Origin of the sequence: Pseudonocardia oroxyli, from assembly GCF_900102195.1 — a bacterium.
GTDB lineage: Bacteria > Actinomycetota > Actinomycetes > Mycobacteriales > Pseudonocardiaceae > Pseudonocardia > Pseudonocardia oroxyli.
Window position 1 is genome coordinate 225169 of record NZ_FNBE01000001.1, and the last position, 55749, is coordinate 280917.

Genomic DNA, 55749 nt, shown 5'->3' on the forward strand with positions numbered 1-55749 from the left:
CGACATGCCCCGAGTATGCGGCTCCGCCGCCCGTGCGTGGTAAGTGGTGCCAGAGCACCACCGGGTCCACCCGCCCCGCGGCTCCGCCGCTGCCGTCCCCCGGCCCACTCACGAGCGGCGGAGCCGCATGGTCACGTGCGCGAAACACGGCCGGAACACGGCGTCCGCATGCTCGCGAGGTGGCCGACGCGATCGAGTTCCGCGTGCTCGGCCGGGTCGAGGCCTGGCGGGGCGGGACCCGCCTCGAGCTGGGCGGGCCCAAGCAGCGCGCCGTGCTCGCCTCGCTGCTGCTGCGCGCCGGTCGGGTCGTCTCGCAGGACCAGCTGGTGGACGACCTCTGGCCGGACGACCCACCCGCCCGCGCGACGGCCACGGTGCAGGTCTTCGTCTCCAACCTCCGTCGCGCACTCGAACCCGACCGGCCCCGCGGCACTCCGGCCCGCGTCCTGGTCACTGAGGCACCGGGCTACCGGCTCGCGGTCGCGGCGGACGCCGTGGACGCGCACGTGTTCACCGATCTCCTCCGCCGCGCCCGCGAGTCCGACGAGCCGGACGAGGTCGCCCACCTGTTGGGGGCGGCCGCGGCGCTCTGGCGCGGGCCCGCGCTGTCGGGGCTGCCCGACGCCCCGTTCGCCCGGACCGAGGCCGCGCGACTGGAGGAGCTGCGCCTCGGCGCCGCCGAGGACCATGCCGAGGCCGAGCTGGCCCTGGGGCACCACGCGGACCAGGTGGCGGGCCTCGAGCGCCGGGTCCGCACGCACCCGCTGCGGGAGCGCTCCCGGGCGCAGCTGATGCTGGCGCTGCACCGCTGCGGGCGGGAGGCCGAGGCCCTGGAGGTCTACCGCGACGGGCGCCGCGTGCTGGCCGACGAGCTCGGTCTGGAGCCGGGCGCGCGGCTGCGCGCGCTGGAGCAGGCGATCCTGCGCCAGGACCCGGCCCTGACCTGGACACCGCCGCGGGTCGTGCTGCCCGCGCCCGCGGCCGAGCCGACCGCGGACGAGCCCGGCCGGGTCCTCGTGGTGGACGACAGCGGGCTCAACCGCAGGCTGCTGGTCACGGCGCTGACCGAGCTGGGGCACACCGCCCACGCCGTCGCCGACGGCGAGCAGGCCCTGGAGGCGCTCGCCGGCGCCGAGTACGACGTCGTCCTGCTCGACCTGCTCATGCCGGTGCTCGACGGCTACACCACCCTCGCCGAGATCAAGGCCGACCCGGCGACCGCCCACCTCCCGGTGATCATGGTGTCCGCCGTGCAGGACATGGACAGCGTGGTGCGGTGCATCGAGCTCGGCGCCACCGACTACCTGCCCAAGCCGTTCGGGGCCGCGATCCTGCGCGCGCGGCTGCGCTCGTCGCTCGCGGCCAAGCGACTCCGGGACGCCGAGCGCGAGGGCCTGCGACGGCTCGTCGAGGAGCGCGAGGCCGCCCTGCAGGCCGAGATCGACGCCCTGCGCCGCGAGGTCCAGCGGGGACGGATCGGTGCCTAGGCCGTGTCCCGACGCTCGCTGAAACAGCTCCTCCCGGTCGGCATGGGCCTCGGGGCGGTGCTGCTCGCCGTCGTCCTGCTGGTCAGCCTGGCCGCCGAGCAGAGCATGCAGGCCGCGACCGCGGCCGAGCAGCGCCGGACGGAGTCGCTGCGGCTCGCCTACGAGCTGCGCCAGACCTCGGACGACCTGACCCGCATGGCCCGCTCCTACGTCGCGACCGGTGACCCCCGCTACCTCGACTGGTTCCGCGAGATCCTGGCGATCCGGGCGGGCACGGCGCCGCGGCCCGTGGACTACGACGGCATCTACTGGGACGTCGTGAGTGACACCGGGGTCCGTCCCACCCCGTTCGATCCCCCGGTCGCGTTCACCACCCTCGCGGCCCGGGCCGGGTTCACCCCGCAGGAGCAGGCGCTGCTCGCCACGGCCCGCGAGCGGTCCGACGCCCTGGCGCAGATCGAGGAGCGCGCCTTCCGGGAGCGCGACCAGGCCCTGCTCTACGACAGCGCCTACCTGCACGCCAAGAACGAGATCATGGACCCGATCGGCCAGGTCATCGCGCTCGTGGACGCGCGGACGGCCCAGGAGACCGCGGCCGCGGCCACCCAGGCCCGCGGCTGGTCCGCCGCGGCCATCACCGTGGCGCTGCTGCTGCTGGCGGGCATGGCGGTGCTGGTGGTGTGGACCCGGCGCGCGGTGCTGCGCCCCGTCGGCGCGCTCGACGCGGCCACCGAACGCATCGCCGCCGGGGAGGCGGACGTCCACGCGCCGGTCCAGGGCGTGGGCGAGATCAGCGCGCTGGCCCGGCGGTTCAACGCGATGGCCGAACGCGTGCGGGCCCGTGAGGCGGACCTGCGGCTGCTGCACCGCGTGGCGGCCACCGCGCACCGCGCCACGGACCTGGACACCGCGACCCGGGAGGTGCTCGCCCTGGTCTGCGGGCACACCGGGTGGCCGCAGGGGCGGGCGACCCTGGACGGGCTGGTCGTCGAGCACGGCACCCTGGCGGTCGACCCCGCGCTGGTCGAGCGCGTCCGCGCGGCCGACGCGCCGGTGTGGGCGGGCTCGGCCGTCGGCATCCCGGTCCGGGTCGGGAGCGGGCCGGTGGGCGTGCTCGAGTTCGTCGCGGGGCGCCGCACCGAACGGGACCCGGCGCAGCTGGGCCTGCTCACCGACGTCGCGGCGCAGCTCGGGCAGGTGGTCGACCGGGTCCGGACGGCGGACGCGCTGGTCGGCGCCGCCGAGGCGGCGGAGGCCGCGAACCGGGCCAAGAGCGCCTTCCTCGCCGCGATGAGCCACGAGATCCGCACCCCGATGAACGCGGTGATCGGCATGTCCGGGCTGCTGCTCGACACCGACCTCGCCGCCGAGCAGCGGCAGTTGGCCGAGATCGTCCGCGACAGCGCCCACGGCCTGCTGCTGCTGATCAACGACATCCTCGACTTCTCCAAGATCGAGGCGGGCAGGCTGGACCTGGAGCGGGCGCCCGTCCACGTCGGCGAGTGCGTGGAGGGCGCGCTGGACCTGGTCTCCGCCGACGCCGCCGCGAAGGGCCTCGACCTGCTGTGCGTGCTGGAGCCCGGCACCCCCGAGGCCCTGCTGGGTGACGTCACCCGCATCCGGCAGGTGCTGCTGAACCTGCTGAGCAACGCCGTGAAGTTCACCGCGGCGGGCGAGGTGGTCGTCACCGTCGGACGGCGGGACGGCGAGTGGCGGTTCACCGTGCGGGACACCGGGATCGGCATCCCCGCGGACCGCCTCGACGCCATCTTCGACGCGTTCACGCAGGTGGACGCCTCGACCGCGCGCCGCTACGGCGGCACCGGTCTCGGCCTGGCCATCTGTCGCAGGCTGTGCGAGCTGATGGGCGGCGCGGTCACCGCACGGAGCACGCCCGGGGTCGGCACCACCGTGACATTCACCGTGCGGGCGCCCGCCGCCACCGCGGCCCGCCGCGATCCCGTCCCCGACGACGGCGGCCTGCGCGGCCTGCGGGCCCTGGTCGTCGACGACCATCCCGGCACCCTGCGCCAGCTCCGCAGGCGGCTCGGCGGGTGGGGTGTGGACGTGGTGGAGGCCTCGAGCGCGGCCGCCGCCCTGCGTAGGCTCGACGAACGCCGGTTCGACGTCGCGGTGGTCGACGGGCCGCAGTGGGCGGCCGCGGTCCGGGACGCGCGCCCGGACATGCCGGTCGTGCTGCTCACCGCCCTCACCCGGCTGCCGACGGACCGGGGCTTCGCCGCCGTCGTCGCCAAGCCGGTGCGGCCCGCGCCGCTGTACCGCGCACTCGCCGACGCCCCCGCCGAGCCGGTCCCGCCCGGCACCCCGCGGATCCTGGTCGCCGAGGACCACCCGGTGAACCAGCGGCTGGTGCTGTTGTTGCTGCACCGGCTCGGGCAGCGGGCGGATCTCGCGGGCAACGGCCTGGAGGCGGTCGCGGCGGTGCGGGAGCGGCCCTACGACGTGGTGCTGATGGACGTCCGGATGCCCGAGCTCGACGGGCTCGCCGCGACCCGGCGGATCCGTGCCCTCCCCGGGCCGCAGCCGTGGATCGTCGCGGTCACCGCGGAACCGGGCGGGCGGGCGGCCTGTCTGGCGGCCGGGATGGACGACCACCTCACGAAGCCGCTGGTCGCGGCGGAGCTCGCGCAGGCGTTGTCCCGCAGCGCGGCGCGCCGGTCGCCGGGTCCCGCGGCTCCCCCGGCGCCGCCGAGCCCCGCCCCTCTGGACCCGGCGGCACTCGAGCGGCTCCGCGCGCTGGCCGGGCCGGACCTGCACGGACTCGTCGAGGACTTCCTCGCCGAGGCCCCGGTGCTGGTCGAGGCGCTCGGCACCCCCGACTCCGCCGCCGCGGCCCGGGCCGCCCACACCCTCGCCGGACTCGCGGAGACCTTCGGCGCGACCGCGCTGGCGGCGCTCTGCCGCGCGGACACCCCCGAACAGGCCCGGGTCGCGGCAGCGTTGCAGCAGGTCAGCGCGCACTTGGCGGACGTTTAGGGGCGCCGCGTTCCCTTGCCCCATGAGCATCGACGAGGCCCCGCCGACCGCCGGGGCGACAGCGGCACCCCGCACAGGGGCCGCCAAGGAGACCCTCGAGGACTACACTCTCCGGTTCGCCCCTCGCAGCTATCGCAAATGGGGCACCGGCACGGTGGCGGTGTCGGCGCTGGGCGGGATCGCCTACCTCGCCGACTTCGCCATCGGGGCCAACATCGGCATCTCCTACGGCACGGTCAACGCGCTGTGGGGCATCCTCGTGTTCGCCGTCGTGATCTTCCTGTCCGGCTTCCCGCTGGCCTACTACGCGGCGCGCTACAACCTCGACCTCGACCTGATCACCCGCGGCTCCGGGTTCGGCTACTACGGCTCGGTCGTCACGAACGTCATCTTCGCGACGTTCACGTTCATCTTCTTCGCCCTCGAGGGCTCGATCATGGCGCAGGGCCTGGAGCTGGGGCTCGGGATCCCGCCGTGGATCGGCTACGCCCTGTCCACGATCATCATCTTCCCGCTCGTCATGTACGGCATGTCGCTGCTGTCCAAGCTGCAGCTGTGGACCACGCCGCTGTGGCTCGTGCTGATGGTCGCGCCGTTCGTCTACCTGCTCGTCCAGCACCCGGACTCGATCGGCCAGTTCTTCGGCTACCAGGGCGAGACCGGCATGGGCGCGCCGAGCCTCGGGGCCGTGATGCTCGCCGCGGGCGTCTGCCTCTCGCTCATCGCCCAGATCGCCGAGCAGATCGACTACCTGCGGTTCATGCCGCCGAAGACCCCGGAGAACAAGCGCCGCTGGTGGACCGCGATGATCCTCGCCGGGCCGGGCTGGGTCGTGTTCGGCGCGATCAAGCAGGTCGTCGGGCTGTTCCTCGCCGTCTACCTGATCGCGAACGTCGCCGGCGGCGCCGACGTGGCCAACGAGCCCGTCCACCAGTTCCTGGAGATCTACAACCAGTTCCTGCCGCCGTGGGCCGCCATCGCGCTGGCGGTGGTCCTGGTCGTGATCAGCCAGATCAAGATCAACGTCACCAACGCCTACTCCGGCTCGCTGGCCTGGACGAACTCCTTCACCCGGGTCACCAAGCGCTACCCGGGCCGCCTGGTGTTCGTCGGCGTGAACCTGCTCATCGCGCTGGTGCTGATGGAAGCCAACATGTTCGACTTCCTCAACACCATCCTCGGCTTCTACGCCAACTGCGGCATGAGCTGGATCGTCGTGGTCGCCGTGGACATCGCGGTCAACAAGTACGTGCTCAAGCTGTCGCCCATCCAGCCCGAGTTCCGCCGCGGCATGCTGTACAACGTCAACCCGGTCGGCTTCGGCTCGATGCTCGTCTCGGCCGGCGTGTCGATCCTGGTGTTCTTCGGGGCCTTCGGGTCCGGCATCCAGCCGTACAGCCCGCTGGTGGCGATCGGCCTGGCCGTGGTGCTGCCCCCGCTGCTCGCGATCGCGACGAAGGGCAGGTACTACCTGCGCCGCACGGACGACGGCATCGACCTGCCGATGTACGACGAGCACGGCAACCCGTCGGGCGAGGTCCTCGACTGCCACGTCTGCGGCGAGTCGATCGAGCGCCCGGACATGATGGCCTGCCACGAGCACGACGCCTACATCTGCTCGCTGTGCCTGTCGCAGGACAAGACCGGGGAGCACGTGCTGCCCGCCCAGGTCTGACCCCGTGAGTGGCGATGGTCGCTATGGCGACCATCGCCACTCACGAGTTCGGTGCGCCGGAGGGGTGCGCGCCGACCCGACCGTGTCCTCCGCCCGGGCCTGTCGTGATCGAGGCGTACACCCGGTCGCCCGTGGGGACAGGAGAGTCATGAGTACGACCACCGAGAAGGCCCGGCTCCTGCGCGACCTGCACGCGGCACCCGAGCTGCTGCTCGTGGTGAACGTGTGGGACGCGATCACCACGACCGTCGTCGCGAACACACCCGGCACCCGGGCCATCGCCACCGCCAGCCACGGCATCGCCGCGGCCCGGGGCTACGAGGACGGCGAGAACATCCCGCGGGACGAGATGATCGCCGAGGTCGGGTTGATCGCGCGCACCGCGGGCGACCTGCCCGTGACGGCGGACCTGGAGGGCGGCTACGGCGACCCGGGCGGCACCGTGGCGCGGGCCGTCGACGTCGGGATCGTCGGGGCGAACCTCGAGGACCAGATGAAGCCGCTCAGCGATTCGGTGAAGGCCGTCGAGGCCGCCGTCACCGCGGCGGAGCAGGCCGGGGTCCCGTTCGCGCTCAACGCCCGCACCGACGCCTTCCTGCGCGGCGCCGACCGCGACCCCGAGGACGTGCTGGCGGACGCGATCGAACGTGGCAGGGCCTACCTCGACGCGGGGGCCACGAACTTCTTCGCCCCCGGCAAGCTCGACGAGACCACCGTCGGCAGGCTCGTCGAGGCCCTCGGCGAGCGCAAGGTCAACATCATCGGCATCCCCGGCTCGATCAGCCTCGACGCCGCGCAGCGGCTCGGCGTCGCCCGCGTCTCCTACGGCCCGTGGAGCCAGAACGTCGCGCTCACGGCCCTGGCGACCCTCGCCGAGGACGTGTACGCCGGGGGTGGGCTGCCGGAGGGCACCCGCAAGCTGAACTGACCCGATCGGGGCGGGCCCGTAACGCACCGGCCCGCCCCGCCGAGCGCGCTCGTGGCGGGAGGACCGCTCGGCTCCGCCCGTGCCAAGCGCTGAGGAGAAGCATGCAGATCGCCATGGTCGGCCTGGGCCGGATGGGCGCCAACATGGTCCGCAGGCTGCTGCGGGCGGGCCACGAGTGCCACGTCTACGACGTCTCGGCGGACGCCGTCGCCGCGCTGGTCGCCGAGGGCGCCCGCGGCGCCGACTCGATGGAGGCGCTGGTCGCGGGCCTGGAGGCGCCCCGTTCGGTGTGGCTGATGCTGCCCGCCGCGATCACCGGGGACACCGTGGGACAGCTGCTGTCCCTGCTCGACGAGGGGGACGCCGTCGTCGACGGCGGCAACTCCTCGTACCGGGACGACATCGACCGCGCCGAGCTGGCCGCCGTGCACGGCATCGACTACGTCGACTGCGGGACCAGCGGCGGCGTGTGGGGCCTCGACCGGGGCTACTGCCTGATGATCGGCGGACCGGACCGCGCGGTCACCCGGCTGGAGCCGGTGTTCGCGACGCTCGCCCCCGGCGTCGCCACGGCACCGCGGACCCCCGGCCGCACCGGCGACCCGACGCCCGCCGAGCAGGGCTGGCTGCACTGTGGACCGTCGGGCGCGGGGCACTTCGTGAAGATGGTCCACAACGGGATCGAGTACGCGCTGATGGCGGCGTACGCGGAGGGGCTCAACGTCATCCGCAACGCCGGCGTCGGTGCGCGCCCGGCCGCCGCGGACGCCGAGACCGCCCCGCTGCGCGAGCCCCGCTACTACCCGTACGAGGACATCGACCTCGCCGAGGTCGCCGAGGTGTGGCGGCGCGGCAGCGTCGTCGGGTCGTGGCTGCTCGACCTCACCGCCGAGGCCCTGCACCAGGACCCGCGGCTCGACCAGTTCGCGGGCCGGGTCTCCGACTCCGGCGAGGGGCGCTGGACCTCCATCGCCGCGATCGAGGAGGGTGTCTCGGCGCCCCTGCTCACCGCCGCGCTGTACAGCCGGTTCGCCAGCCGCGGCAGCGAGCTGTTCGCGGACAAGGTCGAGTCGGCGCAGCGCTTCGAGTTCGGCGGGCACCTGGAGAAGAAGTCGTGACCGCCCGCACCGGTGACGTGCTGGTCCTCTTCGGCGTGACCGGGGACCTCGCGAAGAAGATGATCCTCCCCGCGCTGTACCGGCTGGTCGCGCGGGGGGTGCTGACCGTGCCCGTGGTCGGCGTGGCCCTCACCGACTGGGACGACGAACGGCTGCGCGCACACATCGCGGACTGCGTGCACGCCGTGGAGTCCGAGGTGGACGCCGACGCGCTGGCCCGGCTGCAGAAGTCGGTCACCCTGGTGGCCGGGGACTACGCGGACCCGGACACCTTCACCCGCCTCGCCGGCGCGATCGGGCCCACGGCGTTCGCGGTGCACTACCTGGCCGTGCCGCCCGCCCTGTTCGGCACGGTCGCGGACGGGCTCGCGGCGGTCGGGCTCGCCGACCGCTCCCGGCTCGTCGTCGAGAAGCCGTTCGGGCGCGACCCGGCCTCCGCCCGCGCGCTGCAGGCCCGGCTGGACGCGCACTTCCCGGAGGACCGGATCTTCCGGGTGGACCACTTCCTCGGCAAGGAGCCGGTGGAGGACCTGCTGGTCCTGCGCTTCGCGAACACCCTGCTCGAGCCGCTGTGGAGCCGGGAGTGGGTCGACCGGGTCGAGATCACCATGGCCGAGGACTTCGACGTCGCCGACCGCGGCTCGTTCTACGACGCCGTCGGCACCGTCCGGGACGTCGTGCAGAACCACCTGCTGCAGGTCATGGCCTACCTGCTGATGGACGCCCCGCTCTCCGACGCCGCCGACGACCAGCGGGACGCCAAGTCCAGGCTGCTCAAGGCCACCCGCGCGCTGGACCCGGCCGAGGTCGTCCGCGGCCGGTACGACGGCTACCTCGACACCGCGGGCGTGGCGCCGGACTCCACCACGGAGACGTTCGTCGCGGTCGTGCTGCACGTGGACGACTGGCGGTGGGCGGGGGTGCCGATCCACCTGCGGGCGGGCAAGTGCCTGCCGGAGACCTCGCTGGAGATCGTGGTGGTGCTGAAGCCGCCGCCGCGCGCGCTGTTCGGCGCCTCGACCCCCAACCGGATCACGCTGCGCCTGCAGCCGGACGCCGGCGTCACGGTCACGCTGCTGGCGAAGCGGCCCGGCCAGGAGGACGTCCCGGTGGAGTTCCCCCTGGGCGCGGACTTCCGCCAGGTGCTGGGCCCGGTCCATGCGCCCTACGAGCGGATCTTCGCCGACGCGCTGGCGGGCGACCCGGCCCACTTCGCCCGGATGGACACCATCGAGGAGGCGTGGCGGATCGTCGAGCCGATCCTCGACCCCGGCACCGAGCCCGAGCCGTACGCGCGGGGCACGTGGGGACCGCCGCCCCCGTGGAGCTCGTCCTGACGCAACGTTCTCCTTGTCCGTTGCATCAGCGCAGCCCTATGCTGCGTCGGTGAGTGTCACCGGTCACACCACCCACGAGGACGCGGTCCGGCTCGCCCGCCGTGCCTTCATGGCGGGTGAGCGGATCGACGCGCAGGGGATCGCGGCCGCGCTCGGGGTCGACCGCACCACGCTGTTCCGCTGGGTCGGCAACCGGGACCGGCTGCTGGTCGCCGTGCTCACCTCGCTCGCGGACCCGACCCTGCGCGCCGCGGCGCAGCGTGCTCCGGGCCGCGGCCCGGAGCGGGTCGGCCGGATCATGCAGGACTTCGCCCAGGCCCTGATCGACGCGCCCTACTACCGCTCGTTCCTGCGCCGCGAGACCGAGCGCGCGCTGCGCCTGATCACGACCAGGGCCAGCCCGCTGCAACAGCACGTCGTCGGGGAGGTGGAGCGGCTCCTCGCCGAGGAGTGCCGCGCCGGACACCTGCCCACCGCCCTCCCCCTCGGCGACCTGGCCTACCTGGTGGTCAGGATCGCCGAGTCGTTCATCTACGCGGACCTGCTCACCGGCGAGGAGCCGGACGCGGAGAAGGTCCGCACCGCCGTGACCGCGCTGTTGCGCGGCGCGGCAGGCCCCTAGTCCCCCGCACGATCACGCACTCGACGAGGAGAGCACGATCATGGCCGAACTCCAGGGCACACAGGACGACCGCTTCGACGGCCTGCGCCGACTGCTGCAGGCGAACCTCGACTCCGGGGAGGAGCTCGGCGCGTCGCTGGTCGTCGACCTCGACGGGGAGGTCCTCGTCGACGTCTGGGGCGGGTTCCGCGACCCCGCCCGCACCACGGCATGGGACGAGCACACGATCGTCAACGTCTGGTCCACGACCAAGACCGTCACCGCGCTCGCCGCCCTGATGCTGGTCGACCGCGGCCTGCTCGACGTCGACGCCCCCGTCGCGCGCTACTGGCCGGACTTCGCCGCGGCGGGCAAGCAGGACGTGCCGGTCCGCGCCCTGCTGGCGCACACCTCGGGCGTCTCCGGCCTGGACCGGCCCGCGGTCCTCGAGGACCTGTACGACGCCGAGCGCGCCGCGGCCCGGATGGCCGCCCAGGCCCCATGGTGGGAGCCGGGCACCGCGTCCGGCTACCACGCCCTGAACTTCGGGCACCTGCTCGGCGAGCTGATCCGCCGGGTGGACGGCCGGACGCTCACCGCGTTCGTCGCCGAGGAGATCGCAGGCCCGCTGGACGCGGACTTCACCCTCGGCGCCCCGGAGAAGGACTGGGGCCGGATCGCGGAGGTCGTGCCGCCCCCGCCGCTGCCCTTCGACCTCGAGGCCGCCGGCCTGGAGAGCCCGATGGTGCGCACGCTGACGGGGCCGCCCGCCGAGGCCGCGGCGGCCAACACCGACGCCTGGCGGCGGGCGGAGATCGGCGGCGCGAACGGCCACGGGAACGCCCGGTCGGTCGCCCGGATCCTCTCGACGATCTCGCGCGGGGGCCGGGGGCTGCTCTCCCCCGCGACGATCGACCTGATCTTCCGCGAGCAGGCGCACGGCGTGGACCTGGTGCTCGGCGTGCCGCTGCGCTGGGGCATCGGGTTCGGCCTGCCGGAGACCACGACGCTGCCCTACATCCCGGACCGCCGGATCTGCTTCTGGGGCGGCTGGGGCGGATCCATGATCGTCATGGACCTGGACCGCAGGCTGACGGTGTCCTACATGATGAACCGGATGGCGCCCGGGATCATCGGGTCGGACCGCAGCGCGGCCTACCTCACCGAGATCTACCGAGTGGTGGAGGCCTCGTGAGCACCATGAGGATCATCCCGAGCCCCTACGAGCCCGTCGAGGTCCCCGAGGTCTCGCTGCACGAGTTCCTGTTCGGGGCGGGCTTCGGCGACCGGGCGGACGCCGAGGCCTTCGTCGACGGTGCGACCGGCACCGCGGTCACGTTCGCCCAGCTCGACGGCATGGTCACCCGGGTCGCCGCCGCGCTGCACGAGCGGGGGCTGCGCAAGGGGGACGTCGTCGCGCTGTTCGCCCCCAACAGCCCGGCCTGGGTCGCGGTCTTCCACGGGGTGCTGCGCGCCAACGGGATCGTGACCAGCGCGAACTCCCTGTACTCCCCCACCGAGCTCGCCCACCAGCTCACCGACTCCGGGGCCACCACGCTGGTCACGGTGTCCCCCTTCCTCGACCGGGCGTTGCCCGCGGCCGCGCAGGCGGGCCTGTCGGACGCCGACGTGCTCACCCTCGACCCGGTGGAGGGCCGCGCATCCCTCGCCGACCTGCTCGCGAGCACCGCAGCGGCACCCCCGAGCGAGGTGCTCCCGTCGGACACCGCGGTGCTGCCCTACTCGTCCGGCACCACCGGGCTGGCCAAGGGGGTGGTCCTCACCCACCGCAACCTCGTCGCGAACCTGCTGCAGTACACGCCGATGGGGCGCGTGGACGCGTCGAGCCGGATCCTCGCCGTGCTGCCGTTCTTCCACATCTACGGCATGACGGTGATGATGAACCACGGCCTGCACCGCCGGGCCACGGTCGTCACGATGCCCCGCTTCGACCTGCGCGATTTCCTCCGGGTGGTCTCCGAGTACCGGGTGAGCAGGCTGTACATCGCCCCGCCGGTCGCCGTCGCGCTCGCCAAGCACCCGATGGTCGACGAGTTCGACCTGTCCGGTGTGGAGGGGGTGTTCTCCGGGGCCGCGCCGCTCGACGCCGAGCTGGGCCACGCCGTCGGGCGCAGGCTGGACTGCGTCGTGCTCCAGGGCTATGGCATGACCGAGCTGTCCCCGGTCAGCCACTCGATGGACGAGCGCCGCCCGGACGACGACCTGGGCGGTGTCGGCTACGGGCTCCCGAACGTCGAGTCGCGGCTGGTCGACCCGGAGACCGGCCTGGACGTGGGGCCCGGCGAACGCGGCGAGCTGTGGGTCCGCGGGCCGAACGTCATGGCCGGCTACCTGAACAACCCCGCCGCGACCGCGGCGACGCTCGACGCGGACGGCTTCCTGCACACCGGGGACGTCGCGACCGTCGACGAGCGCGGCTACTTCCGGATCGTCGACCGGGTCAAGGAACTGATCAAGTACAAGGGCTACCAGGTGCCGCCCGCCGAGCTCGAGGCGCTGCTGCTCACCCATACCGCCGTCGCGGACGCCGCCGTGATCGGGGTGCAGGACGCCGAGGGCGAGGAGGTGCCGAAGGCCTTCGTGGTGGTCCAACCCGGCGCGGCGCTCACGGCGGAGGACGTCATGGCCTATGTGGCCGAGCGGATCGCGCCCTACAAGAAGGTGCGGGTCGTGGAGTTCATCGACGCCATCCCCAAGTCCGCCTCGGGCAAGATCCTGCGCAAGGACCTGCGGGCCCGGGAGCAGACGCCGGTCTAGGGAGCACTAGGCAGCGCCCAGGGTCGTCCGCAGGTCCTGGCCGAGCTCGGACCACACGCGGTGGCAGGAGTCGCGGTCGAGCCCGGTGATCCACGCCTCCTGGGTGTCCGCCACGGCGAGGGCCGCGGCGAACCGGCGGTGGTAGCCGGCGAACCGGGGCAGCACGGCCACGAGCCGCGCCTCGAGCTCGGCCACCGCGCCGGCCGCGCGACGCAGGACGACGAGCGTCTCGGCCTGCCCGACCGCGGCCTCGCCGAGGCCGAGCTGGCGCTGCTGCCACGCGGCGCAGGCCGCCTCCACCACGTCGTCGAGCGGGAGGAAGTCGCGGTGCGCAGCCGCGACCGTCTCCCGCGCGTCGGCGGCGTCCAGCTCGGCGGCGACCCGCCGCTCCCCCTCCGCCCGACCCCGGTCGGTGGCCGACCAGCCGCCGTCGGCGTGCCGGACCCAGCCGTACGCCTCCGCGTCGAGCAGGGCCTCGGACACGGCGGGCTCCGGCAGCCCCAGCCGGTCCGCGATCCGCGCGGGCTCGGCGTACCCGAGCACCCGGACGGTGTGCAGGACGCGGGTCGTCGGCTCGTCGGGGCGCACCGCACCACGATAGGAGCGGGGCGGCTCCCCGTCCGCGGGACCCGCCACGCCACACCCGACCACGACGACCGGCGCGCTCGCTCATACCCGGTGAACCGACGCGCCGTTCGCTCCACCGACGCCCGCGCGACGTGACGACGGTTGCTCCACTCGGGCAGCCCTCTCACCGCCACGCTCACCGAGAGCGACCGGGAACGGTCGACCCGGCGCGCTGGACTCCACGTCCGGGTGGACTTCCGCCCGCTCCGAAGCGTCGACGGCGGCGGCGCCGATAGCCCGGATGTCCCCCCGGCGAAAGGAACCGCCCCCATGAGGACCGAGCCCGACCGTCCGACCACCTCCACCCGCCCGCCGTCGATCCCCGCCCAGCGCGCCGCGTCGCCGGAGACACCGACGACGTCCGCCGCACCCGCTCCGGACCGCGGACCCGAGCAGGCGCCCTGCCACTGCACCCACGGCGCGTCCCTGCACGAACACTTCCGTGCGGGCTCGGACTGCGCGCAGTGCGACTGCGCCCGCTACCGCCCCTCCCCGGGCCCCACCGCGAGCCTCGCCGAGCTGTTGATCGGCATCCTCCGGAAGGGTCGGTGAGGATCGCGGACCCCCCTCGGTGACCTGCGCCGCTACTCCCGGCGGACGACCAGGAGCGCGACGTCGTCGTCCGCCGGACGGTCCCCGACCAGCGCGGCCATGATCCCGGCGCAGAGCCCGTCCGGGGTCTCCGCGCCCGCGGCGACGACCTCGACGAGCCGTTCGAGCCCCACGTCCGGGCTCACCCCGCGGCGTTCGACCAGGCCGTCGGTGAACGCGCAGAGCACACCGCCGGGCTCCAGGGTGATCTCCGACCCGAGCCGCGGCGCGTCGAACGCCACCCCCACCGGCACACCGGGCGCCAGCTCGAGGACGGCGGCGGCGCCCCCCGGGCGGGCCAGGACCGGCGGCGGGTGCCCGGCGGAGGACATCCGCATCCGCCCGTCGGCGGGATCGAGCACCGCACACCACAGCGTGGCCAGCTGGCCGGGATGGAAGGTCCGGACATGGCGGTCGAGGCGGGTCAGCAGGTCGGCCGGGTCGTCGGTCTCCAACGCGTAGGCGCGCAGGGCCGTGCGCACCTGGATCATGGTCTGCGCCGCACCGAGGCCGCGCCCCAGCACGTCCCCGACGACGAGCAGCAGCCCCCCGGCCGGCAACAGCACCGTGTCGTGCCAGTCGCCACCGACGATGCCTCGGCGATCACCCGCCACGTAGCGGGAGGCCAGCGTGAACCCGTCGACCTCGGTGGGCCGCTCGGGCAGGAAGGAGCGCTGCAGCATCGCCGCGCTCTCCCGCCGCGCGCGCATCAGCTCCCCGTGGATCGCCGCCGCGGCCCGGTCCGCCAACAGCTGCAGGTACTCCTCGTCGCCCACGGAGAAGCGCCGGGGGGCCAGGCTGCCGACGTGCAGCACCCCGATCAGCTCGCCGTCGACGGACAACGGTGCCCCGAGCAGGGACTGGATCCCCGCCCGCCACAGCAACGGGTTGAGCACCGTGCCGGGCTCGACGCGGTCCACCGCGACCGGCCGCCGTTCCGCGGCGACCCGCCCGGCGAAGCCCGCGCCGACCGGGACCTGCACACCCTGCTGCACCTCACCGGCGATCCCGCGCGCCGCGGCGGCGACCAGCATCCGTCCGGACGGGTCGGCCAGCAGCACGGCGGCGGTGTCCGCGGCCAGCAGGACGCGGGCCTGCTCCACCACGTCGGCGAGCACGCCGTCGACCGTCGCCGAGGAGGACGCCGTGGTGGCGGCGTCAGCCGTCATGTCCACTCTCGACGAGAACCGTCACGCCTCACTCCCACCTGGGACACCCGGAAACCGTGGAAGGGCTGGGAACTCAACCGTCCGTCGGTCGCCATCCTCGCACCGGACGTCCCCCGTCCGCCACCGGGGACGAGGGCCCGAACGCGGCCACCCCCGGCCCGCGGGAAGCGGGTCGGGGGTGGGACGCGTGCGCGTGCGGGCTCTCTAGAACACGCCCGGCAGGACCAGCACGGCCCAGGCCGCGATCGGCCCGAGGCCGACGATGAAGCAGGTGTAGGTGATGACCTGCTTGTAGAAGCGCTGCCGGTCGACGCCTCGGGCGTTGGCCAGCACGAGCGCGCCGTTGGTGGAGAACGGGGACACGTCGACGATGGTGGTGGAGATCGCCATCGCGGCGATGACGCCCGCGGCCGGCAGCGACCCGGTGAGCAGCAGCGGGATCGCCATCGGGATCACCGCGGTGAGGATGGCCGTGGACGAGGCGAACGCCGAGGTGATGCCGACGGTGAGGCAGAGCACGAGCGCCACCAGCAGCGGGGCGCCGATGCCGACGGCGGCGTGCGAGACCCACTCGATGGTGCCCGCGTGCTCCAGTACGCCGACGTAGGTGACCATGCCCGCGACCAGCAGGATCGTCGGCCAGCTGATCCCGTCGATGGCCTTGCCCAGGTTCTCCTTGTCCATCAGCCCGAGCAGCGCGCCCGCGGCGAGGGCGAGGAACCCGATCTGCAGGTGCAGGGCCAGCGCGCCGACGACCAGGCCGACCAGGGCCACCAGCGTCGCGGTCTGCTTGGCGTTCACCGCGACGCGCGGGGGCCGGACCATCGTCGCGGTGCCGCCGCCACCCGTGGGCAGGTCGGGCAGGTCGGTCGAGTCGGTCGGGTCGGTCGGGTCGGACGCCGGGGGCTGCTCGGCGAAGCTCTCCTCGCCGCGGCGGCGGAGCAGCACGTAGGTCACGGCCGCGAGCGCCATGTTGAAGGCCATGCTGGCGAAGAACAGCACCGCCGCGGACACCGACAGCCCGGACTCGGCGACGATGCCGAAGACCAGCGCACCGGAGACCGCCATCGGGGAGAAGGCGCCCGCGTGCGCGCCGCAGATGACCATCATGCCGATCATCAGCGGGCTGATCCGGTACTTGAAGGCGAAGTTCATGCCGATCGGGACGAGCAGCGCCACCGCGGCGGGGGTGAACGTGCCGAGCGCGGTGAGCACCGCGGCGAGGGCGAACAGCACCCAGGGCACCAGGATGGCGCGGCCCCGCACCAGGCGGACGCCTGCGTCCACCAGGAGGTCGATGGTGCCGTTGAGCTTCGCCACCGAGAACAGATAGGTGACGCCGACGACGGTCACGAACAGCGAGACGGGGAAGCCCTCGAAGATCTCCTTCTCGTCCAGCCCGAGGACGAACGTCCCCACGATGAACGAGCCGACGAAGGCCAGGATCCCGATGTTGATCGGCAGGAGCGTGGCGACGACGAAGATGCCGCCGAGTATGAGGATGGAGAGCAGTTGCGGTGACATCGTTGTCCTTCGGGTGTCGAGGTCAGGCGGGTCCGGGCGGCGCCTCCCCCGTCGGACGGGTCGGGTGCCTGGTGGCGAGCTAGGCGGCGTGCGCGGCGCCGGCGGTCGGTCGTTCGGCGTGTGTCGTCGGCGCGCCCTCCGGGAGGGCGAGCAGAGCGTCGGCGAGCCGGCGGGCGGTGCGCCACACCCCGACGGCGGTGCGGCCCTCGCGGTCGGCGATCGCCGTGCTGACCACTCCGGCAGGCGTGTCCATGTCCAGGTTCACCGTGTCCCGATCCCCGCTGACCAGGTCCGCGAGTACGGTACCCGGCTCACGGGCGGCCAGGGTGAGCGCGATGCTGCCGGTCACGGCGAGCGCGGGGTGGGCGCGGCCCATGGACAGCATGCGGATGGTCAGGTCGGAGCGGCCCGGCACACCCGCCGCCGCGAGCGCGAGCTTGGGGGTGGCGCGGGCGGCCTGCGCCGGCTCCGTGGCGAGGCCCATCAGCACCGCCCCCCGCCGCCGGATGCCGTCGAGCCGGGCCAGGAGCGCGGGGTCGGAGTCGATCTCGGAGATCGACTCCCGCCCGGTCAGGCCCACGGCGCCCGCGGGCACGACGACGACCGGTGCGCCGGCGTCGACGAGGGTGACCGGCACCCCGTCGATCTCGTCGGTCCTGCGGCCGGACGGCCACAGGGCGCCGGTCGTGCGGCCGCCCGGGTCCACGAACCACATGCGGACGCCGAGGCCCGGGGTCGCCACCCCGGGGATGACGACGTCGCCCTCCTCCTGCACCTCGCCGCCGGGGGTCGCGACCTCGAGGACGATGAGCTGGTCGGTGTTGGTGTTGTGCACCCGGACCTCGGTGACGTCGCCGGTGGGGACGACCCAGCCCCGGCGCAGCGCGTAGGGCCCGACCACCGCCGAGCAGTTGCCGCAGTTGCTGGTCCAGTCGACCCGGCCGTCGCTGATGCCGACCTGCGCGAAGGTGTAGTCGACGTCCGCGTCCGGGCGGGCGCTCGGCGAGAGGAGCACCGCCTTGCTGGTGGTGGAGGTGGCGCCGCCGACGCCGTCGAGCTGACGGGGGTCGGGGCTGCCGTAGAGGCGCAACAGCACCTCGTCGACCCCGCGTCCGGGGACCGCGAGCGCGTCGTGCTCGAAGACCCAGCACTTGCTGGTCCCTCCGCGCATCAAGGTCGCGTGGATGTCTCGCACTGCCACTCCTGTCGAGGCGGTGGCGGCCGCCGTTGCCGAATGCGAACACGGTCACGGTGAGGCCGAAGGACGTGCAGCACAATCACGACTCTGCGCAGGGGGTTGAAGCAATACTTCATGCCGAGCAGGCGCTGAGAACCGGTAACCCGCCGCAGAGATCCGAAAGGGTCTGCTCAGCGGTAGGGTCGAGTCTGAAGCAGAACTGAACCGGTTTCGCGACTGCTGCAGATGCGTAGGAGGAGATTCTCGTGCTGGACGTGCGCCGTCTCGCGTTGTTGGCCGCGGTGCTCGACTCCGGTTCGATGACGGCGGCGGCCGAGCAGCTCGGCTACTCGCCCTCCGCGGTCTCCCAGCAGCTCCGCAGGCTCGAGGCGGAGGCGGGGCAGCCCCTCCTGCACCGGCAGGCGCGCGGGGTGCGCCCGACCGAGGCGGGGGCGCTGCTCGCCGGGCACGCCCGCCACCTGGTGCGCAGGCTCGAAGCGGCCGAGGCCGACCTCGCCGAGCTCGCCGGGCTCCGCCGCGGCACCCTGGCCGTCGGCACCTTCCCGACGGTCGCGAGCGCGCTCATGCCGCTCGTGGTCAGCCGGTTCCGCCGCCAGTACCCCGACATCCGGCTGGACGTGCGCAGCGCCCGCCTCGACGAGCTCCTGACGATGCTGGAGAACGGGACCGTCGGGCTCTCCCTGCTCTGGGACTACGACTGGCACCGCATGGACGCGCAGGAGTTCTCGCTGACCCCGCTGCTGGACGACCCGACCGTCGTCGTCCTGGCCCAGGACCACCGCCTCGCCCGGCGCCGCCAGACGAGCATGGCCGAGCTCGCGGACGAGGACTGGATCGTGCGCGCCCACGACCACCCCGTCGCCGAGGTCCTTGAGCGCAGCTGCCGCGCGGCGGGCTTCACCCCGCGCATCTCGTTCCAGGCCAACGACTATCAGGAGGCCCAGGCGATGGTCAGCGTCGGCCTCGGGATCGCCCTCGCCCCGCGGACCGCGGTCACGACCCCCCACCCGGACGTCCGCGTGCTCAGCCTGGGGCGGGACGCCCCGTCCCGCCGGATCCTGCTGGCCCACCGCCAGGACCGGCTCCGCGCCCCGGCCGAGCTCGCCATGCACCAGCTGCTCGTGGACATCGCCCGCGAGTACCAGACGCGCGGCTGAGCGGCTCCCCTCCGGGCCCGGTGATCCACTCGTCGGGAGCCGGGCGGTCGGAGATCGACCTCCCCGCTCCCCAGACGTGGATCATGTGGGCGGTTCGGCCTCGATGCCCCGATGCCTGGGCCGACCCGGCCGAGCCCGCCGCGGTGACCGGATGGGGCCGAGGCCGCCCGCCGGGGTCGTCACCGGACGAGCCTCCCGTCGCCGTCGCGCGGACGGACGGGGTGCTCGCTGAGGATGGAGATCCGGTTGAAGGCGTTGATCGTGACCGCGACCCACTCGGCGGCGACGAAGGCCTCCTCACCGAGCACCGCTCGCGCGCCGAGCAGGTCCGCCGCCGCCTCGTCGGTCACGGGCAGCGCGGTCGCCGCCTCGGCGACGGCGAGCACCGCCCGCTCCCGGTCGTCGAACAGCCCGGTCTCGCGCCAGGCGGGCAGCAGGTCCAGCTGTTGTCGCCCGACGCCCGCCTGGCGGGCCTGGCGGGAGTGCAGGTCCAGGCAGAACGCACAGGCGTTGAGCTGGGAGGCGCGAACCTTGATCAGCTCCGCCTCCCGCGCCGAGAGCCCGCGCGCCGCCGCCGCGTCCCGGATCGCGGCGGAGAAGGCCTGCGCCGCCTGCCACGCCTCGGGCATCACCTTGTCCACCGCCGGCCGCATCGCCACTCCCTCGCCGTCCCACCCGTCGAACGACGGGCGCGTCGACCTCCTCGTCCTACCATTCCCCTGTTCCGTCGCCGCGACCGACCGACACACCCGAAGGGACCCCATGACCGGCTCCGCCCACGCCACACCCGAGCTCCGATGACCGGCCCCACGGCGGGCTGGCCGACCCTGCGGGTCGCGGACTGGACCCCCACGCGGGAGACCCTGCACATGTGGACCCAGATCGTGGGCAAGATCCGCATGGCCCACGCGCCGCTGCTCAACCACTGGTGGCAGGTACCCCTCTACGTCAGCCCCCGCGGGCTCACGACCTCGTCGATCCCGTACGGCACGGGCGCCTTCGCGATCGAGTTCGACTTCGTCGAGCACCGGCTCGAGGTCCGCAGCAGCGACGCGGGCACGGAGAGCCTGCCGCTGGAGCCGATGTCGGTGGCGCAGTTCTACGCCCGGCTGCTCGACGTGCTCGGGCGGCTGGGCGTCGAGGCGCCGATCCGGCCGGTCCCCACCGAGGTCGACCCGGCCGTACCGTTCGCCGAGGACCACCAGCACGCCTCCTACGACGCCGAGGCCGCCACCCTGTTCTGGCGCCAGCTGCTGCAGGCCGACCGGGTGCTCGGCGAGTTCCGGTCGCACTTCGTCGGGAAGGTCAGCCCGGTGCACTTCTTCTGGGGGTCGTTCGACCTGGCCTGCACCCGCTTCTCCGGACGCCCGGCCCCGCCCCACCCCGGCGGGGTGCCGAACTGCGGGGACTGGGTCATGGTCGAGGGGTACTCGCGCGAGCTGTCCAGCTGCGGGTTCTGGCCCGGCGGCGGGGACGAGGGCGCGTTCTACTCCTACGCCTACCCCGCACCCGACGGGTTCGCCGACCGGCCCGTCGGTCCGGACGGCGCGTTCTTCAGCCCCGAGTTCCAGCAGTTCCTGTTCCCCTACGAGGCCGCCCGCGCCGCCGCCGACCCCGACCGCGCCGTCGCCGAGTTCCTCCGCACCACCTACGAGGCCGCCGCGGACCTCGGCCGCTGGGACCGCGCCGCCCTGGAGGACGACCCCCTCCGCTGGCACCGCTCGACGGTCGATGCCCCGGGCCACGTCCGGGTGGAGTAGCCGCCGTCGCGCCGCGCGGTGGTAGACGACATCGCAGGTGGAGCGAACGGCGCGTCGGCTCAGTGGATGTGAGCGAGCGTTCGCCGGGCTAGGACCGCAGGGTGTAGCGGCGGCCGGTGGGGGTCGTGGTGGTGCGGTCGGTGAGGTGCCAGCCGGGTTGTTCCCGCAGCTGGTTGTGGAACGCGCAGGTACCCCGGCCGTTCCCCAGGCTCGTCGGGCCACCCTCCGACCAGCGTCTGCGATGGTCGAGGTGTTCGATCGGGGCGTCGCAACCGAGTTCGGTGCACCGGCCACGGTCCCGGGCGCGGATCCAGTCGGCCAGCACCCCGCCGAAGGCGCGGCGGCGGGAGTCGCCGCCGATCACGATGCCGTCCCGGGTGGCCAGCCGCCGCCACCCCACACAGGTGGCCTGGTCGAGGAGGTCGGTGGGGCCGAACCCGGGGATCTCCGCGGGCAGCGGGGAGTCGGGGTCCAGCAGGGACTCGACCGGTACGAGGACTTGGATCTCCACCCGCGCCGGGGCGGCCGCAGACTCTCCGGTGAGGCGTTCGATGAGGGTGTCGGCCATGATCTGTCCGCGGGTGCGGGTGACCGGCTCGGGCCCGACCCAGTGTTCGGTGACCGCTTTGCGAAGCGCGGCGTAGCAGGCGATGCCCTGTTCCATCGGCAGCAGCGCCCGCAGCACCGCCATCCCGTCTTCGGCGGGAGAGATCGTGACCTGCCGGTCCCGGCGGGCGGCACGGGCGCGTTCGGCGAAGGCTTCCGGCGCCACCGCCGCCGCGACCGTCCGGGCGAGGTCGGCGATTCGCCGCACCCCGAGCAGGGGCAGGTCATGGAGCGAGAGTCGGCGGTCGAGCTCGGCGCGTGGGGTGGGGTCGAGGTGTCTGGCCGCGGCCACGATCGCGGCGACCCGCCGCTCGTCGAGCTCCCCGGCCGCGAACGCTTGCCGGATCGTGTCCAGCCCGGCGTGCAGGTCACGGGCGAGGCGCAGCTGGGTGCGGGCCCGGGTCGGGGAGACCCGCAGGGCGAGCCCGAGCTGCCCGATGATGCTCGCCTCGACCCGCTCGGGATCGACCAGCGCCTCCTGCAGACGGGCCTGCACCTCCCGCTGCGCCGCGGCCCGGACCTCCTCGGCGATCTCGGCGTCGATCCGGTTCCGCAGCGCGACCAGCCGCTCGATCCGGGCGAACCCTGCGGCCCGCTCCTCCCGCGACGGCACGACACCCGCCACCGTCGGAGGGTCTGCGAGAGTCGTGGTCATGCAGTCATCATAGCAGCTCATCACCCATAAATCGAACACCTGTTCGCCTCATGCAGATCAGACCCACCGTAGGTGCATCCAGAACTGACAGACGTCGTTGACGGTTTGGGCTCCTAGATCGAGGAGTTCCACATGAGCGAGCGTGTGTGGAGTAGTACACCGCCATCGACGACTGCACCCGCCTACGCGTGCTGAGGATCTACCCACGCTCCGACCAGAAAACCGCCATCCAGTTCCTGGACTACGTCCTGACCCGACTGCCCTTCCAGATCAAGAAGATCCAGACCGACAACGGCGCCGAGTTCAGTCCAGCTTCCGCCGGCACGTCCTGATCACCGCCTCCTCGACGGAACCGTGATCGACGACGCCGGCGTGTTCAACACCAAGCTCAAGGAGTCCTGCGCCACGCTCAGGGACGGCACCGGGTGAGAGGTGGCTTCCGCGCCGGGTCAGGGTGAGCCGGCTTCGAGGAGCAGCTCGGTGAGCGCGGCCGGTTCGGTGATCATGCAGTCGTGGCCGGTGGGGAGCTCCCGGATCCGGGAGGGTGTCCCGTCGGGTCCGCGGGCGGGGACGGGCCGCCGGACCACGGGCTCGGCGGCGGGGTGGTCGGCGGCGGGCCCGGCGCCGACGCAGAGGATGTGGGTGCGCGGGATCGCGTCGGCAGCGGGGTCGTCCATGACGACCGGCTCGAGGAAGCAGCGGACCGACTCGTCGCCGAGGGTGGGTCGCAGCCAGGCGAGGTCCTCGGGAGCGGTGACGCCGAACAGGCCGCGGGGCGCGGGCATCTCCGGCAGGGGCGGGATGCGCCACGGGTGCGCGGGGTCCGCGGCGGCGTCGATCATCAGCCGGGTGACCGGCATGACGTCGAGGGCGCTCTCGCCGTGGGTGGGGACCATGGCGTCGACGAAGACCAGGTGGGAGATGCGGTCGGGGATGCGGTGGGCGACCGCCGACACGACCATGCCCGCGTAGCTGTGGCCGACGAGCACCACGTCGGTCAGGTCGTGGTCGGCGATGGTGGTGAGCACGTCCTCGACGTGGGTGGACAGGCCCACGTCGGGGCCCAGCAGGTGGGCCCTGTCGCCGTGGCCGGTCAGCGAGGGGGTCAGGACGCGGTGTCCGCGGGCCTCGAGCAGCGGGACGACCCGTCGCCAGACCCGCCCGTCGTGCCAGGCGCCGTGGACCAGGACGAACGTGCGGGAGGTGGGTGCGGTGCGTGGTGTCATGACCCGGACACTAGGAAGCCGACGGTTACCCCCGGGTACCTCTCGGCGTGCCATGATCGGGCCCGTGAGCACCCGTCTCGGCACCGTTTTCCTCGCCGACTGCCCGACCCGCCTCACCCTGGAGGTGATCACCGGCAAGTGGGCCGTGATCGTGCTGTTCGCGCTGCGCCACGGCCCGGTCCGACACGGTGAGCTCGTCGATCGCGTGGGGGGTGTCTCCCGCAAGGTGCTGACGCAGACCCTGCGGCGTCTGCAGGACAACGGCCTGGTCGAGCGGCACGTCCACGCCGAGGCCCCGCCCCGGGTGGAGTACGGCCTGACCGAGCTGGGCCGCACGCTCGAGGAGCCGATCAGGATGCTGACCGACTGGGCCGTGCGCCACGGCGAGGCCGTCGTCGACCGGCAGCAGGAAGCCGCCCGCCACCCCGGACGGCACGGTCGCGCGCCCGAGGGGGCGGCGTCATGACCCTCGTCGCCATCGAGGAGCACTGGATGCTCCCCGACCTCGCGGCCGCCCTCGGTGCGACCCCGCACCCGGACGAGAGCCTGGTGCTCAACGACCACGGCGACACCGCGGAGCGGCTCACCGACCTCGCCGAGGGCAGGCTCGCCGTGATGGACGCGCAGGGCGTGGACGTCGCGATCCTGTCCCTGACCCCGCCGGGGACCCAGGCGCTGGCCCCCGCGGCGGCGGTGCGGCTGAGCCGGGCGGCGAACGACACGGCGGCCGAGGCCGTCCGCAGGCACCCGACCCGGTTCCGGTTCCTGTCCACCCTCCCCCTCGCATCCCCGGAGCACGCCGCGGACGAGCTGCGCCGGGCCGCGGACCTCGGAGCCGTCGGCGCCATGGTCTACGGCCGCTCCGGCGCACTCCCCCTGGACGATCCGGCGCTGGAGGGCGTGCTCGCGACCGCCGCCGCCCTGCACCAGCCGGTGTTCCTACACCCCCAGATCCCGCCGGACGCCCTGCGCGCGGCCGCCTACCGGGGCTTCGAGCCGCTCGTCGAGCTCGGGCTCGCGACCTTCGGCTGGGGCTGGCACGTCGAGGCGGCGACGGCGGCGCTGCGACTGATCCTGCGGGGCACCTTCGACCGCCATCCCGACCTGCGGGTGGTGCTCGGCCACTGGGGCGAGCTGCTGCTGTTCTGGCTGGACCGGGCGGACTCGCTGGCGCGGATCGCCGGGCTGCGCCGCTCGGTCTCCGAGTACGTGCGCGAGCACTTCTGGATCACGGCCTCCGGGATGCTGAACCCCGCCCTGCTCGACCACGTCCGCACCGTCACGACCCCGGACCGCCTGCTCTTCTCCACCGACTACCCCTTCCAGCAGCCGAGCCGCGAGGAGATCACCGCCTTCCTCCAGCACTTCGGCGACGGTGAGCGCGAGGCGTTCAGCTCCGGCAACGCGAGCCGGCTCTTCCGCCTCTGACGCGCCGGGGCGGCTCAGCCGCTCGGGCGTGCCGTCCCGCCGACGACGAGCGCGGCTGCTCGCGCTCTCGGTCGGCGGTCACCTGCGCATCAGCGATCCCGCCGTCGCCGAGCACCTCGGGAGCCTGCTCACCGGCGGCCTCGACGGCCGGACCCGCTTCGGGACCCGCCCGCTGTCCGAGGCGGAGCTCGCCGAGATCTCGCGGACCGCGGTCGACACCTTCCTGCGGGCCTTCGGGCCGGGCTGACGAGCACACCCGTCGGCGCGCACCCTCGAGGACCACGGGGAGCGTCGCCACGGGGCTTGCCTAGGCCAGGTACGCCTTGACCACGGGCTCCAGCTCCGCCGGCGTCGCGCAGTGCATGATCACCCCGTCGACGCCGAGATCGAACTGGGCGCGGACCTGCGCGGCGCAGTGTTCAACCGAGCCCGTCGCCGCCGGGGCGAGCCACTCCTCGGGCAGCACCGAGGCGATGTGCTCGATCTCCGCACGGGTGGCGACCACGTCGGCCCAGCCGCCCAGGCCCGCGACGACCGGGTCCGCGCGGAACCGTCGCAGGGCGGCGGGGTCCCACTCGTTGGTGGCCACCAGGAGGTCCCCGTAGACCTGCAGGTAGGTGGCGAGGCGGGCCACGGTCTTGCGGAGCCGCGCCTCCTCCCCCAGCGTGTCGGGCACGGTCGCGTAGCAGGACCACACCTGCACCGCGGCCGGGTCGCGGCCCGCCCGCTCGGCCGCGGTCCGGACCCGCTCGACGCAGCGGGCGACCGTCTCGTCCGCGAAGTAGGTGTGCAGGATGACCATGTCGGCGGCCCGGCCCGCCAGGGCCAGCGTGGCGGGCCCGAAGGCGGTCAGCGCGACGGGGATGTCCTCGAGGGGTGCCGGGAAGGGGTGCTCCGGCGCCAGCCGGTATTCGACGGCGACCACGTCCGCGCCGACCGGGCGATCTCCGCGTTCCGGAGGTGGCCCGAGTCCAGGTCGCCGAGGACGAAACCGCCGCCGTGCACGTGGTAGACCGTGCCCGCGAACGTCCGGTCGTCCGGTCGGTAGCGCCGCAGCCGGACGGCGTGCCCGTCGGTGCTCGGGACCTCGTGCTCCCAGACCGTGACATCCGCGACCGCCTCGGGCGCGGGACCCGCTGTGAGCCGACGTGCCGTGGCCGGGTCGGCGCGGTCGAGCCGCGGACGGGCTGCGGCCACCCGCAGCTCGGGATCAATCCTCATGGCGGTCCCGCGTCCAGCCGCCGAGCGGACTCGACGCCAGCGAGCGGAGCAGGCCCGGGTCCTCGATCCAGATCTGCCGCCGCGAGCGGCGGATCGCCCCGGTGTCGCTCAGCTTCTTCAGCGCCCGCGCCACGACCTCGCGCACCGAGCCGATCGCGTTGGCCAGCTCGGCCTGCTCCGTCTGCACGAGCAGGCCCTCCACCGTGGGCGTCGCCATCTCGAGGAGGTGGCGGCTCACCCGCTGCTGCACGGACCCGAACAGGTTGTCCTCGTAGTAGGCGACGGTCTCGTACGTGGACTCCGCGAGGTAGACCGCCACCTGGTAGCTCAGCTCGGGATGCTGTCGCATCTACCGCCGGAACGTGTCGGGGTTGAGCACCGAGACCTCGCTGGCCGTGACGGCGTGCAGGGAGGCGGGGGCCCCGTGCGTGAGCATGGCCGGCACGGCGGTGACCTGCCCGACGGTCATGTACCGGGTGGTGACCTCGCGCCCGTCCCACGACGTGATGGCGGCCCGGATCCGGCCACTGTGGATCAGCGCCACGCGGTAGTCGTCGTTCGCCCGGCACACGACCGCGCCCGCGGGGTAGGTCACGACCCTGCTGTCGCCCAGCAGCGCCGCCCTGATCTCCGCGTCCTGTCCCGCCAGGAAGCTCTTCGACCACGCCTCCAACGCCCGCGGGTTCATCGCGCGCTCCACCTCGCTGCTCTGGGCCTCGTCCCTGGGGCTCCTCCCCGCGAGGACTCCGCTACCGGGCATCAGACTCGGCCCGTTCGAGGTCGAACTGCAAGGTGGCGCGGGACCGCGGGTCGCGTTCGGGCCAGGAATCCCGCTGGACCCGGCCGAGGAACCAGCGCAGGAGGTCGTTGAAGCGGCGCGGATCCTCCAGACCCTCCACGTCGTGCTCGGCGAACTGCGCGACCATCTCCGCCCAGGCCGTCGGGTCGGCCGCCCTCAGCTGGACCCGGCTGGGCCCCTCGCCCATGCGCCTGCCGACGAAAGCCGCTCCGCGGGCCCGCAGCTCGGCGGCCACGACCTCGGTCTCGGCCAGGGACGCCGGGCGCGTCGCGGGGTCGGAGCCCGACCCCACGCTCGCCGCCAGGACCGAGCGCACCCGGTCCGGGTGGCGCAGCCCGAGCTGCAGGGCGGTGTAGCCGCCCATCGACAGGCCCACGAGGTGGGCGCTCTCCAGGCCGAGCGCGTCCAGCACCGCCACCACATCGGAGACCGCGTGCTCCCAGGAGTACGCGGTGGGGTCGGTCGGCACGTCCGAGGGCAGGTAGCCGCGCGCCGCCGCCGTCACGCAGCGGTGGTCGACGGCCAGGTCCGCGACCTGGCCCGCCCAGCCTCGCCGGTCTCCCGCGTACTCGTGCAGGAACACCACCGGAACGCCTCTCCCGGTGTCGGTCACCGCCAGCCGCACGCCGTCCGACGTCACGACCGTCCTCTCCGCCGCATCCACGTCGATGCTCCTTCCCGCTGTGTCGTCATGCTCGCCGCGTCGGCGGCCCGGGGTCTGTGACCCGGGTGCGCTCAGAACCCGGCGGCGATCGGGATGATCCGCTCCCCGAACAGGTCGCCGCGCGAACCCGGCGTCCTCCGCGGCCACCGCCGTCCGCCGCAGGTCGGCCGCGAGCGCGGGCGGCCCCCCGGCGACGGTGAAGTCCGAGACCTGCAGACCGATCTTCATGAGCGTCCCTTCGGCGACCGACGGGAGCGATCCGCCCCGCCCGCGCCCCCGGGACCGTGACCCGGATCCGACGACGTCGAGATCCGGTTCCTCCCCCGCGGCCGCTCTCAGTGTGGTGCGCTCACCCGGTGGAACGGTGCCGCGGGCGCACGATCGTCTTGCCGAGGTTGCCGCCGCGGAGCAGGGACAGCAGGGCGGCCGGCGCCTGCTCGATGCCGTCGAACGTGGTGACCGGGACCCGGAGGCGGCCGCCGGCCATCAGCTCGCGCAACTCGGCCTCGACGGCAGCCGCGCGGTCCAGGTGGTCGGTGACGAGGAAACCCTCCAGCCGGAGCCGCCGGACGATCACGTTGGCGATGTTCGCCGGTCCGGTCTGCCGCCTGCCGTAGCCGGAGATCATCCCGCAGGCGGCGATGCGGCCGCCGATCGTGAGCCGGTCGAGTGCGGCCTCGAGATGGTCGCCGCCCACGTTGTCGAAGTAGACGTCGATCCCCTCGGGCGCTGCGGCGGCGAGCTGGTCCGCGATGGGGCCTGCGCGATGGTCCAGGACGGCGTCGAGCCCGACCTGCCGGCTCAGGTACGCGGTCTTCTCCGCGCCACCCGCCGACCCGATCACGCGGGCCCCGCGGGCCTGCGCGAGCTGGGCGGCGACGAGCCCCACCGAGCCTGCCGCCGCCGAGACCCAGACGACATCCCCGGGCCGCACCCGGGCGACGACGTCGATCCCGACCGCCGCGGTCAGCCCGGATGCGCCGAGGGCGTGCAGCCACGCCTCGGGCCCGATGTCCGCGGAGGGGTGGATCCGCCGGACGGTGGCCGCGTCGACGACCGCGAGCTCCCGCCAGCCGCCGCCGTGGACGACCCAGTCGCCCGCGGCCGTCCCGTCCGCGCGGCTCTCCACGACCTGCCCGACGGCGCGCGACTCGACGGCCCGGCCCAGCCCGAACGCGGGGGCGTAGGTGTCCACGCTCAGCCGCGGGATCATCGACGGGTCCGCGCTGAGCGCGACGGACCGCACCAGGAGCTCGCCCTCCCGCGGCGCGGGAACGTCGACCTCGACGACGCCGAACAGGGTCTCGTCGACGGCGCCGGTGGGGCGCCGCACCAGCTGCACCTCGCGAGAGTTCACGCCCAGCTCCAGTTCCAGGTGCCGTCGACCCGGTCGACGATGCGGCGCAGGATCGCGTCGTACACGGCCATGGGGTCCTCGCCCTCCGCGAGCCCCGACGTGATCACCTGCGCGACGGCCTCGGGCGGCGGCGCGGGGACCTCGTCACCGGCGGCCAGCGCGATCCGTTCGAGGTGGTTGCGGAACAGCGGCGTGACCGGTGAGTGGACGCGGTGCACCGGGTGGCGCATCGCCTCGTCGAGCGGGATGAGCTCCACCCCCTCGTCGGTGAACCGCTGGAGGATCTCGCCGAGCACGTCCTGCGCGAGCGCGGTGCCGTGCACCAGCCAGATGAGGGGCAGGTCCGCGCCGAACAATCGGCGACCGGCCTCCGCGTGGTCGTGCAGCCGCGCCACCGCAGCCTCCACGAACGACGTGCGCAGCATGGCCGCCGCATCCCGGTCGGCGGCGTGGAGCGCCCGGGCGTAGGGCGCCGTCCAGGCGAAGTCTCCGAACCAGGCGGTGATCGGCGCGGTCGTGTACCGCTGCGCGCGCAGGAAGCCCTCCACCTCGCCACGGCGGGCCTCGCTGGGGCCGGTCATGTCCATCGCGTGGCGGAAGTACCGCGTCGGCGCCGCCTCGAGCAGGTCGCCGAGGACGTCCTCGGCCAGGCGGACGTCGTCGCAGTAGCGCTGGGCACCGACCCAGTTCAGGCAGGCGTGGTGGTGCGTGTGGTTGCCGAGGTGATGGCCCGCCGCGCACCACCGCTCGAGGACCTCCCGGTCGTCCGGGCGGTCGGCGACGGGGCTGGTGTGCGCGAACCCGTACACGCCCTCGACCCGGTGCTCCCGGAGTGCCCGAAGCATCCCGTCCATGACGGTGGAGGCCGTGTACCCCGGGGGCATCGGCGTCCCGTCCCAGAGGATCAGCTCATCGACGGTGATCGCGATCTTCATGGCTCGACGCTAGGCGGGACGGGCCGCGGCGGTTTGCGGCACCGCGCACGGTCCTTGCGGCTCAGCGCACGACGGTGGCGGCACGCGCGTCCCGAGGCGTCGTCCCGAACCGCGCGCGGAAGGCGGTCGAGAACATCGAGTGCGTGGAGAAGCCGCACTCGGCGGCGATGCGGGACAACGACGTGCGCCGGCGCGGGTCGGTGACCATCGACCAGGCGCGGTCGAGGCGCTCCTCGCGGATGATCTCGCTCATCGTCGTGCCGGAGCGGGCCAGCACCGCCTGCACGTGGCGCAGCGACCAGGACAGCGCGGCGGCGACGGAGGCGCCGTCGAGCGTGACGTCGGAGATGCGGCGGCGGACCTCCCGGCGGACGGCGGCGACGAGCTCGGCGTTCGGGGCGGCGGAGGAGCCGCCGTCGGCCCGCCCGGCGGCGAGGAGGACGAGGTCCAGCAGCCGGTCGCACGCCGCGTCGAACCCGTCCACGTCCAGCGCGGCACGCTCGGCGACCAACGCCTCCAGCGCGCTCCACACGACGCTGCCGAGGCCACCGCGGCGGTCGACGCGCAGGACGTCGTGCCCCGTCTCCTGACGGCTGCGGACGCGCGGTGCCGGCGCGATCAGGCAGATGGCCTCGCAGGCGGTGTCGTGCGTGCAGACCATCGGCCGGTCCATCGGCAGGACGAGGATCTCTCCAGGCGCCACGGTCAGCTCACGAGCGCCCGACTCGATGGTCACCGTGCCACGGACCGGGGCGAGCACCTCGAAGGTGGCCCGCGGGTCGTCCCGGAGGTCGGCGTCACCACGGCGGAGCTGCTCGGGCGCGCCGCGCCAGCGGACGACCGAGTAGGAGCGGCTCGCCTGCCACACGAGCCGGCCGATGTAGGGGCCGTCCGCGGCGCTGCGGATCGACATCGCTCCGTGCAGCGACGCGACCCTCGCCTGCCAGCCCAGCGAGACGCACTCCGAGCTCTCGAAGGCCCCGACCTCGTACACGCCGCTCAGCGTCGCACACGGCCGGGCCGCGAAGGGAGGAGAGCCGCTGGGTGGCCGGAGCCACCGAGTCCCCGCTCCAGGACACGGGCGGCCCGCTCGACGTCGGCGGTGACCGCAGGGCCCAGCCCGGCGGGATCGCCGCCGCACGCGAGATGCCGGCGCAGGCTGCCGGCCGCCCACCCTGCTGCGCTTCAGCTGGGTGGACGGCGGGGGCGGCGAGACGACGCCGGTGTCCTACCGCCGCCACCGGCAAGATCCGCAAGCCGGAGCTGCGCGCCCGCTACGCCACCGCCGAGGAGACCCCCACGTGACCACCCCGACCACCCGCGCCGAGCCGGCCGGCGGCGGTGGCCGAACGAACTACGATGAAGGCATGTCGCCGACGGAGTCCGGCTTCCCGTGCTCGATCGCGCGAGTCACCGAGCTGATCGGCGATCCCTGGACCCCGCTCGTCCTCCGGGACGCGGTGCTGGGCGTGCGACGGTACGAGGACTTCCACCGCAACCAGCGGATCAGCCGCAACGCCCTGTCCCGGACGTTGCGGAAGCTGGTGGACGCGGGCGTGCTGACGACCCGGCTCTACCAGGACAACCCGCCGCGCAAGGAGTACCTCCTCTCCCCGAAGGGCCGCGAGCTCTTCGGCGTGCTCTCGGCGATGATCGCCTGGGGAGACCGATGGCTCGACGACGGCGCGGGGCCGCCGGTCGTCCTGCGCCACTCCGCCTGCGGCCTCGACGTCAGGGCGGACTCGGTGTGTTCGGGCTGCGGCGAGCCCCTCGATGCCGCGCGGGTCGAGTTCCGGCTCGGCGACGACTTCCCCGCCGACCTGGCGGAGCGCCCGGACGTCACCCTCCGGTTCGCGGGGAGGTCCTCCGCGTCGCACGACTGACGGCCGGACCCCGGAGAGGACCCGGCCGCCAGCGCACGTCGTGACCGATCAGGAGGCGGGGGCGGGCCTCCCCGCCGGGCCCTGACGCCGGTAGTCGGCGACGTAGGCGGCCCGTCCGGCGTCGTCCATCTCGTTGAACAACGTCAATGGGCTCTGGAAGTGCGGCATCCGCCGCATGTGGTCGAGGGTCCACATCTTCTTCGGGTCGAGGTCGAGGTGTGGCTGCGACACCATGGTCTTCCCGTCGTCCCGCACGTACGCGAGGTCCGAGACGACGTCGGCCCAGTTCCAGCCGTGGTAGAGCGTCTCCCACTCGCGGGTGCCGACCAGCCGGCCCATGTTCGGCGTCTCCCGGCCCTGATAGATCGGACGGAACGCCTCGACGTCCGTCCACTTGCACGTCTCGCTGCAGTAGGCCCGGTGCTGCCCGTCGACATCGGCGGTCTGGATGTCCTCACGGATGAGGCAGGGGACCATGCAGGTCCAGCAGCGGATCGGGTACACGTAGTCGACGTTCTCGGCCACGATCGCGTTGTGCCCGTTCGGGACCGCGAGCCGGTTGTAGTTCTCCCACCAGGCGCCGTACTTGTCGTACCAGCCCGGGTACTTGTACTCGAACCACTCGAAGTCCTCGTCGGTCATCCCGTCGATCCGCCAGTAGTTCGCGACCCAACCCGCCGCCGCGAACTGGGCGAACTCGTGCACGTAGCCCTTGTCCCAGATCCGGCTCCAGGCCTCCTCCACCAGATCGTGCGGGATGACCAGGCCGTACTTCTCCAGCGGGACGAGGTACGAGCGGTAGTAGTCGTCGTAGATCCAGCGGCGCCACATCTCGGCGTAGGACTCGCGGTCCTTGCGCCGGTCCTTGGTGCCGTACTCGATGAACACGCCGATGGCGCCGTCGACGACGCAGTGGTTGTTCCACCACGCATACCGGATGTCGCGCTCCAGGAGCTGACGGTTGTCCTCGTCCGACAGCGCCATCAGCAGCGTGGCGTAGCCGTTGGAGATGTGCCGCGACTCGTCCGACTGCACCGAGTGGAACACGGTCGGCAACAGGTAGTCGCCGTTCGCCGCGGCCTCCGCGGGCATGGCCACGAACAGGACGTTGGTGAACGCGGTCTCGGCCACGACGGTGAGGTACACGCTCGCGGCGGTGATCGCGTCTCCCGTGATGAACCCCTCCGCGAACTGGCGGCCGATGGTCCCCGCGTAGTCGCTCTGGAAGGCGCGGAGACTGTTGTTGAAGCCCGCCGGGTCGATGTAGTTGTTCATGTACAGGCGCTTGAGGTTCTGCTGGATCGTCGAGTGCCGGACCTCGTCGATCATCTGGATCGCCTGACCGTTGTGCAGCTCCGGGTTCGGGACCACGTGGAACAGCATCGGCATCGAGCGCGCCGCGCTGATCTCGGGCAACGGGATGATCGACAGGAACAGCTTCTGCCACTCCATCCAGCGTTCCTGCACCTGGCGGAACATGTTGCCGCGGACGGCACCGTCCGACGCTCCGTAGACGCGGTGGTCCTTCTCCTCCTGCATCGGGAAGTAGCTCCGGAGGACCTGCTTGAGCGGGTCCTTCTTCGCCGCCTTCCGGAAGGTGTAGTCGGTTCCGTACTTCATGTACGGCTCGTGGTACTGCGGTTCCCAGGCGAGTTCCTGGATCTTCTGATGAGCCCTGCCCAGACTCTGTCGACTCACGTCCACTCCTCACGGTCGCTGTGGGACCGGCCGCCGCGGCGTCGTCCCCTCACCCACGCTGGTCCGACGCCGGGCGGCCGGTACTCGACCCGCCCCGCCGCCGGACTTGCTGCGCGACCGGGTCGGACGGGGACGGGCCCGGGCCGCCGTACCGGGTGCGCGGCCTGGATCGGTGCCCGTGTCCAGAATCACAGTAACTCAACACGTACTCAGTCTCAGTTTGAGACTCAGTACCGATCGGCGATCCGCGCGGTGGGGTGGTGCGTCAGGGCCTCGCGGAGCGCACCGGCCCTCACCGCGATCGGGGCTGCGGGGTGTACTGGACGTCCCCCCACGCCGCCCGCGCACCGCTGTCGCCGATCCGGACGACCTGCACCGCGGCCGCGCCGGCGAGCAGGACGGTGGCCACCGCGAGTCCGATGATCGCCACACGCCGCACCGTGCCGCGCACGGCCGGGGCGGAGCCCGGCCCCTCCGTCCGGCGGGACCGCTCCACGAGCACGAGCGCGACCACGACCAGCAGCAGCGGGGCCACGACGACGAGGAGCTGATCACCGAGCTCGGCGTGGGTGGCGATGGCGGCGGTGCGGGGCAGGTTGTGCTCGAGCCCCTCTCCGGTGCTGGTGGCGAGCGGGACCGACACCGCGGCGAGGGCGACCACGACGACCACCGCCCACCCCCACCGCCGCCTCGCAGCGGGCCAGAGCGCGACGGCCAGCGCACCGAGTGCGGCGACGGGGACCAGGACCACGACCGCGTGCACCACGAGCGGGTGCAGCGGCAGGCCGAAGAGGAAAGTGGGCACGACGCCGATCGTCGTGGCCGATCCTCAGAAGATCCTTGGAGGTGTGGCGGGGCCGCCCGGACTCAGCCGAGCGGCAGGGTGAGACGGAACGTGGCGCCGGTCGGGGTGGGCACGAGCTCGACGCGCCCGTGGTGGGCCGCGGCGATCTCGGCGACCAGAGCGAGCCCGATGCCGTAGCGGCGGCGCCCGGAGTCACCGGGCCGGGCCCCGGTGCTGAACCGCTCGAACAGCCGGGGGGCCGCGGCCGGGTCGACCCCGTCGCCGTCGTCGGTCACGTCGACCACGGCCCGACCCCCGTCGGTGTGCACCGCCACGGTCACCGCGCTGCGGGCGTGGCGGACCGCGTTGTCGACCAGCGCGGTCAGCGCCCGGGTGAGCGCGACGGGGCTGCCGCGCACCACGGCCCGCGCGTCCGCCTCCACCCGCACGGCGCCGCCCGCGGCTCGGCCGACCTCGTGGGCGACCGCGGCGAGATCGACGGGCTCGGTGGCCCGCTCGGAGCGGGGGTCGGCCGCGAGCAGGAGGTCCTCGAGGATCGCCGTGAGCCGGGCGGCGTCGGCGACCACGCCGTCGGCCTCCCCGAGCGCCTCCTCGTCGGGGTCCGAGGACCGGCGCAGCCTGCGGCGCAGGATCTGGGCGCGAGTGCCGAGCAGGGTCAACGGGGTGCGGAGCTCGTGGCCCGCGTCGGCGACGAAGCGGTGCTGCAGGGCGAGCGCCGCCGACAGCGGGGCCAGGGCGCGGTATCCGAGCCAGGTCCCGGCGGCCCCGGCGCCGAGCAGCCCGAGGAGGCCGGTGACCAGCATGGTCGCCAGCAGCCGGTTGCGTTCGGCGTGGTTGGCGGTCAGATCGAGGATCGCCTGCACGGTCGTCCCGTCCGCCCGCCGCTGCGTCGCGATCTCGTACTGGACCTCGCCGACGTTCCGCTCGACGGCGGGCGGGTCACCCCCGGCGGCGGCCTCGGCGAGGGCCGCGAAGTCCGCGACGCCGTCGGGCACCCCCGGTGAGGCCGTGACCACACCGGCGGGTCCCCTCAGCAGGAGGTGGATCCCGGTGGGCGGGTCGTCCACGTCGTCCGCACGGGCGATCGCACCGTTCAGCTGGGCGGTGACCTGGGCGCGCTGGGCCTCGACCAGGACGACGACCGCGACCGCGGTCAGCACGACCACGAGGACGGCGGCCAGCCCGGTGGCCTGCGCCCCCAGTCGGACGGCGGCCCGCCTGGCGAGGCCCTGCTCCCCCGTGGTCACGGCGCACCGAGCCGGTAGCCGCGCCCTCGGAGGGTGTCCACGACGGGCCGGCCCAGCTTGCGCCGCAGGTAGTGCACGTAGGTGTCGACGATGACCGGGTTCTCCGCCTCGGGGAAGCAGGTGACGAGCAGGTCCTCGCGGGTGAAGACCTGCCTCGGGCGGGCCGCCAGGGTCCCGAGCAGCTCCGCCTCGCGCTGCGACAGGGCGACCGGACCGGTGTCCGTGTGGACCTCGCGCGCGTCGAGGTCCAGACGGCCGCCCGGGACGGGCAGGGCGCGGGCGGTGTCCAGGTGGCGGCGGCGCAGCGCCCGCAGTCGGGCGAGCAGCTCGTCGATGTCGAAGGGTTTGGCCAGGTAGTCCTCGGCGCCCGCGTCCAGCCCGGCGACCCGGTCGGCGGGGTTGCCCAGCGCCGAGAGCACCAGCACCGGGGTCGTGATCCCGTTGCGGCGCAGGCGCCCCAGCAGGTCGAGCCCCTCGACCGCGGGGAGCCCACGGTCGAGGACGGCGACGTCGTAGCTCCGGCTGAGCCCGTAGTGCAGCCCGGTGTGCCCGTCCGGGGCCACGTCGACGGCGTAGCCCTCCTCGACGAGCAGCCCGGCGAGCATGGCGGCGAGCTCGGCCTCGTCCTCGACGAGCAGCAGCCGCGGGAGCACCTCGGTCACGGCGCCATCATGCCCGCACATCGAGTTCCCACGAGGCTCCAAGAAATCTCCGGTCGACTGGCCCCATGCCTTCCTCCGACCCGGACCCGCGGGTGGTCGCGCGGGACCGCGGGCTCCGTCGCGTCGCCCGTGCCACCGGCTGGACGGCCGCGGGCGGCGTCGCCGCGACCGCGCTGGCCGCCGTCGTGTTGTCCCAGACCCCGGCGACCGCCACGGCCACCTCCTCGAGCCCGACGCCCACGACCGCCACCCCCGCGCCCACCACCACCGCGCCGCGGACGGGCAGCGGGGCTGGGCTGAGCGCCCCGACCACCGCACCGCAGGCCTCGCACAGCAGTCGCTCGCACACCACCTCGGGGGCCTCGTGACCGGGACGATCGCCGAGCCCGCGGCCTGCTCCTTCCCGGCGATCGGCACCACCGCCACCGTCCTCGTCACCGACCCGGACGTGCTCGACGGGTCCGTGGCCCTGCTGCGCACGGACCTCACCGCGCTGGACCGGGCCTGCTCCCGCTTCCGCCCCGACTCGGAGATCCGCCGGGCCGAGACCGGTGCCGAGGTCGAGGTGAGCCCCCTGCTCGCCGCCCACCTCGACGCGGCCCTGCGCGCCGCCGCACTCACCGGCGGCCGCGTCGATCCCACCGTCGGGACCTGCCTGGCCGGTCTGGGCTACGACCGGGACCTCGCCGCGCTCACCGACGGGCCGGTCGACCCACGCCCCGCGCCCGGCTGGTGGCGGCTGAGCAGGTGCGGGCGCACCGTCGTGATCCCCCGCGGGATCCGGATCGACCTCGGATCCACCGCGAAGGCCCTCGCCGCCGACCACGCCGCAGCCCGGATCGCCGCCCACACCGGAGCCGGGGTCCTGGTCAACCTGGGCGGGGACCTCGCCGTCGCAGGCCCCGCGCCCGCGGGCGGCTGGCTCGTCGGTCTCGAGGACGGAGGGGGTGTGGTGTCCCTGCACGACGGGGGCGTGGCCACCTCCGGCACCACGCGCCGCCGCTGGCTGCGGGACGGCCGCGTCCGCCACCACGTCGTCGACCCGCGGACCGGGCTGCCGACCGCCGGCCCGTGGCGCACGGTCGCGGTGGCCGCGGCGACCTGCCTCGACGCGAACACCGCCGCCACCGCCGCGCTCGTCCGCGGCGCCGACGCTGCGGACTGGCTCGACACGGTGGGTCTGCCGGCCCGGCTGGTCGACACCGCGGGTCGGGTCACCCGCGTGGGCGGGTGGGTCTGATGTGGACCTGGTACGCGAGTCGCGCCGCCGGGCTGGTCTCGCTGGTGCTGCTGAGCGGGAGCGTCCTGCTGGGCATCGGCGGCGTGACCCGCGCGGCCTCGGCCCGCTGGCCCCGCTTCGCCGTGCAGCGCCTGCACCGGAACCTGTCGATGCTCGCCGTCGCGTTCGTGGCGCTGCACGTGCTCACCGCGGTGCTCGACGGGTACGTCCCGATCTCCTGGCTCGACGTCCTGCTGCCCTTCACCTCCGCCTACGAGCCGTGGTGGCTCGGGCTCGGCACCGTCGCTCTCGACCTGCTGCTGGCCGTGCTGGTGACGACCAGCCTGCTGCGCGTCCGTCTCGGCCTGCGTGCCTGGCGGGCCGTGCACCGGGCCGCCTACGCCTGCTGGCCGGTCGCCGTCCTGCACGGCATCGGCCTCGGTGGAGTCGACACCACCACCTGGTGGGTCCTCACCCTGACCCTGGCCTGCGTCGCAGCCGTCGGCGTCGGGCTGGTCCGTCGCACGGCCGTCGGAACCCGGCCGTGACCGCCCCACCCGCGGCCACCCCGCGTCTGCTCGCCGAGCCGGCCGCCACGCACCGCCGGGACGCCCTGGCCGCGCACCTCGAGCGCCACGGCCCACTCCCCTCGCCCTCCCCCCACGCGCTGGTCGCCGCCGTCGAGGCCGCCGGCCTCCGCGGACGCGGCGGCGCCGGGTTCCCGACCGCGACGAAGCTGCGGTCGGTCCGCGGCCGCAGGCGGACCGTCGTCGCCAACGGCGCCGAGGGCGAGCCGGCCTCGCTGAAGGACGCCGCTCTGCTCGCGTGCTCACCCCACCTGGTCCTCGACGGGCTCGCGCTCGTCGCCGACGCGCTCGGCGCGACCGACGCGGTCCTCGCCGTCCCCGACGCGACCGGCCTGCGCCGGCATCTCGCCGGGCGGACCGACCGCGTCCCGGTGAGGGTCGTCGAGGTCCCCGACCGCTACGTCGCGAGCCAGGAGACCGCCCTGGTCCGGTTCCTGGGCGGCGGGCCCGCACTGCCGACCCCCACCCGTCCGAGCGCCGCAGGCACGCTCGTCGACAACGTCGAGACCCTCGCCCACCTCGCGCTGATCGCCCGGAACGGGCCCGACTGGTTCCGCTCCGTCGGCCACCCCGAGCTGCCCGGCACCCTGCTCGTCACCGCGGGCGGGGCCGTCGCCGCACCCGGCGTCGTCGAGGTGCCCGCCGGCACCGCGGTGCGCGCGGCGCTCGACCTGGCGGGCGGGCCGACCGAGCCGGTGCAGACGGTCCTGTCCGGGGGTTACGGCGGTGCGTGGCTGCCCGCCGCCGCCGTGGACACCCCGCTCGACCACGCCGCCCTCCGCGCCGCGGGTTCGACGCTCGGCGTCCCCGTCCTGCTCGCGCTGCCCGCCCGGGCCTGCGGGCTCACCCAGACCGCGTACCTGCTGCAGTTCCTGGCGGGACAGTCCGCGGGCCAGTGCGGGCCCTGCCGGTTCGGGCTCCGTGACGTCGCCACCGACCTGGCCCTGATCGCCGCGGCCGCGCCGGACGCCCACCTCGCCCACGATCGGGTGCGTCGACGACTCGGCCTGGTCACCGGGCGCGGCGTCTGCGCGCTCCCGGACGGTGCCGCCCGCCTGGCGCACAGCGCCCTGCGGGTGTTCGGCGACGACCTGCACCATCACCTGACCGGACGTCCCTGCCGCGGCGCCGCTGCCGCCCCCCTGTTCCCGGGGGTGTGGCGATGAGGCTCCGCGTCGACCCCGTCGCCTGCGCGGGCCACGGCCTGTGCGCCGACCTCCTCCCCGAGGGCATCACGCTCGACGAGTGGGGCTATCCCCTGCTCGACCCCCTGCTCGACCCCCTGCTCGACGCCGAGATCCCGGCCGACCTCCTCCCCCACGCCCGGGCCGCCGTCGCCGCGTGCCCGGCCCTCGCGCTCCGCCTCGACCCCACCGGACCCGACGATCGGCGCCACGGCCGGAACCGGAGGAGTCGGTGACGAGGCCGCGCCGGGCGGCTCGCCCGAACCCGCGGCCCGGTGGGCGTCACCCCAGGATGGCCCGGGTGCCGGCGGAGATCGCGAGGTCCTCCCTGGCCGGCACGACGAGGGTGCGCACGCGTGCGGTCGCGGCGGTGATCTCGCCGTCCGTCGTGTCGTTGCGGGCCGGGTCGACCGCCACTCCGAGGAACGCCAGCCGCTCCGCGGCCCGGGCCCGCACCACGGCCGAGTGCTCGCCGACCCCGCCGGTGAACGCCAGCGCCTCCATCCCGCCCGCGGCGGCGGCCATGGCCGCGATCCCGCCCGCGAGGCGGTGGACGTAGACGTCCATCGCGAGCGAGTCCGCCGGGACCTCCCGCATGTCGGCGGTGCCCGCGAGCGCGAGCAGACCGGACCGGTTCTCCAGGGTCTCGGCCACCTCGTGGGGACTCAGGCCCTCGTGTTCCTCCAGCCAGAGCACGAGGCCGGGATCGACCGAGCCCGAGCGGGTGGCCATGACCAGGCCCTCCAGCGGGGTGAAACCCATCGTCGTGTCGACGCTGCGCCCGTCGACCACCGCGCACAGGGAGGCGCCTGCGCCGAGGTGCGCGGTCACGATGCGTCTCGCACCGGTCAGCTCGGCGGTGCGCGCCGAGCACCGGGCGTGGGACAGACCGTGGAAGCCGTAGCGGCGGATCGCGTAGCGCTCCCGCCACTCCCGCGGCACCGCGTAGGTCGCCGCGGCGTCTCCGATCGTGGTGTGGAAGGCGGTGTCGAAGCAGGCCACCGCCGGGACCCCGGGGAGCAGCGCGGTCACCGCGTCGACGCCCCGCAGCGACTTGGGCTGGTGCAGCGGGGCCAGCGCCGTCAGGTCCTCGAGCTCCTTCCGGACCTCCTCGTCGATCCGGACGGGCTCGACGAACCGGGTACCGCCGTGCACGATCCGATGTCCGACGGCGTCCGGCTCGGGCCACCCCCGCAGCGCCGACTCGAGGTCCGCGCCCGGCTCGATGTCCGGCTCGATGTCCGCGGTGTGTTCCACATCGTCGGTCGGTCCCAGCAGCCGCAGCTTGAGGCTCGACGAGCCCGCGTTGACGACGAGCACCCTCACCGGCCGGTCCTCACTGCCACGTCCACTGCGCGATCGCGGGATCGTCCTCACCGTGCTCGCGGGTGTACGCCCGGGCGGCGAGCCGGGCGTCCACCATCCGCTGCCGCAGCGGCGCCGCCCGCGCCCCGAGGCTCGGGACCCGGTCGATCACGTCCATGACCAGGTGGAACCGGTCGAGGTCGTTGAGCATCACCATGTCGAAGGGCGTGGTCGTGGTGCCCTCCTCCTTGTACCCGCGCACGTGGAGGTTGTGGTGGTTGCGCCGGGAGTAGGTGAGCCGGTGGATCAGCCAGGGGTAGCCGTGGAAGGCGAGGACGACCGGCTTGTCGGGGGTGAACAGGGCGTCGAACTCGTCGTCGGACAGGCCGTGCGGGTGCTCGCGGTCCGGTTGGAGCCGCATCAGGTCCACGACGTTCACCACGCGCACCTTCAGGTCCGGGCAGTGCTCGCGCAGCAGCCTGGCCGCGGCGAGGGTCTCCAGGGTGGGGACGTCCCCGCAGCAGGCCAGCACGACGTCCGGGTCGCCGTCGGTGGTGCCCGCCCAGTCCCAGATCCCCAGCCCCCGCGTGCAGTGCGCGACCGCCTCGTCCATCGACAGGTAGCTCAGCTGCGGCTGCTTGCCCGCGACGACGACGTTGACGTAGTGCCGGGACCGCAGGCAGTGATCCATCGTGGACAGCAGGGTGTTGGTGTCGGGTGGCAGGTAGACGCGGGTGATCTCCGCCTTCTTGTTGATCACATGGTCGAGGAAGCCGGGATCCTGGTGGGAGAAGCCGTTGTGGTCCTGGCGCCAGACGTGGCTGGACAGCAGGTAGTTCAGCGAGGCGATCGGGGCCCGCCACGGGATGGCACGGGTGGTCTTGAGCCACTTGGCGTGCTGGTTGAGCATCGAGTCGACGATGTGGATGAAGGCCTCGTAGCTGGTGAACAGCCCGTGCCGGCCGGTGAGCAGATAGCCCTCCAGCCAGCCCTGGCACAGGTGCTCGGACAGCACCTCCAGCACCCGGCCGCCGGGGGCGAGGTGGTCGTCGCCCTCCTCCACCGCCGCGTTCCAGGCCCGGTCGGTCACGTCGAAGACCGCCTGCAGCCGGTTCGACGCGACCTCGTCCGGCCCGAACAGCCGGAACCGGTCGGCGTTGCGGGCCACGACGTCCCGCAGGAACGCGCCGAGCACGGTGGTCGCCGGGCTGCTCTCCACGCCCGGCCGGTCCACCGTGACGGCGTGCCGGCGGAAGTCCGGCATGGCGAGGTCGCGCAGGACGAGCCCGCCGTTGGTGTGCGGGTTGGCGCTCATCCGCCGCGTGCCCTCGGGCGCGAGCGCGCGCAGCTCCGGTCGCAGGCGCCCGGTCTCGTCGAAGAGCGTCTCGGGTTCGTAGCCGCGCATCCACTCCTCGAGCTGCGCGCGGTGTCCGGCATCGGTCCGGGTGCCGGCCAACGGGACCTGGTGGGCGCGGAAGGTGCCCTCGACCCGCGTCCCGTCGACCTCCTTCGGGCCGGTCCAGCCCTTGGGGGTGCGCAACACGATCATCGGCCAGGTCGGCCGGCGCGTCGGCGGGTCCGCCTTGATCGCGGCGATCTCGTCGAGCACCTCGTCCAGGGTCAGCGCCAGCTCCTCGTGCACGGCCATCGGCTGGTCCCCGGTGACGAACCGGGGCGCGTAGCCGTAGCCGCGCAGCAGCGCGGCCAGCTCGTCGGTCGGGATCCGGGCCAGGACCGTCGGGTTGGCGATCTTGTAGCCGTTGAGGTGCAGGACCGGCAGCACGACGCCGTCCCGGCGCGGGTCGAGCCACTTGTTCGAGTGCCAGCTCGCGGCGAGCGGGCCGGTCTCGGCCTCGCCGTCACCGACCACGCACACGGCCAGCAGGTCCGGGTTGTCGAACACCGCGCCGTAGGCGTGCAGCAGGGCGTAGCCGAGCTCGCCGCCCTCGTGGATCGAGCCGGGGGTCTCCGGCGCGACGTGGCTGGGGATGCCGCCGGGGAAGGAGAACTGCCGGAACAGCGCCCGCATCCCGTCGACGTCCTCGGTGACCGACGGATAGACCTCCGAGTACGTGCCCTCCAGGTAGGCGTTCGCGACCAGCCCGGGGCCGCCGTGCCCGGGGCCGGTCACGAACAGCGCGTTCAGGTCCCGGGCCCGGATCGCGCGGTTGAGGTGCGCGTAGAGCAGGGTGAGCCCGGGCGTGGTGCCCCAGTGCCCCAGCAGCCGCGGCTTGACGTGTTCGGCGCGCAGCGGCTCGCGGAGCAGCGGGTTGTCCAGCAGGTAGATCTGGCCGACGGACAGGTAGTTCGCCGCCCGCCAGTAGGCGTCGAGCAGCTCGAGGTTCTCGCCCACCGGGTCAGCCCTCCGCGGCCACGGTGGACGCGACCGGGGTGTCGCCCACCAGCGCGAGGCGGCGGATCCCGCCGTGGTGGCCGACGACGAACCGGATGCGCTCGACCATGGGCCCGATGGCCTTCTCGTGGTCCTCGACCGTCGGCCGGCCCCCGACCCGCAGGCCGACGACTCCCTCCGGCGGCCCGACCAGCTCCTCGATCATGGCGTGCTCCCTCCGAGTCTCCCGTCCATCCTGGGCCGGGTCGCCCGTGGGCGGAGGGGACCTTGGTCCCGTTCCGCCTCGTCGAGGGTCCCGGGGACCCGTGCCCCTCGGCTCTCGTGACGCCGGGCGCGCCGGGACGACGCTGGGCGGTGAACGCGATGGACGGAGGAGCCGACGATGACCAGCCCCCAGACCCCGGACGTCACCACGCGGGAACGTCCCGCCTGCCGGGCCCACTGAGATGGACCGGACCCTGCGCCACGCCGTCGAGCTGGCGTTGCAGGCACCCTCGGTGCACAACACCCAGCCCTGGCGGTTCCGGCTGAGCACCGGCGAGGTCGAGCTCCATGCCGACCCGAGCCGCCACCTGCCCGGCACCGATCCGGACCACCGCGACCTGCTGATCAGCTGCGGGGCCGTGCTGCACCATCTGGTCGTGGCCGCGGCCGGGCTGGGGATCGCCCTCCGGGTGGACCGGCTGCCCGACCCCGAGCAGCGCAGTCTCCTGGCCACCGCCCGAGTCGTCGACGGGCCGCCGGACCGCGCCGCCGCCGCGCTGTTCGGGCAGCTCGGCAGGCGGCGGACCGACCGGCGCCGGTACGCGGCGGACCCGGTGCCGCCCGCCCGCCTCGCCGCGCTCGTCGAGCGGGCGGCGGAGTTCGGCGCCGGGCTCGTCCCGGCGACCGACCCGGGCGTGCTGACCCGCCTGCACGGGGTGCTCTCGGACGCGGCCGCCCGGCAGCGGCACGAACCCGGCTACCTCGCGGAGCTGCTGATCTGGACCCACCGCTACGCCGGCACCCGCGACGGCGTCCCCGCCGCGTCCGTGCCCTCCCGCGCGGGCGAACCCGAGCTCACCCGGTTCCCCGCGGGCAGGCTCACCGGCAGGCAGGCCTTCGGGCCCGACGGCGGGCTCCTGCTCGTCCTGACCACCCCGCGCGACGACCGCATCGACCGGCTCGTCGCGGGCGAGGCCACCAGCGCGGTGCTGCTCGGCGCGACCCGCGTCGGTCTCGCGACCGCCATGCTCAGCCAGGCCGTCGAACAGCCGACCATGCGGGAGCGGCTGCGCCTCGCACTGGGCGTGGCCGACCAACCGCAGCTCGTCCTCCGCGTCGGGACGCCGCCCTACGGGTCGGCACCCCTGCCCGCCACGCCTCGTCGACCGCTCGACTCGGTGCTGTTCCGTCGCTGAACCGGGCCCGGAGCCGGTCCCGTCCCCACCACACCCGCTCCTCAGGAGGAACGATGACCACGCCCCTGTCCACGGTGAGCGCGCTGCGGGAGACGCACGTCGGGCTGGTGGTGCTGACCGGCGACCGCGCGCTGAAGACCAAGAAACCGGTCCGGACCGCGTTCTGCGACTTCTCCACACCCGCCCTGCGGCGGGCGGCGATCGCGCGCGAGCACCTGCTCAACAGCAGACTCGCGCCGGACGTCTACCTCGGGACCGCCGAGCTGGCCGGCGCGGGCTGCGCCGAGCCGGTCCTGGTGATGCGCCGCATGCCGGAGGACGCGCGGCTGTCCACACTGGTCCGTCGGGGCGCCGATCTCACCGAGCCGCTCCGGGAGATCGCGCGCCGGATGGCGGCGTTCCACACCACCGCCGAGCGGGCTCCCGCCATCACCTCCGAGGGGTCGCGGGACGCGCTGCTCGGCCGCTGGCACCGCAGCCTCGACGAGCTCGAGTCCTTCCGGGACGCCCCGCTCCAGGGCGGGGACCTCGACCGGGTCCGCGACCTCGTCGACCGCTTCCTCCACGGGCGCGGCCCGCTGTTCGCCCGCCGCGCGGCCGAGAGCCGGATCGTCGACGGGCACGGCGACCTCCTGGCCGACGACGTGTTCTGCCTCGCGGACGGCCCGCGCCTGCTCGACTGCCTCGACTTCGACGACCGGCTCCGCTTCGTCGACGCGCTCGACGACCTGTGCTTCCTGGCCATGGACCTGGAACACCTCGGCGCCCCGGAGGCCGCCGACCTGCTCCTCGACGACTACTGCGAGTTCTCCGCCGACCCGGCCCCGACGGCACTGCGCCACCACTACGTCGCGTACCGCGCGATGGTCCGCGCCAAGGTCGACTGTCTGCGCCTCGCACAGACCGCCGACCCGGCGGACGCCGAGGCCGCGCGGGCCCACCTCGCCCTGGCCCTGGACCACCTCGGCCGCGGCGAGCCCCGACTGGCCCTGGTCGGCGGCCTGCCGGGCACCGGGAAGTCCACGGTGGCCGGTGATCTCACCGACCTGACCGGTGCGGTGCTGCTGTCCAGCGACCGGGTGCGCAAGGAGCAGGCCGGGATGACGCCGACCGACCCCGCCGGCGCCCCGTTCGGCCGCGGCCTCTACGACGCCGAGCACACCGCCGCCCTCTACACCGAGCTCCTGGACCGGGCCGAGCTGCTGCTGGGCCAGGGCGAGTCGGTCGTCCTCGACGCCTCGTGGACCGACGCGCACTGGCGCGAGCGGGCCGCGGAGGTGGCGGCCCGGACCTCGAGCCGGCTGCTGCAGTTCGTGTGCACCGCACCGGTCGAGCAGCTCGGTCGGCGGATACTCACGCGGCGGCACCCGGTGTCCGACGCGACCCCCGGGATCGCGCTCGCGATGGCGGACGCGGCGGCCCCCTGGCCGGAGGCCGTCGAGATCAGCACGACCGAGCTGCCGTCGGTGTGCGCCGGGCGCGCCCGCCGGGTCTGGGACGCTCGCTGATGCGCGCCCGCATCGGCCTCGACGGGATGGACCGGCCCGGCAGGCAGCTCCTCCGCACGCTCGTCGACCGGGACGACCCGGATCTGCAGATCGTCGCGGTCCGGGACGACGCCCCCGCGAGCAGGCTCGCCGCGCGGCTGCGCCACGACTCGACGCACGGGGCCTGGGACCACCGGATCGAGGTCGTCGGCGACCATCTCGGCGTCGACGACGGGACGATCCGGGTGCTGCGGGCCGAGCGCCCGCACTGGCCGTCGGCGGACGTCGAGATCGTCGTCGCGACGGGTCGGGCGGTGGACGCACCCGTGCTGCTCGACGAGGGGGTCGCGTCCGTCGTCGTCCTCGGAGAGTCGGCCGACGCCGACCTCGCCCTCGTCCCCGGGCTGAACGAGGACGAGTACGACGCGACCCGCCACCGCGTCCTGTCCGTGCCCTCGGCGGCCTCGGTGTGCGCGGCGGCGGTGCTGCAACCGCTGGACCGGGCGTTCGGGGTCGTCTCGGCGAGCGTGACCGCCCTCGGCGGACGCCACTCCTCCACCGCCGACCCGGACGACCCGCGGCTGCTGCGCGACCTCGCGGTCAACCTCGTCCCCGCGGCGAGCCGGGTGGGCACGGAGGTGGGCGTCCTCCTGCCTGCGCTGGCCGGGCGGGTCACCGGGGCCGCCCTCCGGGTGCCGGTCGTCGACACGGGCCTGGTCGAGGTGACCGCCCGGCTGCCCGCGCCCGCCACGGTCGGACAGCTCCGGCGGGTGCTCCGCACGGCGGCCGACGGCCCGGGCAAGGGGCTGCTGACGTGCACCGACGAGCCGACGGTGTCCCGGGACGTGCTGGGCGCGGCCGAGTCCTGCCGCGTGGACCTGGGCACGGTCCGGACCTGCGGCGAGCTGGTCGTCGTCCAGGGCTGGCACGACCCGGAGGTCGGCCACCTGCACCGGGTCGCCGACCTGCTCGGGATGGTCGCGCGGCTGCTGCCGGGCCGCTGAGCCGGGTCCGGGCGGGCGGTCGGCCAGAGGTCGAAGGACCCGCACGCCAGGGCCGGGGGCCCGGGACCGGCGACCCTGCCCGGCGGACCCACCCGGAGCCATCCTGGGGGACGACGACCCGAGGAGTGCCATGATCCACGATCCGTTGCCGCGCCCGGCCCCGCCGGAGACGCTCGACGACCAGCCACCCGTCCGCGCGGTCATGTCGAGGACCGTGGTCGCGATCGACCCCGCCGCGCCTCTGAGCACGGCACTGCGCCTCATGCTCGCCGACGGTGTCCGGCACCTGCCGGTCATGGAGGACGGCCGCTGCACCGGCATGGTCACCGAGACCGACATCCTGCGCGGTCTCGCGGCCCGCCGCGGCCCCTGGGGCACCGCCGACCTCCGGGTGCTCGACGTGGTGCGCTCCGCACCCGCCGTCACCGCGACCGACCCGCTGAGCACCGCGGCCGCGGTGATGCTGCAGGAACAGTCGGACGCCGTGCTGGTACTGGGCGCCGACGGCGTGATCGCCGGGATCCTCACCGCGACCGACCTGGTCCACGCTCTCGCCCGTCGCTGAGCGCGACGCGGCTCCCACGGCGGCGGGCCCGGCACCCGAGGGGGATGCCGGGCCCGTTCGTCGCCGGTCAGCGGACCGCGCGGTGCCCCCAGACCGCGAGCAGGAGCACGGCGAGCCCGGTGCGGACCCCAGGCCGGGGCGGCACGACGGTGGCGTTCACCGCTGCCCCTCGGGCCGGACCACGGCCACCGGGCACGGCGCGTGGTGCAGCAGCGCCTGGCTGACCGAGCCCAGCAGCGCACCCCGCAACGCGCCCCGCCCGCGGGTTCCGGCCACCACGAGCACCGCGCCCTGCGCCGCGCGGACCAGCGCGCCGGCGGCGTTGTCCCGCACCACGACCGGACGGACCTCGACCTCGGGGAACTTCGCCGTCCACGGCGCGAGGGCCTGCCCCACGACCGCCTCCTCGTCGGCGCGGATCGCGTCCCAGTCGAGGAACGGGACCAGGAACGGGTCGAGCGTGGTCTCGCTCCAGGCGTGCACCGCGACCAGCGCCGCCCCGTACCGGGCCGCCTCCTCGAAGGCGAGACCCAGCGCGGCGTCACTGTGCTCGGCATCGACCCCCACGACGACCGGCCCGCGCGAGAGCACGTCCCCGCGCACGACCACGACCGGGCAGGCGGCGCGCGCGGCGACGTCCACGCCGACCGAGCCGAGCAGCAGACCCGCGAACCCGCCGCGGCCGCGGTTGCCGACGACCAGCAGCGCCGCGTGCTCCGACTCCTCGACCAACACGACCGCGGCGCTGCCGTCGCGGACCTGGCGGTCGACCGCCACCGTGCCGTCGACCCCGCGGGCGACGTCCGCGGCCTCGACCACGGCGTGCTCGGCGAGGCGCAGCAGGGCCTGGCGTTCGTACTCCGCGCCGAGCGGGGCCACCCCGACCGGGGTGACGCCCGTCCACCCGACCACCGCGACCAGACGCAGGCCCACGCCGCGCCGTCCTGCCTCGACCGCGGCCCAGCGCACCGCCCGCAGCGCCGGCTCCGAGCCGTCGATCCCGACGACCACCGGTCCACCGTGCAGCGTGTCCATGAGACGTCCTCCCTCGATCACGGGTGTGTGGACCCACGGTCGCCCACTCCGGGAGCCCGGCGCTGCGGCTCTCCGCCCTCCCCCGCGGGGGTCGAACGACCCTCCGCCGCAGGGCCTCGGCGACGTCGAGAGGACCGCCCCCGAGGGGCGGCGCACCGGCGGATGCGGGCCGTCCGACCCTGCCGGCCGCCCCACACCCGCCCCGGGCGCGCTCAGCCCGGCAGCGGCACCACGACGACGGGGCAGGGGGCGAACGCGACGAGCGAGCGCGTCGTCGAACCGGCCTGCACCGCGGCGTCCGGCGGGGGTGCGCCCACCCGCGGTGCCACGACCACCGCCTGCGCCTTCTCCGCGCGCTGCAGCAACGCCCGCAGCGGGGTGTCCTCCACCGGCGCGGTCTCGACCCGCAGCCCGGGCACCCGCTCCGCGACGCGCCGGCGAGCCGCCTCGGTCACCTCCCGGCCGCGCTCCGCGAGAGTCTGTGGGGCCTCGGCCCGCCGGTGGGCGCCCGGCGCGACGTCGGTCCAGGCGTGCACGACCACGAGGTCGGCGCCGAGCGCACTCGCCAGGTCGGCGGCGGTGTCGAGTGCCGCACGGCCCGGCAGACCGCCGTCGATCCCCACCACGACCGGGCCCGCGGCGGGCAGCGCGGACTCGGCTTCCGCGCCGTGCACGACGGCCACCGGGCACGGCGGGTCCGCGGCGAGGCGGGCGGCGAGGTCCCCCGCCTGCAGACCCGGGTGGACGCTGCGCCCGTGACCACCGACGACGAGCATCGCCGCGTCATGCGCCCGGGCGCGCAGCACGTCGGCCACGGCGTCCGGATCCGCGTCTCCCGCGACGACCTCCGGCTCCGCCCCGGTCGCCGCACCGAGCCCGAGCAGCCACTCCGGCACCCGACGGTCCATCGCGACGTGCACCAGCCGGACCGTGTCCGACAGGCGGGTGGCCCAGCCCGCGGCCAGCCCCGCCGACGTCGTCGGGTCGACCCCCACCACGATCGTTCCTGCAGTCGACACGGGCCCTCCGTCGCGTCTCCGGTCACCCGATCCGGTGACCACCCCCGATCGTGCCCGCCCCGCCCCGCCCCCGCACCACGGTCGCGTGGCCCGCCCGCCAGGACCGGACGGGGCCGGGCCACCCCGAGCGTGGCGGCCGCGTCCTCGACCCGGTCCGTCACGACGGGCGTGCCACCAGGACAGGGCACTGCGCATGGTGGACGAGGGCGTGGCTCACGGAACCGAGCACCAGCCCCCGCACCCCGCCCCGCCCACGGGAGCCGACGACCACCAGCCGCGCACTGCGCGAGAGGTCGACCAGCTCGGCGGCGGGCCGGTCCCGCACGACCCGCCTGCGGACCTCCACGTCGGGGTACTTCTCGGCCCACCCCGCGAGCCGCTCGGCCAGGAGCGCGTGCTCCTCCGCCTCGACGCCGTTCCAGTCGACGAGCGGGGCGATGCCGAGCTCCACCACGTCGTCCTGCCAGGTGTGCAGGGCGAGCAGCGGCGCACGGTGCAGGGCGGCCTCCTCGAACGCGAGCGCGAGCGCCTCCTCGCTGACCGGGGAGCCGTCGACCCCCACGACGACCGGCCGGACGTCGTCCGGGCCCTCCTCGGCATCCCCCCGCACGACGACGACCGGGCTCGCACCGCGAGCGGCCAGCGCGATCGCCACCGACCCGACCAGCAGCCCGGTGAAACCGCCGAGCCCGCGGCTCCCCACCACGACCAGGCCTGCCCGGTCCGACTCGGCGAGCAGCACCGGGATCGCGAACCCGGAGCGCAGTTCGGAATGCATCTCCAGCCCGGGCTCCACGCCGCGGGCGAGCGCGACGGCGTCCGCCAGGACCTGCTCGGCGGCCTCGGTCATCGTCCGCTTGTACGACGTGCCCAGCCCGGGGTTGCCGAGGTGGTTCGGTTCGGGCAGGACCAGCGCGGACACCAGCCGCAGCCCGACCCTCCGCCGGGCCGCCTCCCGTGCCGCCCAGCAGACCGCCTCGGAGCCCGACGCCGAACCGTCCACCCCGACCACGACCGACCCGTGTGCCTGCATGACCGCTCCCTCCGCTGTTCCCGGTGACGCGCCCCGATCCTGGCTCGCCCGCGGATCACGACGACAGCACCGCACGGCCCCCTCGCGCGGGCCGGAAGTCCCCTCGGGTCCGCCCCGGGGTCGTCGCTCGGTCGTCGCCCGGTCCGGCACGGTGTCCTCCACGGCCACGTCAGCGCCCGGGATCCCCCGCGCGGTGGTCGGTGCCCCCGGGAACCGCGAGCAGGGCGGCCAGGTCCGCGCGCAGCGCCGCGACCAGCGCGTCGAGTTCGGGGCACACGTCGGGATCGGCGACCACGGTCACGGCCAGGCTGCCCGCATAGGACAGCGCGCCGAACACGACCGGCACGTTCCCGGTGGTCGTGATGATCGGCACGATCTGCCCGATCCGTGCTCCGAGCAGGGTCAGGGGCGCCCGCGGCCCGCGCAGGTTCGTGACGAAGGTGGTGACCATCCTCTGGTGGTCCACGATCCACGGCAGGACCCCCACCGCGGCGGCCAGCCGGATCATCGGGCCGAGCAGGGCTGCGGACGCGCCGCGGGCTCGTCGCCGCCCGGTGGCGGTCCGCCGGGCCACCTCGCGCAACCGGACCGCGGGCGGCCCCGAGGTGGGCAGCCCGACGGGCAGCACGCCCACCGCGTTGCCGAGAAGCGTCGCGTCCGCCCGCGGCCGGGCGGTGATCGACACCGAGGCGACGACCTCGTCGACCTGGTCGCCGCGCCCGCGCAGCAGAGCCCCGAGCGCCCCACCGATCGCCGTCAGGAGGACGTCGTTGACCGTGCCGCCGTGCCGATGGGCGGCGGCGTGGACGTCGCCGAGATCGACCCGGACGACCCGCAGCGCCCGCCGGGTCCCGACGGGTCGGTTGAGCGAGGACCGCGGCGGGCGGGGCGCCTGCGTGGCGCGCAGCTCACCCAGCGCCTCGCGGATCCGCCGCACCTCCCCGGGCAGGTGCCGCAGGGTCCGGGCGCGGGTGGCGAGGGCGTCGGCGAACAGCCGCGCGACGGTGGGAGCCGGGCGTGGGAAGCCGTCGTCGTCGGCGGGCGGGTCCCCGGGGACGAGCCCGTCGTCGACCAGCGCGGCGAGGGCGGCGAGCCCGCCCATCCCGTCGGCGAGGACGTGGTGGCAGACGACGACCAGCGCACCGCGCTCCCCCGTCGTGCCGGTGACCACGAGCGCCTCCCACGGCGACCGCTGCCACGACAGCCGGGTGCCGACCGCCCGGACCGCGACGTCCTGCAGCACGTCGTCGGTCAACGGGCCCGCGCACCGCACCTCGCGCACGTGCCGCTCGACCGCGAACCCGGGATCGTCCACCCAGACCGGCCGCCCGCACAGCGGCGGCGTGCGCACCAGCCTCCGCCGCAGCCGGGGCACGGCCCGGATCCGGACGGCCAGCGCCCTGCGGACCTCCGCCGGGTCGAGCGGCCGGTCGAGCACGAGCAGCACTCCGAACTGCCACGGCACACCCGTGCGGTCGACGGCCGACTCGCGCAGGTCGTCCGGACCCGCCCGCTCGGGGACCCGGGCGCGGTGCGCCTCGCCCGGCTCGGCGGCGTCCCGCACCGCGGCCGTCGGGCCGATCATCGGAAGTCGACGACGAGCCGGGCCGGGACCCGCCCCGCCCGGATCTCCTCGATCGCCCCGTTGATGTCGCCGAGCGTGCGCGACTCGGGGATGACCCGGGTGCGGCCCGCGGCGTGCAGGGCGAACGCGTCGGCGAGGTCCTGCCGGGTCCCCACGATGGAGCCGACGGCGGAGATGCCACCCAGGACGGTGTCGAAGATCGGTGTCAGCGGTGCCGCGTCGAAGGAGGACACGGCGGCGGGCACCGTCACGGCGAACCGCCCGTCCAGTCCGGCCCCACCGGCGGCGGCCACCGTGCCGATGCCCTCGTGGCCGGGCACGAAGGGAGGGTCCGGCTTCACCGGCCGTTCACCGCGCGCGGCGTGGATGTCGGTGTGGCAGATGCCCGAGGCCTCCATCCGGACGAGCAGCTCACCCGGTCCCGGCGTCGGCACCGGGAGCTCGCGGATCTCCAGCGCGGCGCCCAGCGCCGGGACCACGGCCGCGCGCATCGTGGTGCTCACGGATGACTCCTGTCGACGGGGACGACCCGGCTCGGTGGTCCGATCGACTCCGAGGCTCGTCGGTGCGCGCGGTCGTGTGCAGGGGCGGAAGGCCCTGCGACGGGGCCCGGTCGGCCCGGCCGCCCGGACGGCGCCGGTCACCTCAATGGACCGACGGTGGTCCGAGGACGATCCCCACATGCCGTGTCCGCCGGCGGCTGCCGAGGACCTTGCTGTCGGTGATGGCGGCTCCTCGGGACCGCACGGCGTCGGCGAGCGGGCGCGGCGGGTCGATGAACCTCTGATCGTCAAGCCTCACCACCGACGTGACACGGTCGGTGAGAACGGGGGCCGGCGTGCGAGCGTCGGAGCCGGTGAGGACGTCGAATCCGACCTTCTCTCCACAGTGGTCGCGCTCACCCAACTCGCCGAGCATCGCTGCTTCTCGCGGTCGCGGCTGAAGCCCCCGGCTCCGAGGTCACCAACCCGACCATGCCTGCGCCCGACGACCGCGACCGCCTTCCGCGGCTCGGCGGCGACACCGATCATCTCCTCCGCCGGACACCGGAAGTCCTACTGCGCGGGCATGTACGGTTCGTCAAGCGATGTCGACTGAAGTCGGCCCCGGGTGAAAGTCCTGGTTGGCCGCGGTGCTCGTCGTGCTGGGTGACGAGCCCGCCTCGCCGTGGTGAGGGAGTGGCCTGATCGTGACGGTTGTTGTCCATCCGGCCACTTGAGTTCGCGGATCGCGATCGTCGATGCTGGGTTGTTCGACGCGCGAGAGCGAGCGTCGGCTTGCGGCTCGGGTCGCGGGCAAGCGTTGCGGGAAGGAGCGTGTTCTCGATGTCCACGGGCGCCCCGGTCGATGGGTTCACCCTGAGCTTCGACCGTCTGGGATCGGTTGGTCGGCAGCCGGTGGTCCTGCTTCATGGCTGGCCAGGGGACCGGACGGACATGGCGTCCGTCGCCGAGAGGCTCGGGGACGAGTTCGACGTCGTCGTGCCGGACCTGCGCGGTTTCGGCGCCTCGGACAAGCACCTGCGCGACCCCGGCGACCACTACAGCATGGTGGCCCAGGCCCGCAGTGTCACGGGACTGATCGAAGAGCTGGGGCTCTCCCACGTCGTGCTCGGCGGTTACGACATCGGCAGCAGGGTCGGTCAGCAGCTCGCGAAGGACAGGCCCGACCTGCTCAGCGCCCTGGTCATCACCCCACCGGCTCCAGGCGTCGGGTCACGGATTCTCGGCGAAGGTCCGATTCGCGAGTTCTGGTATCAGTCCTTCCATCATCTCGACCTGGCCGAGAAGCTCCTCGACGGGAAACCGGACGCTGTGCGGGACTATCTGGAGTACTTCTGGACCCACTGGTCCGGCCCCGACTTCACCCTGGACGACGCCCGGCTCGAGCACCTGACGTCGGTGTACGCCCCCGCCGGCGCGTTCGTCGCGTCGATCGGGTACTACCGAGCGGCCGGAAACGTCGTGGCGCGCTACCTGGGCGAGACGGTCCCCGACGAGAAGATCATGGTCCCCACGACGTTCCTCTGGCCCGAGCACGACCCCCTGTTCCTGGGCGCCTGGTCCGACCGTGTCGGAGAGTTCTTCGCGCAGGTCACCGTGCAGCCCGTCGAGGGGGTCGGCCACTTCGTCCCGGTCGAGGCGCCCGACACATTCGCCGATGCCATCGTGCGGGCAAGCACGTAAGACGCTGAGGGGCAGGTGGTCGGAGCCGCCCGGGACCACGAGCCGGCGCTGGTGCCTTCGGCCGTCGGGTGGGCGGCTGGTCGTAGGCTCGACAGTGGGCAGCGGGCGGCGGTCCGGGGGCGGCGCTGCGATGATGGCGTCCGGGTCGGCCAGGCGCCGCGAGGGCTCTTCGACGGGGTCCGGTCGGCCCGGCCGCGCGGACGGCGCCGGTCACCGGTCACCGGTCACCTCACCCCCGGCTCCGAGGTCCCCAACCCGACCATGCCTGCGCCGACGACCGCGACCCGCCTCCGGTGGCACGGTCATCTCCTCCCACGGACACCGGAAGTCCTGCTGCGCGGCCGTGAGCCGTTCGTCGTCGTCCAGCATTCCGATCCCCCCTCGTCTCCGCTCGCAGTCACCTCCGGCGGTGACGCAGTCGATGCCGCCCTCGGCGGGCCCGTCGTCCACCCTGCCCGGCGGCGGCAGCGGCGGGCAGGGCGCGGAGCCGCAACCTCGGACGGCTCCCGGCTTCCGGAGGTCGGCAATCTCGCGATCCCGGGCAGACGCTGTGGTAGAGGTGGCACCGGCACTGCTCCACCACCCCCGTGCCGCCTCGTGCCGGGGGACGGAGAGGCAGCGTCGAGTAGCCGAGAGAGCCCCGGCACCGCCGCTGCTCCCACCGCTTCCGAGCACGGTCCCGATTCGTCGCGGCCGTGCTCGTCGTCATCGGCGCCCACCGTTCGACGGCCCCGCCGCCGATGTCGCACCCCCGACGATCCCGAGGAGACGAGACAGATGGCCGAGAAACAGGTGTGGCTGGCGCAGAGCGCCTACGAGCGGGTGCAGCGTGAGCTCGTGGAGCTGCTGCGTCGACGTTCGGCGGACGCCGGCGGCTCCGCGGCCGAGATGTCCCGGGGCGACGGTGCCGACCCGAGCACCGACCAGCAGGTGCTGACGGCGAGACGCGACCGGGAGAACCGGATCCGGAAGCTGCAGGAACTGCTGCAGAACCCCGTCGTCGGCGAGGACCCACCCGATGACGGGGTGGCCGAGCCGGGAATGGTCCTGACCGTCCGCTACGAGGAGGACCAGGAGACCGAGACGTTCCTGCTCGCCCACAGCGAGGACGGGGCCTATCCGCCCGAGCTCATGATCTGCTCCCCGGACTCCCCGCTCGGGAGGGCTCTCCCCGGCCGGGAACAGGGTGCGACGGTGCGCTACACCCTTCCGAACGGCCACGCGATGGAGGTCACGCTGATCAGCGCCGCCCCCTACCGTCCGGACGACTGGTCCCCGACCGCCGCAGCCGCGAGCCGACCGGCTCACGAGGATGCGGCAGCGATCTCCGGATCCGACGAGGTCGTCGGGCGGAATTGCCGAGGTTCGGCAGTCGCGGCGGGGACATCTTCGCCGCACTCGTGACCTGCCGCGTGGGCACACGGCGGGCAGGCTGAGGAATGCCGAGGGCATGTGGGCCGACCGAGAGCGATCGGTGCCTGCATGCCCTTCCTCGCGTGCCTGCGAGACGTGGGATGACCTGTGCGGGCGTCCCGAGACCTCGGGGCCCGGCGATCGAGGAGACCGGCCTCACGCACACTCGTGAGGCCCAGCGAGAGAGAGATGAGATGACCCGTCCGCCGGAGAAGACGCCGACGGCCCCCGCGCCGCTCGC

At 74.2% G+C, this 55749-nt stretch carries 59 protein-coding genes (2 of these 59 cut by a window edge); 30 read left to right on the forward strand and 29 right to left on the reverse strand.

Translation table 11 applies throughout. From position 1 onward, the window contains the following. Window positions 1–6, reverse strand: the beginning of a protein-coding gene (deoC, locus tag BLS43_RS01085; RefSeq protein WP_093075132.1) for a deoxyribose-phosphate aldolase. It extends 684 nt beyond the left edge of the window; the window shows 6 of its 690 coding nt (coding positions 1–6); the start codon lies at window positions 4–6; its stop codon lies beyond the left edge, outside the window. Between the two features lie 173 nt (window positions 7–179). Between deoC and BLS43_RS01090 the strand changes: the two genes are divergently transcribed. From BLS43_RS01090 to BLS43_RS01130, 9 genes are all read left to right on the forward strand, one after another. Next, the gene (locus tag BLS43_RS01090; RefSeq protein ID WP_218129669.1) at window positions 180–1487 is read left to right on the forward strand and encodes a BTAD domain-containing putative transcriptional regulator; all 1308 of its coding nucleotides are present in this window, start codon (window positions 180–182) and stop codon (window positions 1485–1487) included. Between the two features lie 3 nt (window positions 1488–1490). Next, window positions 1491–4484, forward strand: coding sequence for a hybrid sensor histidine kinase/response regulator (locus BLS43_RS01095; RefSeq protein WP_093075135.1), 2994 nt, complete (start codon window positions 1491–1493; stop codon window positions 4482–4484). Between the two features lie 22 nt (window positions 4485–4506). Beyond that, entirely contained in the window at window positions 4507–6159 is a 1653-nt protein-coding gene (locus tag BLS43_RS01100) for a purine-cytosine permease family protein (protein ID WP_093075138.1), read from the forward strand. A gap of 148 nt (window positions 6160–6307) precedes the next feature. Then, entirely contained in the window at window positions 6308–7087 is a 780-nt protein-coding gene (locus BLS43_RS01105; protein WP_093075142.1) for an isocitrate lyase/PEP mutase family protein, read from the forward strand. A 101-nt stretch (window positions 7088–7188) separates the two neighbouring features. Then, entirely contained in the window at window positions 7189–8205 is a 1017-nt protein-coding gene (gene gnd / locus BLS43_RS01110; RefSeq protein WP_093075145.1) for a phosphogluconate dehydrogenase (NAD(+)-dependent, decarboxylating), read from the forward strand. Then, window positions 8202–9542 carry a glucose-6-phosphate dehydrogenase gene (gene zwf / locus BLS43_RS01115; protein WP_093075148.1) on the forward strand — a complete coding sequence of 447 codons (1341 nt, stop codon included), beginning with the start codon at window positions 8202–8204 and terminating at the stop codon, window positions 9540–9542. Before gnd ends, zwf begins: the two co-directional genes overlap by 4 nt. Window positions 9543–9591: 49 nt before the next feature. After that, entirely contained in the window at window positions 9592–10164 is a 573-nt protein-coding gene (locus BLS43_RS01120; protein WP_245707227.1) for a QsdR family transcriptional regulator, read from the forward strand. Between the two features lie 40 nt (window positions 10165–10204). After that, a complete protein-coding gene (locus BLS43_RS01125) occupies window positions 10205–11338 on the forward strand; it encodes a serine hydrolase domain-containing protein (RefSeq protein ID WP_093075151.1) in 1134 nt (377 codons plus the stop codon). A gap of 5 nt (window positions 11339–11343) precedes the next feature. Continuing rightward, window positions 11344–12921, forward strand: coding sequence for an AMP-binding protein (locus BLS43_RS01130; protein WP_093076053.1), 1578 nt, complete (start codon window positions 11344–11346; stop codon window positions 12919–12921). Window positions 12922–12927: 6 nt separating this feature from the next. On the opposite strand, the gene BLS43_RS01135 is transcribed toward BLS43_RS01130, so the two are convergent. Further along, complete coding sequence (locus tag BLS43_RS01135; RefSeq protein WP_093075154.1) at window positions 12928–13509, reverse strand: helix-turn-helix domain-containing protein; 582 nt, start codon at window positions 13507–13509, stop codon at window positions 12928–12930. Window positions 13510–13818: 309 nt separating this feature from the next. Here BLS43_RS01135 and BLS43_RS01140 point away from each other — a divergent pair, with 309 nt between their 5' ends. Next, on the forward strand, window positions 13819–14100 hold the full coding sequence (locus BLS43_RS01140; protein WP_093075157.1) for a hypothetical protein: 282 nt from the start codon (window positions 13819–13821) through the stop codon (window positions 14098–14100). A 32-nt stretch (window positions 14101–14132) separates the two neighbouring features. On the opposite strand, the gene BLS43_RS01145 is transcribed toward BLS43_RS01140, so the two are convergent. The 3 genes from BLS43_RS01145 to BLS43_RS01155 form a co-directional block, all read right to left on the reverse strand. Beyond that, window positions 14133–15308, reverse strand: coding sequence for a PP2C family protein-serine/threonine phosphatase (locus BLS43_RS01145; protein WP_093075159.1), 1176 nt, complete (start codon window positions 15306–15308; stop codon window positions 14133–14135). A 204-nt stretch (window positions 15309–15512) separates the two neighbouring features. Continuing rightward, entirely contained in the window at window positions 15513–16832 is a 1320-nt protein-coding gene (locus BLS43_RS01150) for an SLC13 family permease (RefSeq protein ID WP_176921120.1), read from the reverse strand. A gap of 79 nt (window positions 16833–16911) precedes the next feature. Then, a complete protein-coding gene (locus tag BLS43_RS01155) occupies window positions 16912–18027 on the reverse strand; it encodes a PrpF domain-containing protein (RefSeq protein WP_218129670.1) in 1116 nt (371 codons plus the stop codon). A gap of 248 nt (window positions 18028–18275) precedes the next feature. On the opposite strand from BLS43_RS01155, the gene BLS43_RS01160 reads away from it, so the two are divergent. Continuing rightward, the gene (locus BLS43_RS01160; RefSeq protein ID WP_093075165.1) at window positions 18276–19187 is read left to right on the forward strand and encodes a LysR family transcriptional regulator; all 912 of its coding nucleotides are present in this window, start codon (window positions 18276–18278) and stop codon (window positions 19185–19187) included. A gap of 179 nt (window positions 19188–19366) precedes the next feature. Here the strand turns inward: BLS43_RS01160 and BLS43_RS01165 are convergent, their stop codons facing one another. Further along, window positions 19367–19840 (reverse strand): carboxymuconolactone decarboxylase family protein, encoded by a 474-nt coding sequence (locus BLS43_RS01165; protein WP_093076058.1) that lies wholly within the window; start codon window positions 19838–19840, stop codon window positions 19367–19369. Between the two features lie 144 nt (window positions 19841–19984). Between BLS43_RS01165 and BLS43_RS01170 the strand changes: the two genes are divergently transcribed. Then, window positions 19985–20947 carry a DUF5996 family protein gene (locus BLS43_RS01170; RefSeq protein WP_093075168.1) on the forward strand — a complete coding sequence of 321 codons (963 nt, stop codon included), beginning with the start codon at window positions 19985–19987 and terminating at the stop codon, window positions 20945–20947. An 88-nt stretch (window positions 20948–21035) separates the two neighbouring features. On the opposite strand, the gene BLS43_RS01175 is transcribed toward BLS43_RS01170, so the two are convergent. After that, window positions 21036–22208, reverse strand: coding sequence for an HNH endonuclease (locus BLS43_RS01175; protein WP_176921121.1), 1173 nt, complete (start codon window positions 22206–22208; stop codon window positions 21036–21038). A gap of 188 nt (window positions 22209–22396) precedes the next feature. Here BLS43_RS01175 and BLS43_RS29780 point away from each other — a divergent pair, with 188 nt between their 5' ends. Beyond that, window positions 22397–22540, forward strand: a complete 144-nt coding sequence (locus BLS43_RS29780; RefSeq protein WP_176921122.1) for a hypothetical protein — start codon at window positions 22397–22399, stop codon at window positions 22538–22540. A 117-nt stretch (window positions 22541–22657) separates the two neighbouring features. On the opposite strand, the gene BLS43_RS01185 is transcribed toward BLS43_RS29780, so the two are convergent. Next, window positions 22658–23434, reverse strand: coding sequence for an alpha/beta fold hydrolase (locus tag BLS43_RS01185; RefSeq protein ID WP_093075174.1), 777 nt, complete (start codon window positions 23432–23434; stop codon window positions 22658–22660). A gap of 64 nt (window positions 23435–23498) precedes the next feature. Between BLS43_RS01185 and BLS43_RS01190 the strand changes: the two genes are divergently transcribed. From BLS43_RS01190 to BLS43_RS01200, 3 genes are read left to right on the forward strand one after another with little or no spacing between them, the layout of a single operon-like run. Continuing rightward, entirely contained in the window at window positions 23499–23900 is a 402-nt protein-coding gene (locus tag BLS43_RS01190) for a winged helix-turn-helix transcriptional regulator (protein WP_245707228.1), read from the forward strand. Next, entirely contained in the window at window positions 23897–24862 is a 966-nt protein-coding gene (locus BLS43_RS01195) for an amidohydrolase family protein (RefSeq protein WP_093075180.1), read from the forward strand. Before BLS43_RS01190 ends, BLS43_RS01195 begins: the two co-directional genes overlap by 4 nt. 28 nt (window positions 24863–24890) lie before the next feature. Continuing rightward, window positions 24891–25109, forward strand: coding sequence for a TetR/AcrR family transcriptional regulator C-terminal domain-containing protein (locus tag BLS43_RS01200; RefSeq protein ID WP_218129672.1), 219 nt, complete (start codon window positions 24891–24893; stop codon window positions 25107–25109). A 60-nt stretch (window positions 25110–25169) separates the two neighbouring features. On the opposite strand, the gene BLS43_RS01205 is transcribed toward BLS43_RS01200, so the two are convergent. The 8 genes from BLS43_RS01205 to BLS43_RS01235 all read right to left on the reverse strand — a co-directional run bounded on the left by BLS43_RS01205 (window position 25170) and on the right by BLS43_RS01235 (window position 30832). Beyond that, the gene (locus BLS43_RS01205) at window positions 25170–25787 is read right to left on the reverse strand and encodes an LLM class flavin-dependent oxidoreductase (protein WP_093075188.1); all 618 of its coding nucleotides are present in this window, start codon (window positions 25785–25787) and stop codon (window positions 25170–25172) included. Next, entirely contained in the window at window positions 25712–26083 is a 372-nt protein-coding gene (locus tag BLS43_RS29785) for a hypothetical protein (RefSeq protein ID WP_176921123.1), read from the reverse strand. Before BLS43_RS29785 ends, BLS43_RS01205 begins: the two co-directional genes overlap by 76 nt. Next, entirely contained in the window at window positions 26073–26432 is a 360-nt protein-coding gene (locus BLS43_RS30395; protein WP_218129673.1) for a Crp/Fnr family transcriptional regulator, read from the reverse strand. Before BLS43_RS30395 ends, BLS43_RS29785 begins: the two co-directional genes overlap by 11 nt. Next, the gene (locus BLS43_RS30400; protein ID WP_218129674.1) at window positions 26433–26843 is read right to left on the reverse strand and encodes a Crp/Fnr family transcriptional regulator; all 411 of its coding nucleotides are present in this window, start codon (window positions 26841–26843) and stop codon (window positions 26433–26435) included. Next, on the reverse strand, window positions 26833–27546 hold the full coding sequence (locus BLS43_RS01220) for an alpha/beta fold hydrolase (RefSeq protein WP_245707229.1): 714 nt from the start codon (window positions 27544–27546) through the stop codon (window positions 26833–26835). The genes BLS43_RS30400 and BLS43_RS01220 overlap by 11 nt, the downstream gene beginning before the upstream one ends. 349 nt (window positions 27547–27895) lie before the next feature. Then, the gene (locus tag BLS43_RS01225) at window positions 27896–28903 is read right to left on the reverse strand and encodes an NADP-dependent oxidoreductase (RefSeq protein ID WP_218129675.1); all 1008 of its coding nucleotides are present in this window, start codon (window positions 28901–28903) and stop codon (window positions 27896–27898) included. Then, window positions 28900–29838, reverse strand: coding sequence for a polysaccharide deacetylase family protein (locus BLS43_RS01230; protein ID WP_093075200.1), 939 nt, complete (start codon window positions 29836–29838; stop codon window positions 28900–28902). The genes BLS43_RS01225 and BLS43_RS01230 overlap by 4 nt, the downstream gene beginning before the upstream one ends. A gap of 61 nt (window positions 29839–29899) precedes the next feature. Further along, entirely contained in the window at window positions 29900–30832 is a 933-nt protein-coding gene (locus tag BLS43_RS01235) for an AraC family transcriptional regulator (protein WP_093075203.1), read from the reverse strand. A gap of 50 nt (window positions 30833–30882) precedes the next feature. Between BLS43_RS01235 and BLS43_RS29200 the strand changes: the two genes are divergently transcribed. Beyond that, entirely contained in the window at window positions 30883–31143 is a 261-nt protein-coding gene (locus BLS43_RS29200; RefSeq protein WP_143029909.1) for a hypothetical protein, read from the forward strand. A gap of 62 nt (window positions 31144–31205) precedes the next feature. After that, window positions 31206–31721 carry a winged helix-turn-helix transcriptional regulator gene (locus BLS43_RS01240; protein ID WP_093076060.1) on the forward strand — a complete coding sequence of 172 codons (516 nt, stop codon included), beginning with the start codon at window positions 31206–31208 and terminating at the stop codon, window positions 31719–31721. A 48-nt stretch (window positions 31722–31769) separates the two neighbouring features. Here BLS43_RS01240 and BLS43_RS01245 read toward each other — a convergent pair whose 3' ends face one another. From BLS43_RS01245 to BLS43_RS01260, 4 genes are all read right to left on the reverse strand, one after another. Beyond that, window positions 31770–33404 (reverse strand): ferritin family protein, encoded by a 1635-nt coding sequence (locus BLS43_RS01245; protein WP_176921135.1) that lies wholly within the window; start codon window positions 33402–33404, stop codon window positions 31770–31772. A gap of 307 nt (window positions 33405–33711) precedes the next feature. Continuing rightward, window positions 33712–34224 carry a DUF2231 domain-containing protein gene (locus tag BLS43_RS01250; RefSeq protein ID WP_093075206.1) on the reverse strand — a complete coding sequence of 171 codons (513 nt, stop codon included), beginning with the start codon at window positions 34222–34224 and terminating at the stop codon, window positions 33712–33714. A gap of 62 nt (window positions 34225–34286) precedes the next feature. Next, the gene (locus BLS43_RS01255; protein ID WP_093075209.1) at window positions 34287–35471 is read right to left on the reverse strand and encodes a sensor histidine kinase; all 1185 of its coding nucleotides are present in this window, start codon (window positions 35469–35471) and stop codon (window positions 34287–34289) included. Further along, window positions 35468–36133: a response regulator transcription factor gene (locus tag BLS43_RS01260; RefSeq protein ID WP_281245799.1), complete on the reverse strand. Its 666-nt coding sequence runs from the start codon at window positions 36131–36133 to the stop codon at window positions 35468–35470. Before BLS43_RS01260 ends, BLS43_RS01255 begins: the two co-directional genes overlap by 4 nt. Before the next feature lie 65 nt (window positions 36134–36198). On the opposite strand from BLS43_RS01260, the gene BLS43_RS30805 reads away from it, so the two are divergent. From BLS43_RS30805 to BLS43_RS01280, 5 genes are read left to right on the forward strand one after another with little or no spacing between them, the layout of a single operon-like run. Further along, window positions 36199–36501 carry a hypothetical protein gene (locus BLS43_RS30805; protein WP_143029910.1) on the forward strand — a complete coding sequence of 101 codons (303 nt, stop codon included), beginning with the start codon at window positions 36199–36201 and terminating at the stop codon, window positions 36499–36501. Further along, on the forward strand, window positions 36498–37373 hold the full coding sequence (locus tag BLS43_RS01265; protein ID WP_245707230.1) for an FAD:protein FMN transferase: 876 nt from the start codon (window positions 36498–36500) through the stop codon (window positions 37371–37373). The genes BLS43_RS30805 and BLS43_RS01265 overlap by 4 nt, the downstream gene beginning before the upstream one ends. After that, a complete protein-coding gene (locus tag BLS43_RS01270; RefSeq protein ID WP_093076068.1) occupies window positions 37373–37900 on the forward strand; it encodes a ferric reductase-like transmembrane domain-containing protein in 528 nt (175 codons plus the stop codon). Before BLS43_RS01265 ends, BLS43_RS01270 begins: the two co-directional genes overlap by 1 nt. Further along, window positions 37897–39105, forward strand: coding sequence for an NADH-ubiquinone oxidoreductase-F iron-sulfur binding region domain-containing protein (locus BLS43_RS01275; protein WP_093075216.1), 1209 nt, complete (start codon window positions 37897–37899; stop codon window positions 39103–39105). The genes BLS43_RS01270 and BLS43_RS01275 overlap by 4 nt, the downstream gene beginning before the upstream one ends. After that, a complete protein-coding gene (locus tag BLS43_RS01280; protein WP_093076071.1) occupies window positions 39102–39359 on the forward strand; it encodes a ferredoxin in 258 nt (85 codons plus the stop codon). Before BLS43_RS01275 ends, BLS43_RS01280 begins: the two co-directional genes overlap by 4 nt. A gap of 46 nt (window positions 39360–39405) precedes the next feature. On the opposite strand, the gene BLS43_RS01285 is transcribed toward BLS43_RS01280, so the two are convergent. From BLS43_RS01285 to BLS43_RS01295, 3 genes are read right to left on the reverse strand one after another with little or no spacing between them, the layout of a single operon-like run. Beyond that, on the reverse strand, window positions 39406–40449 hold the full coding sequence (locus tag BLS43_RS01285; protein ID WP_093075220.1) for an acetate/propionate family kinase: 1044 nt from the start codon (window positions 40447–40449) through the stop codon (window positions 39406–39408). Window positions 40450–40459: 10 nt separating this feature from the next. Next, complete coding sequence (locus tag BLS43_RS01290) at window positions 40460–42781, reverse strand: phosphoketolase family protein (protein ID WP_093075225.1); 2322 nt, start codon at window positions 42779–42781, stop codon at window positions 40460–40462. Window positions 42782–42785: 4 nt separating this feature from the next. After that, complete coding sequence (locus BLS43_RS01295) at window positions 42786–42986, reverse strand: STAS/SEC14 domain-containing protein (protein ID WP_093075230.1); 201 nt, start codon at window positions 42984–42986, stop codon at window positions 42786–42788. Window positions 42987–43227: 241 nt separating this feature from the next. On the opposite strand from BLS43_RS01295, the gene BLS43_RS01300 reads away from it, so the two are divergent. The 4 genes from BLS43_RS01300 to BLS43_RS01315 all read left to right on the forward strand — a co-directional run bounded on the left by BLS43_RS01300 (window position 43228) and on the right by BLS43_RS01315 (window position 47237). Continuing rightward, window positions 43228–44181 (forward strand): Acg family FMN-binding oxidoreductase, encoded by a 954-nt coding sequence (locus tag BLS43_RS01300; RefSeq protein WP_093075235.1) that lies wholly within the window; start codon window positions 43228–43230, stop codon window positions 44179–44181. 53 nt (window positions 44182–44234) lie between these two features. Further along, the gene (locus BLS43_RS01305; RefSeq protein WP_093075240.1) at window positions 44235–45689 is read left to right on the forward strand and encodes a bifunctional aminoglycoside phosphotransferase/ATP-binding protein; all 1455 of its coding nucleotides are present in this window, start codon (window positions 44235–44237) and stop codon (window positions 45687–45689) included. Next, the gene (locus BLS43_RS01310; RefSeq protein WP_143029911.1) at window positions 45689–46672 is read left to right on the forward strand and encodes a glyceraldehyde 3-phosphate dehydrogenase NAD-binding domain-containing protein; all 984 of its coding nucleotides are present in this window, start codon (window positions 45689–45691) and stop codon (window positions 46670–46672) included. The genes BLS43_RS01305 and BLS43_RS01310 overlap by 1 nt, the downstream gene beginning before the upstream one ends. A gap of 130 nt (window positions 46673–46802) precedes the next feature. Beyond that, on the forward strand, window positions 46803–47237 hold the full coding sequence (locus tag BLS43_RS01315) for a CBS domain-containing protein (RefSeq protein ID WP_093075249.1): 435 nt from the start codon (window positions 46803–46805) through the stop codon (window positions 47235–47237). Window positions 47238–47393: 156 nt separating this feature from the next. Here the strand turns inward: BLS43_RS01315 and BLS43_RS01320 are convergent, their stop codons facing one another. From BLS43_RS01320 to BLS43_RS01345, 6 genes are all read right to left on the reverse strand, one after another. Further along, window positions 47394–48272, reverse strand: coding sequence for a universal stress protein (locus tag BLS43_RS01320; protein ID WP_093075254.1), 879 nt, complete (start codon window positions 48270–48272; stop codon window positions 47394–47396). A 212-nt stretch (window positions 48273–48484) separates the two neighbouring features. Next, window positions 48485–49291, reverse strand: a complete 807-nt coding sequence (locus tag BLS43_RS01325; RefSeq protein WP_176921125.1) for a universal stress protein — start codon at window positions 49289–49291, stop codon at window positions 48485–48487. A gap of 157 nt (window positions 49292–49448) precedes the next feature. Next, complete coding sequence (locus BLS43_RS01330) at window positions 49449–50324, reverse strand: universal stress protein (protein ID WP_093075263.1); 876 nt, start codon at window positions 50322–50324, stop codon at window positions 49449–49451. A gap of 169 nt (window positions 50325–50493) precedes the next feature. Further along, window positions 50494–51909 (reverse strand): wax ester/triacylglycerol synthase domain-containing protein, encoded by a 1416-nt coding sequence (locus tag BLS43_RS01335; protein WP_093075267.1) that lies wholly within the window; start codon window positions 51907–51909, stop codon window positions 50494–50496. Continuing rightward, window positions 51906–52412: an alcohol dehydrogenase catalytic domain-containing protein gene (locus BLS43_RS01340; RefSeq protein ID WP_245707231.1), complete on the reverse strand. Its 507-nt coding sequence runs from the start codon at window positions 52410–52412 to the stop codon at window positions 51906–51908. Before BLS43_RS01340 ends, BLS43_RS01335 begins: the two co-directional genes overlap by 4 nt. A 142-nt stretch (window positions 52413–52554) precedes the next feature. Then, window positions 52555–52827 (reverse strand): hypothetical protein, encoded by a 273-nt coding sequence (locus BLS43_RS01345; protein WP_093075270.1) that lies wholly within the window; start codon window positions 52825–52827, stop codon window positions 52555–52557. Between the two features lie 407 nt (window positions 52828–53234). Here BLS43_RS01345 and BLS43_RS01350 point away from each other — a divergent pair, with 407 nt between their 5' ends. The 3 genes from BLS43_RS01350 to BLS43_RS01360 all read left to right on the forward strand — a co-directional run. Next, a complete protein-coding gene (locus BLS43_RS01350; RefSeq protein WP_093076077.1) occupies window positions 53235–54095 on the forward strand; it encodes an alpha/beta fold hydrolase in 861 nt (286 codons plus the stop codon). A gap of 777 nt (window positions 54096–54872) precedes the next feature. Continuing rightward, window positions 54873–55499, forward strand: coding sequence for a GreA/GreB family elongation factor (locus BLS43_RS01355; protein WP_093075273.1), 627 nt, complete (start codon window positions 54873–54875; stop codon window positions 55497–55499). 203 nt (window positions 55500–55702) lie between these two features. After that, window positions 55703–55749, forward strand: the 5' portion of a protein-coding gene (locus BLS43_RS01360) for a PucR family transcriptional regulator (protein ID WP_093075277.1). The gene runs 1177 nt beyond the window's last position; the window shows 47 of its 1224 coding nt (coding positions 1–47); its start codon is at window positions 55703–55705; its stop codon lies beyond the right edge, outside the window.

Excerpts from the sequence above, each read along its gene's own strand:
- BLS43_RS01335 (WP_093075267.1), bottom strand. The coding sequence starts at position 51,909 with ATGATCGGCCCGACGGCCGCGGTGCGGGACGCCGCCGAGCCGGGCGAG.
- gnd (WP_093075145.1), top strand. The coding sequence starts at position 7,189 with ATGCAGATCGCCATGGTCGGCCTGGGCCGGATGGGCGCCAACATGGTC.
- BLS43_RS01150 (WP_176921120.1), bottom strand. The coding sequence starts at position 16,832 with ATGTCACCGCAACTGCTCTCCATCCTCATACTCGGCGGCATCTTCGTC.
- BLS43_RS01100 (WP_093075138.1), top strand. The coding sequence starts at position 4,507 with ATGAGCATCGACGAGGCCCCGCCGACCGCCGGGGCGACAGCGGCACCC.
- BLS43_RS01165 (WP_093076058.1), bottom strand. The coding sequence starts at position 19,840 with ATGCGGCCGGCGGTGGACAAGGTGATGCCCGAGGCGTGGCAGGCGGCG.
- BLS43_RS01300 (WP_093075235.1), top strand. The coding sequence starts at position 43,228 with ATGGACCGGACCCTGCGCCACGCCGTCGAGCTGGCGTTGCAGGCACCC.
- BLS43_RS01105 (WP_093075142.1), top strand. The coding sequence starts at position 6,308 with ATGAGTACGACCACCGAGAAGGCCCGGCTCCTGCGCGACCTGCACGCG.
- BLS43_RS29785 (WP_176921123.1), bottom strand. The coding sequence starts at position 26,083 with ATGAGGATTGATCCCGAGCTGCGGGTGGCCGCAGCCCGTCCGCGGCTC.
- BLS43_RS01240 (WP_093076060.1), top strand. The coding sequence starts at position 31,206 with ATGTCGCCGACGGAGTCCGGCTTCCCGTGCTCGATCGCGCGAGTCACC.
- BLS43_RS01195 (WP_093075180.1), top strand. The coding sequence starts at position 23,897 with ATGACCCTCGTCGCCATCGAGGAGCACTGGATGCTCCCCGACCTCGCG.
- BLS43_RS01330 (WP_093075263.1), bottom strand. The coding sequence starts at position 50,324 with ATGCAGGCACACGGGTCGGTCGTGGTCGGGGTGGACGGTTCGGCGTCG.
- BLS43_RS30805 (WP_143029910.1), top strand. The coding sequence starts at position 36,199 with ATGCCTTCCTCCGACCCGGACCCGCGGGTGGTCGCGCGGGACCGCGGG.
- BLS43_RS30400 (WP_218129674.1), bottom strand. The coding sequence starts at position 26,843 with ATGCCCGGTAGCGGAGTCCTCGCGGGGAGGAGCCCCAGGGACGAGGCC.
- BLS43_RS01280 (WP_093076071.1), top strand. The coding sequence starts at position 39,102 with ATGAGGCTCCGCGTCGACCCCGTCGCCTGCGCGGGCCACGGCCTGTGC.
- BLS43_RS01320 (WP_093075254.1), bottom strand. The coding sequence starts at position 48,272 with ATGGACACGCTGCACGGTGGACCGGTGGTCGTCGGGATCGACGGCTCG.
- BLS43_RS01310 (WP_143029911.1), top strand. The coding sequence starts at position 45,689 with ATGCGCGCCCGCATCGGCCTCGACGGGATGGACCGGCCCGGCAGGCAG.
- BLS43_RS01185 (WP_093075174.1), bottom strand. The coding sequence starts at position 23,434 with ATGACACCACGCACCGCACCCACCTCCCGCACGTTCGTCCTGGTCCAC.
- BLS43_RS01230 (WP_093075200.1), bottom strand. The coding sequence starts at position 29,838 with ATGAAGATCGCGATCACCGTCGATGAGCTGATCCTCTGGGACGGGACG.
- BLS43_RS01305 (WP_093075240.1), top strand. The coding sequence starts at position 44,235 with ATGACCACGCCCCTGTCCACGGTGAGCGCGCTGCGGGAGACGCACGTC.
- BLS43_RS01125 (WP_093075151.1), top strand. The coding sequence starts at position 10,205 with ATGGCCGAACTCCAGGGCACACAGGACGACCGCTTCGACGGCCTGCGC.
- BLS43_RS01295 (WP_093075230.1), bottom strand. The coding sequence starts at position 42,986 with ATGATCGAGGAGCTGGTCGGGCCGCCGGAGGGAGTCGTCGGCCTGCGG.
- BLS43_RS01175 (WP_176921121.1), bottom strand. The coding sequence starts at position 22,208 with ATGACCACGACTCTCGCAGACCCTCCGACGGTGGCGGGTGTCGTGCCG.
- BLS43_RS30395 (WP_218129673.1), bottom strand. The coding sequence starts at position 26,432 with ATGCGACAGCATCCCGAGCTGAGCTACCAGGTGGCGGTCTACCTCGCG.
- BLS43_RS01145 (WP_093075159.1), bottom strand. The coding sequence starts at position 15,308 with ATGACGGCTGACGCCGCCACCACGGCGTCCTCCTCGGCGACGGTCGAC.
- BLS43_RS01140 (WP_093075157.1), top strand. The coding sequence starts at position 13,819 with ATGAGGACCGAGCCCGACCGTCCGACCACCTCCACCCGCCCGCCGTCG.
- BLS43_RS01345 (WP_093075270.1), bottom strand. The coding sequence starts at position 52,827 with ATGCTCGGCGAGTTGGGTGAGCGCGACCACTGTGGAGAGAAGGTCGGA.
- BLS43_RS01350 (WP_093076077.1), top strand. The coding sequence starts at position 53,235 with ATGTCCACGGGCGCCCCGGTCGATGGGTTCACCCTGAGCTTCGACCGT.
- BLS43_RS01170 (WP_093075168.1), top strand. The coding sequence starts at position 19,985 with ATGACCGGCCCCACGGCGGGCTGGCCGACCCTGCGGGTCGCGGACTGG.
- BLS43_RS01130 (WP_093076053.1), top strand. The coding sequence starts at position 11,344 with ATGAGGATCATCCCGAGCCCCTACGAGCCCGTCGAGGTCCCCGAGGTC.
- BLS43_RS01315 (WP_093075249.1), top strand. The coding sequence starts at position 46,803 with ATGATCCACGATCCGTTGCCGCGCCCGGCCCCGCCGGAGACGCTCGAC.
- BLS43_RS01355 (WP_093075273.1), top strand. The coding sequence starts at position 54,873 with ATGGCCGAGAAACAGGTGTGGCTGGCGCAGAGCGCCTACGAGCGGGTG.
- BLS43_RS01270 (WP_093076068.1), top strand. The coding sequence starts at position 37,373 with ATGTGGACCTGGTACGCGAGTCGCGCCGCCGGGCTGGTCTCGCTGGTG.